This is a genomic window from Xenorhabdus miraniensis (assembly GCF_002632615.1).
In genome coordinates this window covers 173,015-230,685 of the sequence record NZ_NITZ01000001.1, presented here as the reverse complement: position 1 = coordinate 230,685, position 57,671 = coordinate 173,015, and the positions used below count along the sequence as shown (strand labels likewise).

Below are 57,671 nucleotides of genomic sequence, written 5' to 3'. Positions count from 1 at the left end.
TCCGTCGTCGGGAGGAAACGGCGGCGACACGTTCACTGTTAAATACCGCAAAAGTGATGGAAAACAACCCGATCGCTTTGCGTTTAAAAGAGTTAGAAACACTGGAAAGTATCGCGGAACGAATTAATCAAATTTCAGTATATGGCGGTTTAGATCAGGTTCTAAACGGATTGGTACAAATTAAAGGAGAACAAAAATGACAATAATTAAAGTGGAAACCAGTGAAATGAAAACCAACGATTATAACTTATTGGCGCAAGAGAATGGCTCGCCAGTGAAGATGTGGACGAACGGCGTACCGGTTGATCCTAAAGCCATTATCCAGTTGCAGAATACGGCCAAGATGCCTTTCGTTTTCAGGCACCTTGCGGTAATGCCGGATGTCCATGTCGGTAAAGGCTCTACGATTGGTAGTGTGATCCCGACACGTGGTGCGATTATTCCGGCTGCGGTTGGGGTGGATATCGGTTGTGGAATGATTGCGGTACGTACTTCGTTAGTGGCCTCTGATTTACCGGATAGCCTGTTGAATATCCGTCATGCCATTGAAGCCGCTGTACCGCATGGGCGTACCGTAAATCGCGGAAGTCGCGATAAAGGTTCTTGGAATAAAACGCCGGAGATTGTGGATCAACATTGGGGGACGTTGGCGGATGGATTTAAGCGTATTACCGACAAATACCCCAAGTTGTTGAATACCAATAACCATCATCATTTAGGAACGTTGGGAACCGGGAACCATTTTATCGAATTATGTCTTGATGAAGCGGATCGCGTTTGGGTGATGCTACATAGCGGTTCCCGTGGTGTTGGTAACGCTATCGGTAACTTATTTATCACGCTGGCGCAGAAAGATATGCAGCAGCATATCGCTAACCTGCCTGATCGCGATTTGGCGTATTTCGAGGAAAGAAGCCGCTATTTTGACGACTATATGGAAGCGGTCGGTTGGGCGCAGGATTATGCTCGCCAGAACCGGGAAGTGATGATGCACCGCGTGCTTGAAGCGTTGTCTCGCGAAATCCCGAAACCTTTTACAACACAGCAGGAAGCGGTGAATTGTCACCATAACTACGTACAACGTGAACTGCATTACGGTGAAGAGGTTTTGGTAACGCGTAAAGGGGCGGTATCTGCCCGTAAAGGTCAAATGGGAATTATTCCGGGTTCAATGGGCGCGAAAAGCTATATTGTCCGCGGCCTTGGAAACGAAGAGAGTTTCTGCTCATGTAGTCACGGAGCAGGCCGGGTAATGAGTCGTACCGAGGCGAAAAAACGCTTTACCGTAAGCGATCAACGGCGTGCAACGGCCCATGTGGAATGCCGTAAAGATAGCGATGTGATCGATGAAATTCCAATGGCGTACAAGGATATTGACGCGGTAATGGAGGCTCAATCATCGCTGGTAGAAATCGTGCATACCTTGCGTCAGGTAGTATGCGTAAAAGGATAAGTATCAAGAAGTAGGAAAAATGGAAGAAATGGAAAGGGAAATAAAAACAAGAATGGTTAGTCCTGCCATGCGTTCGCGCATCAGACAGGAACTGGCCGGAATAGAAAAAAATTATGGCGTGCGGATATTATACGCTTGTGAATCAGGCAGTCGCGGGTGGGGTTTTGCCTCACCTGATAGTGATTATGATGTGCGATTTATTTACGTTCATCCGGTAGATTGGTATCTCAAAGTGGAAGCGGGCCGGGATGTCATAGAATTGCCGATCAGTGACGAATTGGATATCAGTGGTTGGGAACTGCGTAAGGCTTTGAAATTGCTGAAACAAGCCAACCCCACTTTGATGGAATGGCTGGATTCTCCTCTTATTTACCAAGCTGACCCAGCGGCTACTAATGGGTTGAAAACGATGGTGCCGCATTTCTTTTCGGATATTAAAGCCCGCTATCACTATCTTTCGATGGCGAAGAAAAACTTTCGGGGTTATCTGCAAGGTGAAGAAGTTCGGTTAAAGAAATACTTTTATGTATTGCGTTCCTTACTTGCTATCCGTTGGATTGAAATGGGCAAGGGCATGCCACCGGTAGATTTTACAACGCTGGTGGCGGGAACGGTGGATGATCTGCAATTAAAAATGGAAATTGATGATCTGCTGCGAATTAAACGGGCAGCAAATGAGGCCGAATATGGCCCGCGTAAACCGAGAATTCACACTTTTATTGAATCGGAATTGGATGAAACTTTGATGCGCTGTGAGCTTAAAGATAAGCGTGAACGCGGCTATGCACTGCTGGATGATTATTTAAGGCGTTGGGTGATGAAACGTTAGCTTTATCATCATCAAACATTCATCATCAAACATAGGGAATTCAGACTAACAGGTAAAAACATGGATCGAGTCGATACTAAGATCAGTAAGTTTTTAAGTTACGTGTTGCGCCATCAACCGGAATCCATTGGTTTAGTATTGGATAGTGAAGGATGGGTGGATATCGGCACACTGATAAAATGTGCCGCTAAGCACGGTAAGCGATTGAACTATGCACTTATTGAGCAAGTTGTTGCGACTAATGATAAAAAACGGTTTGCCATTTCAGAAGATCAAAAGCGCATCAGAGCAGTACAGGGGCATTCGACTAAGCTGGTGGATATTGGCTATCAAGAAAAAATCCCGCCAGTGATTTTGTATCACGGTACTGCCACCCATTTTTTGGATTCGATTTTTAAACAAGGTCTAGTGGCGGGAACACGCCATTACGTGCATTTATCGGCAGATCAATCCACAGCGACTAAAGTGGGGCAGCGTCATGGCAAAGTTGTTATCTTGAAAATTGAAGCCCAGTTGATGTATGAACACGGTTTCAAGTTTCATCAGGCGGATAATGGCGTTTGGTTGATAAAATCCGTGCCTGTTGAATATATGCGTATTATTTAGCATGTTAAGTAAGCTGATTTTTACCCTGTTTTTACTTCGGAGATAAACATGGCAGTTATGGATTCCCTGCTTGCATTTACTGTTGCGGCGACATTACTCACATTGACCCCGGGTCTGGATACAGCACTTGTTTTGAGAACCGCAACAGCGGAAGGCGGTAAAAAAGCCTTCCAAGCGGCACTTGGCATTAATGCGGGCTGCTTCATTTGGGGAGCAATGGTGGCATTTGGTCTTGGCACATTGATTGCTGTATCAGAGTTGGCATTTAACATATTGAAATGGTGTGGTGCACTGTATTTATGCTGGTTGGGAATTCAAATGATTTGGCATCCCAAAAAGGATCTTGGGGAAGAGGCTTCTTCTTCGGTTAAAGGCCATAATTGGTTTATCAGAGGGATGTTGGGTAATGTCCTCAACCCGAAAATGGGCGTATTTTATGTTTCATTCCTGCCCCAATTTATCCCCCAAGGGCACTCAGCTATTTTATGGACTTTCAGTTTGGTCACGATCCATGTATTGCTTGGCACATTGTGGTCGCTGTCATTGATTTACGCCACACGCCCTCTTTCCCATCTATTACGTCGTGAAAATGTGATTAAGTGGATGAATCGCGCAACCGGCGGGCTATTTTTGTTTTTTGCGTTTAAATTAGTGTTGAGTAGTCGGCGATATTGATTGTTACAAATTATGTGTTTTTTCATTATTCTCTTTGGGTAAGATAAATATCTGCCCAAGAGATTTTGGGTTGCAATCAACAAATATGCTATAATAGATATAGAAACCAATTGGGGTGTTTTTATTTTTTATTGTAGTGAAAATTTATTGTAGTGAAGACATCTGCATTAATAAATATATTTATGCTATGAATTTTCATGATAAAAATAAAACATAGTGTTTTAATGATATTAAATAAATATAGCACATTATGAGTTATCCCAAATGTTTAATATTTATTATGATATTGATTTTTTAAGAATATGATAGTGTCTGAGCGTGAATGAACATTTCATGTAGGGTTTAACCAAAAAGCGTAACAAACCCCGTCCGTTGAGGCATACACATGGCATAAAAAGGGAGGTGGTCAAATGACTGTTTCTTTATTTTCTTTTGAAGCCTATTTTGTTGATGGGAATACCAAAGCGACAGATAAGCTTTATGCCAATGGAAATCATCAAGTTAGGGTAGCCATTCGTATTATAAAACAAGTGGATGGAGTAAATACGCCTTTAACTGATGAAGAGAAAGAGAGTGTGACAATGACTGCCCGCAGTACGGATCCGAATGTGCCTCTCTATCCAGATTGGTCATGTGATAAAATCAAAAATGAGTACGATGAAGGGCTTTTGGATGATAAGAAAAATATAGATAGCACAGTAAATTCAATTATGTTAGAGGATGAAGATAAAAAAGAAACTATTTATCGTTATTTGCGGACGAATACGAAAAATTATAAGAGTATGGAATTTATGGTTGTGGTAACTATAGATGGAAATAAATACACAACCAATATGCAGAAGTATTTAAATATTCTGACAGTCACTCCACATAAACCGTATAGAATCTATAGATCTGATCTTCGATTAAAATCTAATCTCATTGCAAATCATGAATTTGAAGAAGGGTATTACGTAAGGGTTTATATACTTTGTTGGATATTACCCTACTCATTAACAATAAAGAAGCAGGAACTAATAGGACATCAAGATACATGGTTGGGAATAACCGTTTATAAAAGGACATCCAATAACCAAATACAATCCGGTACTGTGTTAGAGATGGATATAATTAAGGAGGATTGCAGAATTGAAGATACGATGGCAGCAGCAGGTTTACCCTATGGTGACTGGCCTATACCAATCATAAGTGGTAACCAGTTTATCAGGGCTACTGTTGGATGTTGTGATAAATTTCACTATAAACGTGACGAAGATAATCTAGGAGGCCGTATCAATATCATTGATAATTTCGGGTGTCTTGCTAAATTTTCTGTGATGAGAAATATTGACAGCATGTTTTTACATCTTGAAGATGCTGATTAATATCTGCCTTTATATCTGATTCACTTGAATCCTGCATTATCAAGTGAATTGGATACATTTATATTCAAAAATTATTATCAAAAGTGCGTGCAATGATGCTCTCAATCAGGGGACGAAATTCAGTGCAGTGATCTCAATTCTCAGAAAATTATCAACACATCCCGTTATTTCTTAATGAGAGTCCTAATTATGACAAATAAATCCCTTCAGGTTCATTACAAAACATCCATAGTCACTGTACAAGACAATAACTGATCTGAACTATGAGAGGGGAATTGCAAGCTACAAGGCCATCCGATATTCAGGCAAAGAGCGGGATGTGACAGGGCTATATTATTATGGCTACCGTTATTATCAGTCGTGACTCTCTCGCTGGTTAAGTGCCGATCCTGTGGGAACAGGAGACGGCCTGAATCTGTTCAGGATGGTAAGAAATAATCTGCATAAGCTCATCCTGTGTTGCAGGGGGAGCTTCATGAAAAAATTTTGTGAAGAACTGATTGGGAGCGTAAGCTGATTGATAAATTGGCACTGACAGAACCGATCAAGATATAGAGCTAAAGCTATATATATGCTAATTTATGACTATCACAGTCATTTCTGTGAGATATTTTTATCACAAGTTGTTAAATTTGTAGTGTTACTTATAACTCATTGAAAATATTATATGTATAAGTAAAATAAGGATGTTAAATAATAAAAGAGAAACTATTTTCTCTAAAATGAAGAGAGCGCGATATGAAAATACTATCATTAGCATCATGTTACAAAAATCTAAAAATTGAAAAGATAAACTTTGATAGTTTAACTTTGTTAGTCGGTGCATCTGGAGTTGGTAAGACGCAAATATTATCAGCGCTGAATAAATTAACCCGTATTGCAAATGGAGAAGGTATTAGTGGTTTTAGTTGGGCGGTTGAATTTGAAATTAATGAAAATAAGTATATTTGGTCTGGAGAATTTGATCGGATCTATGATGATATAGATAATCTCTTCTCTTACAAAGAAGAAAGAGAAAAAGCATCTATTGTTAAAGAAAGTCTGATTATAGATAATAAGGAGGTGATTAAAAGAAATAGAGAGGGGATAATTTATAATGGTACTTCAATAGTTAAGTTATCTCAGAATGAAAGTGTGGTTAGCTTATTACGTGAAGAAGATGACATTGGAATTATTAGAGAAAACTTCAGAAAAATAGTAGCAATAGAAACGATTGATGATAGAATTAAATCTATTCCTTTACTTAAGGATATGGAAAATGTTAATGATGTTAAGGCTACAATAGTAAATAATATTTATTATAAGCTCTATTTATGTCAGAAGAAAAATCAAAAACTTTTTTGTTCTATAAAAAATAGATATGAAGAAATATTTCCACTGGTTGAAGATATTTTAATTGAAAAAGAAGATATTGTACCATCACATAATATTACTCTAATTAAATTGAAAATTAAAGAAAAAGGCATTGAAGAATGGATTTCTCAACACGAAATGTCATCTGGAATGCTAAAGGCGTTAATACAAATAGCTTATATCTATTTAAGCCCAGAAGGTACCGTATTTCTTATTGATGAGTTTGAGAATGGTTTTGGTGTGAACTGTATCAATGATATTACTGATATTCTTATGGAAACAGGGAAGGGTTTACAATTTATCCTGACAAGTCATCATCCTTATATTATCAATAATATTCCTCTGGAAAATTGGAAAATTATATCAAGAAATGCCGCAATGATATCATCAAATAATGCGGAGGATTTTAATTTACATGAGTCTAATCATGAGGCATTTACTAAATTGATTAACCTTGATATATATTTAGAAGGAACAAGAAGATGAATATTTATATTTTAGTGGAGGGTAAGCAAACGGAGCGAAAGGTTTACCCCGCTTGGTTAGAACATTTAGCTCCTTCAATAAGGAGAATTGAAAGTCTATCCCAATTAAAGGATAACAACTATTATTTGATTAGTGGGCAAGGGTATCCCCATATGTTAGATAATATGTTGAAAAATAGCTTGTTAGATATAAATCAATATAAAAAATTCGATGCTTTCTGGGTTGTACTGGATTCTGATTTTTGTGACTTAGAGGAAAGGAAGAAATTTATCCTTGATAGAATAAAAGAAACAAGTATTGATATAGGAGCTTGTTCTGTTGAAATAATTTTTCAAAATCCATGTATAGAAACATGGGCCCTTGGGAATAAGAGTATGATTTCCCATAATCAATTACATGCGGAGTTCTCCGATTATTTTTACCATTTTAATGTAAAAGATAATGATCCTGAATTGATGAGAAAACCGGATGATTTCTCATTTAGTGATTCTGCTTATCATGGAGACTATCTTAAAGCTATGTTATCTGTTCGTGGCATCAGATATACAAAGAAAAATCCTCAAGGAGTAATAGAAAAATATTATTTGGATGAATTGATTGAGAGGGCTCAGGATGGCAATGGGCATTTGAAAAGTTTTTTCCACTTTTATCAGCTCGCGTCATCGTTATAATAAATTATTATAAGAAACGAGAAAGCGGTGCTCAATTACACCGCATAAGCCCCAATTACCCATTCAGCTTTTCCACCAACGTCGCCACCATCACCGCCTTAATGGTGTGCATCCGGTTTTCAGCCTGATCAAACACAATACTGTGTTTTGACTCAAAGACTTCGTTGGTCACTTCCAGGCCGCCATATAAACCAAATTCTTCCGCCAGTTGTTTACCAAGCGCCGTCTCTTCATCGTGAAAGGCCGGAAGGCAGTGCAGAAATTTTACTTCTGGGTTCCCCGTCATTTTCACAACGTCCATATTGACCTGATAAGGCTTTAATAATGCAATGCGCTCCCGCCAGACTGACTTTGGCTCACCCATTGAGACCCAAACATCGGTATACAGAAAATCAGCTTCTTTTACGCCTTGTGTAATATCTTCTGTTAGAGTGATCTGACCACCAGTTTTCTCTGCGTGTTTTTGGCATTCTGCAACCAAATTGGCATCAGGCCAGCAGGCTTTGGGCGCGACTAAGCGGAGATCCATCCCCGTCAATGCCGCAGCTTCCAGCATGGTGTTACCCATGTTATTGCGGGCATCACCCAAATAAGCAAATTTGATTGCAGATAGCGGTTTTTGGCTGTGCTCCTGCATGGTCATTAAATCCGCCAGCAGTTGGGTCGGGTGGAATTCATCCGTTAGGCCATTCCAAACCGGAACACCTGCGTATTGCGCTAACGTTTCGACAATGTGCTGACCGTAACCACGGTATTGGATGCCGTCATACAGGCGCCCAAGCACTCGTGCGGTGTCCCTGATGGATTCTTTGTGCCCGATCTGGCTGCCATTTGAGCCTAAATAGGTAACATTGGCACCTTGATCATAGGCTGCGACTTCAAATGCACAGCGTGTACGGGTGGAGTCTTTTTCAAAAATAAGAGCAATGTTTTTTCCCTTGAGTAAAGGCGATTCCACTCCTGATTTTTTATTCGTTTTTAATTCATGAGCCAATGTTAAAAGAGTATTAACTTCTGTAGGGGTAATATCAAGAATTCTTAGGAACGAGCGTTGAAAAAATGGGTTCATTCTGCATTGTCTCCATCAGTGCAATATTGAATTTATATTCACTATAGCTCGATAAAAAATCCGATTGCAAGTTTCGTTTTTTGTGCTTGCGAGAGCGACAGTATTAAGACTGGTTATGGATCAGTCGATAGCGGTTTGTACTTCTCCCGGAACAAAATTGGATAGATATATCCTTTGTAAAGAAAAGATGGGAGAATGCAAAACATGACAGCCAACTGACGGAGGGGATTGGCATGGCAGACCCACATGCTTTAGAAGAACAGCGTGAAGAGACTCGTTTGATCATCGAAGAATTATTGGAAGATGGCAGTGATCCTGAAGCGCTTTATATTATTGAACACCACTTTTCGGCAGAAAACTTCGATCAACTGGAGAAGGCCGCTCTGGAAGCATTTAAGCTAGGTTATGAAGTTACCGATGCAGAAGAGCTGGAAACAGAAGATCGTGTGATTTTGATGTGTTGCGATGTGATCAGCGAAAGTCGTCTGGAAGCCGAACTGATCGATGCACAGGTGGAGCAACTGATGGATCTGGCTGAAAAGATAGGTGTAAATTACGATGGTTGGGGAACGTACTTTGAAGATCCCAACGCGCCGGATGATGAAGATGACGAAGGTGATCTCTTTCCCCCAGAGGAAGATGAACCCAGACTGCATTAAGATCTTTTGAAGATAGCGTGACCGCCGAATGCCCCACTTGCTTAGTGGGGCTGATTTCTTGGGGGATAATCGTCATAGTGCCTTGAGCATCCTGACTTCACAGTCGCTGTGGCCTGTATTGCCAAGTGGCTCATCAAGATAGCTGAAACCCAGTTTTTCATATAAAGCAATGGCCGCTTTTAAATTCTCCGTCGTTTCCAGATAACAGCGTTTAAAACCTTGCTCTGTACCGAATTCGAGTGATTGCTTCACGATTTGCTTAGCAACTCCTTTTCCCCGTAGTACCGATGAAAGGTACATTTTTTGTAATTCGCAGGTATCACTGTCACCTCCGGCCAGCGGAGCAACACCGCCGCCGCCAACAACTTCGCCATCCATTTCAACAACCCAGTAAGCGCTGCGCGGCTGATTGTAAACTTCATACAGTGTATCCAGAATCGGATCAGCAACGGCAAAACCTTTGTCTGCGGTTAAGCCATGTTCGGCGGATACCTCACGGATAACAGCGGCAATGCCTGTGTTGTCTTGTTGGGTGATGGGGCGAATAACGTAGTTGTGTGCGTTTTTTGTTGTCATTTTTTTATCTTTCTATTTTTATTGATAGGGAGGTAAATAATACATTATGAAATATATTAGTCTAGTTAATAATTAACCAAGTAACTTGCTTAAATACCAAATTTTCTTTTCACACCAATTGGCTTGGTTTTATAAATTCGTTGTTAATATTGATCTATTTGCTGGGTAATGACGAATAATGACGAAGAGCCATAATGATAATTAAATTATAATAATGTGAAATTTTTATCTGATTTTAACTTTATTAAACTTTTCACTAGAATTGGCGCAAAACTCCTAAAAGAAGAGGATAAAAAGTTAATTAAACAAAATATAAACAAACGATAAACAATATAAATAATAAATAACGGAGAGTGAATGGAAATTGTTAGCATGGCTCAAATAACTGAGGTTATTTATTTGTTGTCTTCGTAAAATAATTTTTAAGGAATTAACATATGAACAAAAAAAAATTGTTAATCGTAACATCACTCTTCTCAACAATATTCGCGATATCTATTCCTTATGCACAAAGCTCTCCAACCTCATTGTCATTTCAGGATAACGTGATCCTTTTAACTAGTGGAGCCAATGGAGCCAATGGAGCCAATGGAGCCAATGGAGCCAATGGAGCCAATGGAGCTAATGGAACCAATGGGCGGTTTTTTGGTGGTAAAGGCGGTAAAGGTGGAGAAGGCGGTAAAGGCGGAGAAGGGGGTAAAGGCGGAGAAGGGGGTAAAGGCGGAGAAGGGGGTAAAGGCGGAGAAGGTGGCAAAGGTGGAGAAGGTGGCAAAGGTGGAGAAGGCGGCAAGATAATATAAATCAAAAGTATTAATCACATCGAAAATGGTGAATTTCAACCTAAGCCTGAGCATGTCCGCCGCCATGCTATACCTGATGTTAAATCTATTCGTGAGAGTTTTGACATGAAACGATCAGAGTTTGCGGTTCTTCCACAAGCCCTCATCCGATTTAACCTCAATTTGCTCTGAATAATGCAGTTGAAAATAACGTTCCAGAAATTCGATTGTCACTCTGACACGAGCAGACATGGCTAAACGTGTGACATAAACCGCCCAGATATTTGCTGATTGATAATATTCAGGCAGGATATGGACTAATGCCCCTGATTTGATGCTTTCTCTGACATCCCAATAAGAACGTAAAGTAATGCCATGACCATCAAGGCACCACTGATGAATAATTTCACCATGATTGGATGACATAGACCCGGTGACTTTCACTGATTGAGAACCCGTACTGTTTTGCAATTGCCAAATTCCGAAGGGGTGATCTCTCTCCTTGATCACCAGACAGGAGTGAGAAGGGAGGTCATTCAGTGATTTTGGCATCGGGTTACGCGCGAGATAAGCCGGTGATGCACAAAGAATTCGGTGGTTAGACGCAAGCTTGCGCGCGATAAAATTATTATCAATATCATCACCAACCCGGATATCCAAATCAATGCCTTCAGTGACTAAATCGATAATGCGATCTTCTACATCAAATCGCAGTTCTAGTTGTGGATAGGCATGAATAAGTGCTGATAAAGCAGGCGCAACAAATTGCCGCCCAAAACCGAAGCTACTGACGATCCTGATTGTCCCTTGCGGTTCTTGCCGAAGTTCAGAAAGTTCATCAAGCATCTGGTGAACATCATTGAGAATACGTTGCGCCCATTCGTATATGCGTTCGCCGTCTTCCGTAATTGAGACGCGACGTGTTGTTCTGTGCAATAGGGTGACATTCAATATGTTTTCTAATATTGCAATGCGTTTACTGATAAAGGCCGGAGATGCCCCAATTTCTTCGGCTGCGGCGACAAAACTGGCCCTTTTGGCGACTAAAAGGAAAACACGCAGATCCTGTAAAATAGGTAAATTGTTCATAAAGCGTAAATTATGTTTCTACATTTTTCAGATTGAATGCAAATCAGTCAATTATAAGATAGCCGGAAAGTCAATTTAGTATCCTGATAAATGAGAGATATCTAATGAAAAAACTGTTTAAAATTGCTGCAATTCCGGGAGATGGCATTGGTCATGAGGTTCTTCCGGAAGGCATTCGAGTATTGCAGGCTGTCGCTGAAAAGTGGGATATCTGTTTATCGTTTGAGCATTTTGCATGGGCAAGCTGTGATTATTATCTTCAGCACGGCACAATGATGCCCGACGATTGGTTTAAGCAGCTTATGGGGTTTGACGCTATCTATTTTGGTGCTGTTGGTTGGCCTGAAACGGTGCCTGATCACATCTCGCTTTGGGGTTCACTGCTTAAATTTCGACGTGAATTTCAGCAATATGTCAATTTGCGTCCTGTACGCCTCTTACCGGGAGTGCCTTGCCCTCTGGCGAATAAAAAACCGGAAGATATCGATTTTTATGTGGTCAGAGAGAATACGGAAGGGGAATATTCTACGATTGGTGGTCGCCTTCATGAAGGCACAGAACATGAAGTGGTGATCCAAGAGTCGGTTTTTACCCGTCGTGGGGTTGACCGTATCTTGAAATATGCGTTTGAATTAGCGCAAAGCCGTCCCCGTAAGTTATTAACATCTGCTACTAAATCAAACGGATTAGCGATTAGCATGCCTTATTGGGACGAGCGGGTCGAAGAGATGGCAAAACAGTATCCCGGCGTAAAATGGGATAAGCAGCATATTGATATTCTTTGTGCCCGGTTTGTGTTAAATCCAGAGCGATTTGATGTCGTTGTTGCTTCCAATTTGTTTGGCGATATTCTTTCTGATTTAGGGCCTGCCTGTACCGGAACAATCGGGCTTTCACCTTCTGCGAATCTGAATCCGGAAAGGAATTTTCCTTCTTTATTTGAACCTGTTCATGGGTCAGCCCCCGATATTTATGGCAAAAATATTGCCAATCCAATCGCAATGATTTGGGCTGGCGCAATGATGTTACAGTTTTTGGGGAAAGACGCCTTAGATGAAGGCGATACGCGTTATCAGGATGCCCATGACGATATTTTATCTGCTATTGAAGCGGTGATAACAGAAGGGATCGTTACACCAGATATGAAAGGTAAAGCATCGACGCAACAGGTCGGGGAAGCTATTGTTAATCATTTAACTCATTAAAAAATAGTTTAATTATTCTTTTTTCCTTATAAAAACCACACTCTTTTTTAGGGTGTGGTTTTTTTATGACGATTCACTTGTGTTTATGTTGGCAGTCATGACTATTATTCTTCTGATTTTCAACGTATCTCACAATATATTATTTACGATGTGTGTTTTATCTATTTACTGTCCGGCTTATTGTTTAAATTGTGTATCAACAATATATTTTAGTTTTTAACCAAAAGAGGCAATAAGTGTCGTTCCCGCTTATTGAACGTTTTCCTTTTGTCGTGTCTATACCCGATAATCATAACAACGATAATAGGCATTTTGTCGCAATACCAAGTGAATTTTATATTCAATGGAACTCTATCCCTATGAATGATGGAGGATGCGCACAAAGTGACGAAACGGAGGTTTCATGTTCAGCAACACAAAAAAAGACATTTCCTTAATTGCAATAAGTCTTGCTTGTATTATTGTAATAGCGGTATCGCTTAGTTTATTTCCTGAAAAAACGAGTGTTATTGCTAACGCAATTTTTAATGGGCTGACGCGTTTACTTGGATCAATTATCCAAATATTAGTACTTGCTGCTTTAGTGTTTGTTTTGTATTTAGCGATAAGTAAATATGGCAATGTTCGATTAGGAGAAGGAAAGCCTGAATATAACACGGTGTCCTGGTTATTTATGTTTATTTGCGCAGGGCTTGGTTCATCGACCTTATACTGGGGGGTAATGGAATGGGCATATTACTATCAAACTCCCGGTTTGAATATTATGCCTCAAACCCCTAAAGCATTGGAGTACAGCATCAGTTTCTCTTTTTTCCATTGGGGAATCAGTGCCTGGGCAACTTATGCACTGGCTTCACTGATAATGGCTTATCATTTCCATGTCAGAAAAAATAAAGGGTTGAGCTTATCGGGGATTATTTCCGCTATAATCAATATTAACCCCCATGGTTTTTGGGGCCGCCTTATTGACATGATATTTTTAATTGCTACTGTCGGGGCGTTAACGATTTCTTTAGTTGTGACTGCGGCTACATTAAGTGGCGGACTTTCTTCACTAACAGGGATGCCTAATAACTTTATTGTTCAAGCTGTAATTACATTATTGGCTGCACTGATTTTTTGTTTAAGTTCTTATATTGGCATTGATAATGGTATGCGGCGTTTAAGCCAAATGGTGGGATGGGGGGCATTTGGTTTTGCTGTACTTGTCCTGATTGTGGGGCCAACGGAATTTATTATTAATAATATTATTAATACAATTGGCTTAACAACGCAGAATTTTTTGCAAATGAGTTTATTTACCGATCCAATGGGAGATGGTCAATTTACACGTAGTTGGACTGTATTTTATTGGTTATGGTGGATCTCTTATACTCCCGGTGTTGCCATGTTTGTGACCCGGGTTTCTCATGGGCGCAAAATTAAAGAAGTGATTTGGGCGTTGTTATTAGGCAGTACGTTTGGTTGCTGGTTCTTCTTTGGTGTGTTGGAAAGCTATGCAGTACATCAATTTATTACCGACGTTATTAATGTACCTGAAATATTGAATACGTTGGGGGGTGAAACGGCGGTTCACCAACTATTGAATGCCTTGCCATTAGGCCAATTTTTCCTTGCTGCTTATCTGTTTATCATGATTATTTTCTTGGCCTCGCATATGGATGCGGTTGCTTACACTATGGCGGCAACCAGCACGCGCAATTTAAGTGAAGGTCAGGATCCCAGCCGGAATTTACGCCTTTTCTGGTGCGTAGTGATTACGCTAATCCCACTTTCAATCCTCTTTACGCAAGCTTCTTTAGAGACAATGAAAACCACCGTAGTGCTTACTGCACTGCCTTTTTTAGTGATTCTTCTGATTAAGACATATGGTTTTATTCGCTGGATAAAACAAGATTATGCACACATTCCTGCGCATCTTATTGATAGCCCGAACCAGCAAGAACCCGTTATTGCATCAACCTCCATGATACCTATAGAGAAAAAAGCATCCTCGCCAGTCATGGCTTCATCAACAACGTCTATTTCATTAAATGATTAAACGCAATATGTGATCAATATATGTAAACAATATAAGTAAACAATACATGTAATTTAACGACACACCCTGACAGATTTCGAGAAGCAATTTGAAAAATGAAGGGGACAAAGAAAATTAAGGAATTGATATGAGCATTCAACACCAGGATTTCACTCTGCCCAAAAATTTTTGTGCAATCCCAACAGAAGCGTACACCATGCCAGCGCGTTTCTATACTTCTCAGAACGTGTTTGATTATGAGAAAGAGGCGATTTTTGCCAAGAGTTGGATCTGTGTTGCACACAGCAGTGAGCTTGCCAATCCTAATGATTATGTTACGCGTGAAATTATTGGCGAGAGCATTGTGATTGTTCGTGGGCGCGACAACGTATTGCGTGCATTCTTTAACGTTTGTCCTCACCGTGGGCACCAGTTATTAACAGGTGAAGGTAAGGCAAAAAATGTCATCACTTGTCCTTATCATGCCTGGACATTCAAGCTCGACGGAACCTTGGCACATGCCCGTAACTGCGAGAATGTGGCTAATTTCGATAAAGATTTAGTGCAATTAACCCCGGTAAAATTGGAAGAGTACGCCGGTTTTGTTTTTATTAATATGGACATGAATGCTGGCACAGTTGAGGAGCAATTACCGGGGTTAAGCGCTAAGGTATTGGAAGCTTGCCCGGAGGTTTATGAGCTAAAGCTGGCAGATCGTTTTATCACAGTCACTCCCGCGAACTGGAAAAGCATTGTTGATAACTATCTGGAATGTTATCACTGTGGCCCGGCTCATCCCGGTTTTTCAACCTCCGTTCAGGTTGATCGCTATTGGCATACCATGTATGAGAAATGGTCATTGCAATTTGGCTATGCGATTCCCTCTGATCAATCTTTCAAATTTGAAGGCGAATCTTCATTTCATGGCTTTTGGTTATGGCCTTGTACCATGTACAACGTGACGCCAATTAAAGGCATGATGACGGTGATATATGAATTCCCCATAGATGCAGAAACAACACTGCAACATTACGATATTTACTTTACTAATGAAGAATTGACTCAAGAACAGAAATCGTTGATTGAATGGTATCGCGACGTTTTTCGCCCTGAAGATTTGCGTTTGGTTGAAAGCGTGCAAAAAGGGCTTAAATCCCGTGGTTATCCTGGTCAGGGGCGCATCATGGCGGATAGCACCGGAAGTGGAGTTAGTGAGCACGGTATTGCTTATTTCCACAACCTTATTGCCCAAACTTACCATGAATAAAGTGGCGTTGGGTAAAGGCAGTCATGGCATGGGTTTAATCAGTGAGGTCATTAAGTGAATATCTTAGATAATCCTTTTTTTCGCCAGCAGGCTTATATCAGCGGGCAATGGTGTGATGCGGACAATAAAGAGACATTGGATGTCACCGATCCTGCAACAGGAAAAACCATAGGGAAAATACCTAATATGGCAGCGAGTGAAGCAAGAAAAGCCATTCAGGCTGCGCATGATGCCTTGCCGGAATGGCGGACATTAACGGGTCACCAGCGTGCCCGGTTATTACAAAATTGGTTTCGTTTAGTCAGTGAGAATAAAAAGCAGCTTGCAGAAATCATGACGTTAGAACAGGGAAAACCGCTGGCAGAAGCTGAAGGTGAAATCGTCTATGCCGCTTCTTTTATCGAGTGGTTCGCAGAACAGGGAAAGCGTACAAACGGGGAAATTATTCCTTCGCCAACGGTGGATAAGCGCCTGATGGTGATTAAACAAGGGATTGGCGTTTGCGCAGCTATTACGCCTTGGAATTTCCCTGCGGCAATGGTGACCCGCAAAGCTGCACCTGCCCTTGCGGCAGGTTGTACCATGGTCATAAAGCCCGCGAATGAGACGCCATTTACGGCATTGGCACTGGTGGCGTTAGCGATTCAGGCGGGTATTCCTGCGGGAGTGATCAATATTCTCACGGGGCATTCACGCATTATTGGTGAAACATTTACCACAGATGATCGTGTGCGCAAGCTGAGTTTTACGGGTTCAACGGAAGTAGGACGTTTATTAATGCGCCAATGCTCAGACAGTATCAAAAAAGTATCTTTGGAATTAGGCGGAAATGCGCCCTTTATTGTCTTTGATGATGCTGATGTTGAAAAAGCGGTAGAAGGTGCGATTGCCGCGAAATTTCGTAATGCAGGACAAACTTGTGTTTGTGTGAATCGTTTTTATATTCACCAGGCTATTTATCCGACATTCAGCCAGCGTTTTGTTGAAGAAGTGCAAAAACTTAAAGTCGGTAATGGTTTTGAGCAAGGAACACAAATAGGGCCACTGATTAACGCGAAATCGGCGGATAAAGTTCAATCTCTTTTAGATGATGCGTTAAATAAAGGGGCGGATTTATTATTTGGTGGTCAACGTCATGCTGTAGGTGACAATTTCTTTATGCCAACAGTACTCGGTAACGTTGCCGGAAATAGCCTGCTATTAGAAGAAGAAATATTTGGCCCTATTGCACCCTTGGTTATTTTTGATGATGAAGATAGCGTTATAGAATCTGCTAATAATACTATTTATGGGCTTGCTGCCTATTTTTATACTGAAAGTCCACAACGCATTTGGCGGGTTTCAGAGAAATTAGAATCTGGCATGGTAGGTATTAATACCGGCCTTATTTCTAATGAAGTTGCTCCCTTTGGCGGCGTAAAACAATCTGGTTTAGGGCGTGAGGGTTCGAGCCACGGTATTGAAGATTATTTGGAACTGAAATATCTCTGTCAGGGTTTTTAATGAATAATTGAGAATCACTTATGTCTACTTATCAGAAAATTGCTGTTATTGTCAGTGATATTGAAACTATTACGCCCACGATTAAACGATTTACGTTAATACCGGATGAAAACACACGGTTACCTTCTTTTACCAGCGGAAGTCATATCTTTGTGCAGATGCAGGATGGTGATAACCATTATAATAATGCTTATTCTCTGTTAAATTCCCCTTTTGATGAACAACGTTATCAAATTGCGGTTAAGCGAGAAGCGTATTCTCGTGGTGGCTCAGCATTTATACATGAAAAAGTCGCCATTGGAAATAAACTCATTGTTTCTGAGCCGAATAATTTATTTGCATTAGCGCCCGGGGCCAAAAAACACATATTGATAGCGGGTGGGATTGGGATAACGCCTTTTATGTCCCATTTGCATGAACTGGAACAACAAAATGCTGAGTATGAACTGCATTATTGCTACCGGAATGCCAGCGAACCTGCTTTTACACAAGAGTTAATGGCATCAAGGTCTAAGGATAAAGTCATTTGTCATATTTCATCCATGGGTTCTCGTCTTGAACTCGATACACTTATTTCTCAATTAGCAGAAGGAAGCCATGTTTATACATGCGGTTCACACTCATTACATGAGGGGGTAAGACAAGCGGCACAAAAGGTTGGTTTCCCTGATCAGCAATTGCATTTTGAACAATTTGCGATTGAAGATAAAACGGGTAATGCGTTTACAGTTGTTCTGGCTAAATCTGGCGTTGAATTGGAAGTGGATAGCGAATCAACTATCTTACAAATCATTGAAAGAAATAAGGCCGCATCGGTTGAAAGTTTATGCCGTGAAGGGGCATGCGGTACTTGTGAAACAATGATCTTAGAGGGTGAAGCAGACCACCGTGACCAATATCTTAGCGATGAGGAAAAAAAGAGTCAGACATCAATGCTGATTTGTTGTTCCCGAGCGAAAGGGAAACGGTTAGTGCTGGATTTGTAGTAAATATGGGACTACGGTCCCATATGCAGATTCTTTTGTTGTGTTATTTAGCCAGAATTCGGGTTATTGATAATTTATTTTTTTATTTCAATAAGGTACTGGTTACTGCCTGTTAGGGAAAAATTCAAGTTGTATGTATTTGTGGTAGAGAATCCAGCTTGTTTTACCATAGATTCAAACTCTGATTGATACCGTTCTTTACCTGATAAAAGGGTATCCATATATAAATCAAATGACTCTGCATTTTCATCATCCTGCTCTTTAATCATATCGATGACATATAGAACGGAATCTTCATTCATTGCTTTATGGCAAGTTTTGAGAATATCAATGGCCTGATTATCTGGCCAATTATGCAAAACATTTTTTATGCAGTAAGCATCATATCCTGATGGAATAGTGGAAAAGAAATCGCCATTGATGAAAGTGATCCCTTCTGATTCTTGTCTGGTAAAATCATACTGATCCATGACGTGACATTGGATATGTGGATAGTGCATTTTTATATTTTGTGCTAAAGAACCTTGTCCTCCCCCTATATCAATGATTGAAGAAATACCATTTAGGGGTATATGCTCAATAATATGTTCATTCATTATATCAGTTACTCTTGACATTAATTTATCAAAAGTAGTTTTTAGCGTTTTATTATGCTCATGACTGAAATAATCAAAAAGTTTCTCGTGATGGTTAAGTTCAAAAGCAGATTTGCTATTCATTTCACTTAAGGATGCACCGTATTTCGACCAAGCGCCCCAGCAGGTTGGACTTAATTCGAATTTGATATGTAATGTTTCAAGGCTGTTTGGATCACTTAGTGATGAACATTGCTCAGTAAGGTAAAATTTATCATCTTTTTTTGTTAACACCTTAAGCGATTGCATATAATTCAATAGCCGATGGAATCTATCTTGAGAAACTTGACATAGTTGAGCAAGTTGTTCCACCGTTTTGCCATCTTGGGTGCTTAAATAGAGTGGTGCTTTACTTTCCACAAAAGCAAACAGTGCATTAGATTTACGATAAGCAATGGTCATGTCAAATAGCATTATTTATTTTCCTTATCTTTTTTTCAGGGTAAATTATTTACTGATTAGGTGTTATTTTTTGATTATCCTTTTCTCCACGCATTAATGGGTTATCTATGAATTTCCTTTGTTAGTGTTTTTGGTTTTAGTGAGAATAAGCTGGATAATAAATTTTTATAGCGATTGGTTAAATGTTTTTAGTGTGTTTAAATATATTACTTGTTGTTAATAAAGAATTATACACTGACTAATACATCCATAACCATTATACTTATCGTATTTCAAATGATTGATAAATAATATCAGGTTGTTATTGTCGTGCATTCAATGCACGACATAATACAGACGTTCAGAAGGCTGAATGTTTAATTTATGACATTATATACGAACTCAGATAGATACATAAAACCGTAAAGCAATACTGGAGAGGAAATTTCAACTAAAATAAAAATAATAGAAACCAATAATGATGATAATAAGGTTTTTTTAAACTTTCTGCCTAAAATGAAAAAGTAATTAACTACCGAAAATATTACAAAAAAGGTAGAAAATTTAATGATCATTAATAAAATGAATATCATCCCTATTTCCTTTGTTGAAAAAGTTTCATTAATAATACAGGTAACTTAAATGAAATTCATGTTTTTTATTAAGGAAATGATCTTGGTTCCCGGAGTTTATTTTTCCAACAAACCTAATTAAATAGGATTAGGTTTTTGTCATAGAGGGAATGAATATCCAGAGGAGTAGAAGATTGAAATGTGAATAAGGCGGCCTTATAAAAATACCGCCATCTTATTAACCAAAGAAAAATTACTCAGAAATATCCACGCCAAAATATCTCTTGGAGATACGGGCATATGTGCCGTCGTCTTTCATCTTTTGCAGAGCTTTATTAACAGCCTCTGCCAATTCAGCATCTCCTTTACGCAGTAAAACGGCGGATTTGCTTGCGTCGGCTTGTTGGGCGACAATTTTTACCGGTGCATTAGGACGCTGTTTTTTAAAATCGAGGAATGACAGACGATCATTCAATGTGGCATCAGCACGTCCGGTGACGACCAAATCAATGGCTTGGTTAAAACCATCTGTACTGACTAAATTTGCGCCGTAAGAGGTTGCCAGTTGCCCGTAGTTACTGGTCAGTGATTGGGCGGAGCGTTTTCCTTTAATATCTGCGAAGGTTTTTATATCACCATTGTTATTACGGGTGATCAACACGACCTGAGAGGTTGTGTAAGGAATGGAGAAACTGTATTTCGCTGCTCGTTCTGGTGTAATACCGACTTGGTTGATAACGGCATCAAAACGTTTGGCATCCAACCCTGCGATCAAACCATCCCATTTAACTTCCATAAATTCAGGTTTCACATTCAAACGCAGGGCAATTTCCCGTGCGATGTCCACGTCAAAGCCAGTTAATTTGTTGCTGGCATCGTGATAGGTAAAAGGAGGGTAAGTGCCTTCCGTACCAATCTTAAAGACGCCAGAGGCTTTTATGGCATCAAAATCTTTGCCTGCATAGCCGGGGGCAGAAATAGCAAGGGCAGTCGCGCCCGCCAATAACAGACTCAAAATTTTTTTCATTGCGTTTCTCCGAATACATAATGTTGCTGATGTTAAACGTGACTGCTCGCTATATTTCCCAATCCGGTAAGGTTTCTGTCAGGGTTGAAATAAACTCGACAGTGCGCACCTTACTGGGGCGGGTGAAAATGGTTTTTGCCGGGCCAGATTCAATAATCTCGCCGGATTCCAGAAAGACCACATCATGGGCAAGATTGGCGGCCAGACGCAAATCGTGCGTTGCCATTAACATGGTGGTGCCTTCTCCCGCCAATTGTTTCAGAACCGAGACCACTTCTTTGGATAATTCAGGGTCAAGCGCTGAAGTTGGCTCATCACACAGTAGCACTTTGGGGGAAGGCGCCATTGCTCTGGCGATTGCCACGCGCTGTTGCTGGCCCCCCGATAGGGTGTTCGGCCAGACATCGGCCTTGTGGGACAGACCGACTTTTTTCAACAGCTCCATAGCCCGTTCTCTGGCGCGTTCGCGGGGCCATTTTTGTACCCAAATCAGCCCTTCCATAATATTTTCAATCACCGTCAGATGAGGGAAAAGCTGGAAGTTCTGGAATACCATGCCAGTTTGCAGGCTAAAACGCTGGATTTCACGGTGTGGCAGTTTTTCCTTACCGTTAAAGGCAATCTGCTCCTTGCCAATTTCCAGCTTACCGGCCTGTGGGATCTCCAACAGATTAATACAACGCAGCAAGGTACTTTTCCCACTACCGGAAGGGCCGATAAGCGCTGTCAGGCTGCCTTCTTTAATGGTCAGGCTAATATTTTTCAGCACCTTTTGCCCGTCGAAATTTTTCTCAATGTTGGTGAGCTGAATCATCTTTGGCTTCCTTATTATGGCTGCTGCTTTGTTGGGCGAATTTCTTTTCCAACCGGACTTGCAGTGCTGACAGCACTGAGCTTAAGAGTAGATAGAGAATGGCGGCTTCGGTGTACAAAATGAGCGGCTGATAGGTAACGGCAGCAATGCGCTGTGCCGCCAGAAACATTTCAGGCACGGTAATAACCGAAGCCAGAGAAGTATCTTTTACCAGTGAAATAAAGGTATTGGACAGGGGAGGAATGGAAACCCGTGCTGCTTGTGGCAAAACAATCCGACGCAGTGATTGCCACCAACTCATGCCAATAGAGTGAGAGGCTTCCCATTGCCCTTTAGGAACCGAAACCAATGCTGCGCGGATCACTTCTGAGGTATAGGCGCCAACATTCAGGGTAAAGCCGATAACGGCAGAAGTGAAGGCTTCCAGGGTAATACCCACGCTGGGCAGAGCGTAGAAGATCAAAAACAGTTGTACCAATAAAGGGGTGCCACGGATTAACCAGACATAAAACCGGGCTATAGCAACCAGTGGCTTAGGGCCGTATAGCCTGATTAAAGCAACGATGAATCCCAACGAGATCCCAAGTGCGAAAGTAATCAGCGTGAGGGGAATGGTGAATGTCAGGCCGGCGTACAGCATCGGCCACAGGGAATCCAGCGCTAAACTGAGCCAATCTGGGGTCATAGAATCTTCCTAATAGATTGATATTAAAAATATGTTTATTTTTTATAAGGTTGTTTTAATGATGATATGGCAAGAAAAGGATATCGTTATATACAATAAAGTTATAGCTTAGAACTTAAGGGTGAGTTGGCGATATACGTAAATGAGGTAAGAGATAAACTGATAATAAATAGTGATGTTATTGTGTTTTGAAATTCTTATTTAAAATAAATAACTTTATTAATTGGTTTGTAGATTGTTTTTTAATAAACACGCTTGTCATAAATTATGAGGAAAATAAATTCAAGATATAATGGTGAGTCTAATTGTTAACTTCAAGTGTGTTATCGGATTAATCTTAGAAGTATTATTAATGGCTGGTAAAATCAGGGAGTTAGTGATGGCAGATAATGTATAATGATAGGCCTATTCTGGTATATTTATTTCCTATGGCTGAAAAATATTGCATTTCATTTTCATTTAATATTTACTCTCTCATCTTCTTTTCAAGAAATTGATAAATTTAATTATCTTAACTTCTTGCTTAAATATCAGTTTCTATATAGGTACTGATTGCCAATCCACGAAAATAGTCGCTGTGTTTATTTTTTATAAATGTAAAAGATATTTTTTGCAAGACTATAATTAACATTCACTTGAATTTACGTGTGTTTTTTATTTACTGGGTAATTGATCGTTTTGATAAAAAATTTATCTGTTTTTATTATGGTGAAACAATGAGAAAGATTTTATTGACTTTAATTAGTGTTGTATCTGTGCAGTCTTCTTACGCTTCTTATGAGGATAGTAGCTCAAAAGTTAATCGTACCCAAATGAGCATTGCTATGGAATCGGGATCTATTGATAGTGGCTCTCATCACTCTGTTGCTATGAACAAGAGTAGTATTGGGCATATGAGCATGACTTCTTTCGCAACGGGTAAGAGTCAGATTGGGAGAGAGAGTGGTGTTTCTTTCGCAGCGGGCGAGAGTACAATTGAGCGCACAAGTCCTGGTTCTTTCGCAGCGGGCAATAGTAATATTGAGAAGTCAAATTATTATTCTTTCGCAACGGGTAACAGTAAAATTGGATCCTCAAGTAGTGGTTCTTTGGCTATAGGGCAAGCAAAGATTGGTTCTGATTCAACATATTCTGTCGCTTTGGCAGGAGGTGAAATTGGTAGAGGTGGCGAATCGTCTATAGCTATAGGTAAGAAATCAAAAATTGCTGGTGTAAGTCATGCTTTTGCTATAGGGGAAAGTGCAATTGTTGAAAAACAATATGGTATTGCCTTAGGCTCGTCAGCAATGTCTCAGCATACTAATGCAATTGCAATCGGGAAAGATGCTAAAACTGATAGGAAAAATTCAGTTTCATTTGGAAATAGCGAAGATGCTAGCAAGAATAAACAGTTAACGAATATTGCTGATGGTACAAACGATCAAGATGCGGCTACTTTTGGACAGATTAAACGACATGTTGATAAAAACACTTTCTTTTTCTCTAATGTAAATTCACCACTTACAAATTCATATTATGTGGGAAATACCACTTTTAGCTCAAATGACAGTAGCGTCGTGTCATTTGGTGATAACCAAACTCAATTACGATTAGTTAATATCGCTGATGGTCAGAATCCGAACGATGCCATTAATAAAAAGCAGCTTGATCAGCGATTTATTGATGTTAAAAACAGTGTCATCAATGAGTTAAAACAAGATATGGGAAGCCTGAGTCAGGCAGGGGATGCAGTAAAAGAAATCAATGATGCACTGGGAAAAATCGCGAATATCACTAATGCAGTACCAGATGCTCAAAAGATTATTGATGCCGAAGTCAAGGTGAATGCCGTCAATGGTGCTAAAGCCAATGCGGATAAGGTGATTGCTGCCGAAGGCAAGGTGAATGCCGTCAACGGGGCGAAAGCGAATGCGGATAAGGTGATTGCTGCCGAAAGCAAGGTGAATGCCGTCAACGGGGCGAAAGCGAATGCGGATAAGGTGATTGCTGCCGAAGGCAAGGTGAATGCCGTCAACGGAGCGAAAGCCAATGCGGATAAGGTGATTGCTGCCGAAGGCAAGGTGAATGCCGTCAACGGGGCGGGAGCCAATGCGGATAAGGTGATTGCTGCCGAAGGCAAGGTGAATGCCGTCAACGGGGCGGAAGCGAATGCGGATAAGGTGATTGCTGCCGAAGGCAAGGTGAATGCCGTCAACGGGGCGGAAGCGAATGCGGATAAGGTGATTGCTGCCGAAGGCAAGGTGAATGCCGTCAACGGGGCGGAAGCGAATGCGGATAAGGTGATTGCTGCCGAAGGCAAGGTGAATGCCGTCAACGGGGCGGAAGCGAATGCGGATAAGGTGATTGCTGCCGAAGGCAAGGTGAATGCCGTCAACGGGGCGGAAGCGAATGCGGATAAGGTGATTGCTGCCGAAGGCAAGGTGAATGCCGTCAACGGGGTGGAAGCGAGTGCGGATAAGGTGATTGCTGCCGAAAGCAAGGTGAATGCCGTCAACGGGGCGGGAGCCAATGCGGATAAGGTGATTGCAGCCGAAGGCAAGGTGAATGCCGTCAACGGGGCGGAAGTGAATGCAGATAAGGTGATTGCTGCCGAAAGTAAGGTGAATGCTGTCAACGGGGCGGGAGCCAATGCGGATAAGGTGATTGCAGCCGAAGGCAAGGTGAATGCCGTCAACGGGGCGGAAGTGAATGCAGATAAGGTGATTGCCGCCGAAAACAAGGTAAGTACTGTCAACGGTGCGAAAGCGAATGCTGAAAAGATCATTAGTGCAGCAGGAAAAGTAAGCGCTGTAAACGATATTGTTGAGGAGGAGAATAAACTTAATCAAAAAGTGATAAAAGGACTAAATGCAAAAATTAATGCTGTTGAGAAAGGTAGTAAAAAAGAGATACAGGAAGTAGAAGATAAAACTAGAGAACTATATAAATATACTCAGGACTTAAGCAACAGGACGGACAATTACCATGCCCATTCTGAAAAACGCTTTACCGCATTAGAATCAGAAATGCGTCAGAGTGTTCGTCAATTAGATAACAAAATTAATCGCGTAGAGAAAAGGGCAAATGCTGGGATTGCTAGTGTTGCGGCAATGAGCAATATTCCTTTCAGCAATACGAATCGCTTTAGTGTTGGTGTGGGCTTAGGGCAATATCACGATGGTAGTGCGGTTGCGGTTGGTGCTCAGGCCAAGCTCACAGAAAATGTGAATATTAAAGCTTCTACAAGCTGGAATAATGCAGAAGGTGCGGTCTTGGGCGCTGGTATTGCAGTTGGTTGGTAAATTTGGGACTGTGTTTAGTATTATATGTATATCTAATCAAAATGATCTATTTTATTTGTTTTTATGATGTGTAATTACACACTTCACCTACATTTAGCCACATAGTATTAGCTATGTGGCTGAGTGTTTTTAATGTTTTTTAGCGCCTTTCCCGTTGAAACTTTTTTCAATGCTGGTGGTCTGAATCATCTTTGTCCTCCTTATTATCGCTGCTAATCTGGAGATTTTTCTTGTCTGCTTATATTATTTGACGCAAACGATAATTCCCATCAATCAAATGCCACTTAGAACCCTGTCTGGCAGGATCTAACACCATCCAGTCATCCGTATCTTCAGTAAATCCTAATCTAAGATAAGCAGGTTTTGCATTTGCGACTGGTTCAAGTTGGACAACGCCATAGTGGTCTAATTTTTGTGATTTGTTCACCGCATATTCGATCAATAACCTCCCACAATTACGGGTACCCATATGAGTAGCTATAGCCCTAATTATAGGGATACCATTAGCTCGATTTAAGGTTGCATCCGATAGTACTAATATACCCACAGGAACACCACGAAAAAAAGAAGCAAAAAAGTAAAGTTTCTCTTGATTAATACTTTCTGATACAGCAGCATGTGCAAGATTAGATATTAGTTGAAGTGTATTGTATGTGTCATTACATTTACTATTCCTATTTTTTTGATAATCTTTCAATTCTTGTCCAAATATGCCATCAAAAACTTCAAAAATATTGTCTTGTAAGTGAGCTATTTTCAAATTTTTATCTAATTCTTTGTTTTTATTAGTATATATCCAATCATTAAATATTATACTTCTTATCATAATATTAGATAATATTAATGCTTCTTTAGGAGTTACATCCTTTATACGAATTCTATGGCGTGATAAGTTAATGTCTAATTTAGAATTTGTACTCTCGGACGTAATGTTATTAGGTATTGTATCAAATAAATTACCTTTTGATCTAGAACGAACTAAAGGCCTAGATACTATCGAATAATTTATATTAGAATTATTTCTATATATCATATTTAGTAACCCATAAAAAATTTAATATCTTATATTGTTATTAGAAAATATTATTCGAGTAGAGTTATAAATAATCTGCACTTTTAGCGCGAGTGATCAAATATGTTGTTTCTCCTTGAACCCGAAATACTGAATAACTCATTATATCCATCATTATGAAATTAATATTATATTAAGTGCTTATTACTTGTACAAGTAATAAGTGCGAAAATATGAGAGCAATGTCATAATGTTGTTGTCTGCTAAATATAGATGGTACGATTTATTACGAAGTGAATTTATTAATAAATGTATAAAATACATATACTAGTCATTCAGCCACATCATAGTGATTAGCTATGTGGCTGAATGTTTACTCCTTTGTCGCTTCGCTGTAACTCGGAATTGAGCGGATATATTTTAATTATTCACTCTTTTTCTCAGCGAAATATTTATCCCATATGCGTTGATAAGTACCATCCGCTTTTATCTCAGTAATGGCTTTATCTACTGCGGCCTTTAATTCGGTGTCATTTTTGCGAAGCAGCACGGCGGATTGTGCTGCCTGAGTATCAGCCGCAACAATTTTTACCGGTGCATCCGGACGATGTTTTTTGTAGTCGAGGTAAGAAAGTTTATCATTAATGGTTGCATCTGCACGGCCTGTGCTCACGAGATCCACTTCTTGATTAAAACCGTTAACGCCGATAATGTCTGCACCATAATTTCTGGCGATCTGGGCAAAATTATTGGTCAGGGTGTGGGCTGATTTTTTACCTTTTAAGTCGCTGAATGTCTTAATCTTGTTATTATCTTTTCGGGTAATCAGTACGGCTTCTGAAATCACATAAGGCAGGGAGAAGCTATATTTTTTCTCGCGCTCTGGTGTAATGGCGATTTGGTTCATCACCGCATCGGAACGCCCTGCATCAAGGCCACCAATCAAGCCATCCCATTTGCCTTCAATAAATTCAGGCTTCACTTTCATACGCAGCGCAATTTCACGGCCGATTTCCACATCAAATCCAGTCAATTTTCCTGATGTATCATGGTAACTGAATGGAGCATAAGCGCCTTCTGTTCCAATCCGGAATACGCCTGTGGAGTGAATGTTATCGAGAGTGGATTGCGCATAGGTGAGTTGTGTAAACCCAAACTGGACAATACCCGCCAATAATATGTTCAGTAATACCTTCATTTTATTTCTCCGAGAGGAAGCTATTGTTTTTAAAATGATGATCACTATAACGGGAATATCAAAAGCCTTATATATAAAATAAAGTTATATCATATTGAGAGCATATGATTTTTCGAAAAGAGTTATAATAAATAAGCGTTACTACTTATTGGGCAGTTTTCATTAAATGGGTTGATGTCACAAATTTTATTAAAGTAGTTGTCATGATATATAGCCTGCTATATCTTTAATCTTCCACTCATAATATAGCTCAATGATAGATATGGCTATTCTTTCATCATGAAATATTTCGATGATCTCACTACGTTAAATATAACTTCCAATATAGGTGCTAAGTGTTGAATCCGTTTATTAGGAAAGGCATGGTTGATTCTTTGCCTGTCTGTATCTCTTTTTTCCTTATTTTTACTTCGATTGGTGCACTTTATCAAAGTCATGGTGTTCCATTAATGGAAACGCTGGTCGGCTCATTATTGATATATGCTGCGCCGTTGCAGGTGGCTGCGGTAGGTTATCTGGCCGATGGTGCGATACTTTCCGTTATCATTCTGGCATTGCTGATCAACTTCCGGTTTTTCTTGATGGCGATGGTTATGACGCAATATTTTCAGGGTATTCCAAAGCGAAATATTTTGCTATCAATGTTGGGATTTAGTGCCAGCACTTATACGGTAACGCATTCTTATCTTTCTGCGGAAAATATCTCAGATGGAAAATCTCAATTTCATTTTTATTTGGGTGTTGCCATACCTTGTTTCGTGGTGACTTTTTGTGCCACTTTATTGGGCTATATTTCGGCAGAACACTTGAATTATGAGTCCCTTTCTCTGTTCCTGGTGATGCTGGTTCCCATTCATTTTGCTTCCCTGACTGCCAAACGTTCGGGCAAAGATCTGTCTGTATTGGCGACGGTAATGGGAGGTTTGTGCGCACCGCTATTGAATGAAGTGGATATGAAATTAATGGATCTGGCGGTACCGGTTTTGTGTGGGATTGTGATTGCACTCATTGAACGTAAAATCAGGAAGGATAGAACATTATGATGTTGCTAATCGTATTAATGGGTATGGTCAGTTTCGTATTAAGAACGACTCCTTTTCTGATGAGAAATAATAAACTCTTCAACGGGAAAAATTTGCTGATTACTTCATTGGATTATGCCATCTGTTTTATTCTTGGAACAATTATTGTGAATATTTCACTGGGTAATTTATCCTTAAGTGAATTAATTGAACAGTTTGATGTCAAATATGTGCTTGCACTGGTAACGGTCGTGTTGGCTTATTTTATCAGTAAATATACGAATTCAATATTAAATAGCCTGATGCTTTCATTGATATTTTTTATGTCGATACAGTGGTTGCTAAGCTAAATAAAATATGACTTAAAAAAGCCATTGTATGTTACTGTATATTACCGTGGTTTCAGATCGCTGACAAACCTCGTTATTGTTGACGAGGTTTGTTGATTCCATCATAAATGATTATATTTCCTATCTTCCTTTATTAATTCCTTTCAACTGCCTTCCGGATGGTGATTTTGCTTCTTATCACATTAAATACGCCTGTCATCCACTTTACGAACCAGATGATTTTGAGGCACGAGTTTGTTAAGCGAGAGAGCTTAACCTCATCTATTCCCAACACCGCATGACAAAACAGGAAAGAGTCCCATTCCATCAAGGAATTTTACTAACGGTTTATATTACGTTAAGGTTAAGTATATTACATTAATAGTCGTTAAAATAAATTAGTAACACCTCCATTATATTGATAAATAATAATTTAATATTGCATCTTAAATCGCAGTGACTAAATAAAACACAAATGTTAATTACACATGGTTGCTATGAATAATCTATTTAGGAAAGAAGCTATAGAAAATAAAAAATCCAAATGGACTGGAGACGCACTATTAATAGCAAGAATTCCAGCTTGGGTTATTTGTATTGTCTCATCGGTTTTTTTAGTTGTTTTATTTTTATTTATTACTTTTGGTAGTTACACAAGACGCATTAACGTCTATGGTGAAGTGATAACTAACCCTCATCCAATAAATATTTTCTCTTCTCAACAGGGATTTATTTCCCAGGAATTCGTCAATGTGGGAGATTTTGTAAAGCAAGGACAAAAAATTTATCAGGTGGATTTCAGTCAAATTACAGATTCAGGAAAAATCAGCACTAATACAAAAAACTCGTTAAAAAACCAATTAATGCAGATTAATAATATTATCCAAAGCTTACAAGATGATAAGTACACCACCTTAGAAAGCTTGAAAGAGCAAAAAAAACAGTATGAAGCATCACAGGAAGAGTCTAAAGTTATTGTTGATAATGCCCGTCAGGGGGTGGAGTTTGCAAAGGAAAACATGGAAAACTACAAGCTCTATCAGAAACGCGGGCTTATTACAAAAGATCAATTTAATAGCTATGGCTATTCCTATTATCAGCAACAAAACATTTATCAGAATCTATACAGCCAATATATCAATGATGCCTTGAAAATTACTAACCTGAATAGTGAAATTATTCTTAGACAGACTGATTTTGATAAACAAATTTCTCAATACAAAATTCAACGTGACGATTTACAACGAAAATTAACTGAAATGGCAGCCAATGGCGCGTTATTAATCACGTCCCCGATTAATGGACGCATTGAATCACTCGGTTTCACCGTTGGTCAGACGATAACCTTAAATGATATTCTGGCTCAGGTTATGCCATATAATATCAAATCTAATTATTATTTAATCCTATGGGTTCCTAATAGCAGCCTGCCATATGTTTCGAAAGGAGATGCGATTAATATACGCTATGACGCCTTCCCATTTGAAAAATTCGGGCAGTTTTCAGGGCAAGTTGATAATATTTCATATATCCCTGCCTCTGCCCAAGAAATGTCTCATTATAGAAGCTCTCCTGTAAACAAAGCCGGAGAAAAAAGCGAATCCTATTATAAAGTTTTAGTTACCTTAGATAAAAATCAGTTTAATTACAATGGAAGAAAATTAAATTTATCTAATGGCATGAAAGCTCAATCTACTTTTTTCCTTGAGAAACGCCCCCTTTATCAATGGATGTTCTCACCATTCTATGACATGAAAAAAACATTGATGGGGCCACAAAATGGATAAAAAATATTTTGAAATTATTACCAATAAGCTGAATCTGGGATTCAAAAGGAAAATCCCCCAAATTTTACAAACTGAGGCAGCAGAGTGTGGGTTAGCAAGTTTAGCAATGGTTTTTCATTATCATGGGTTACAAATTGATTTATCCCATTTACGTAGCCAATTCGGAATTTCTACACGTGGAGTCGCACTAACTACATTGGTGAGTATTGCCAGCGCCCTTAAATTCAAAACCAGAGCGGTATCACTGGATCTTGATGAACTTCACGCATTAAAATTACCCTGTATTCTGCACTGGGATATGAATCATTTTGTTGTTTTAGTTAGAGTTAAGAACAATAAAATCACCATTCACGATCCAGCATTTGGACAACGGGTCTTGAGTACACAAGAGTTCTCCAAACATTTTACTGGCATTGCATTAGAATTGTGGCCAGGTAATGATTTTGTTCCTGCCAAAAAACAAAACAGATTGCGTATAATATCACTGCTAAATAATATTCAGGGACTTAAGGCGACGCTGGGGAAAATTTTCTTCTTATCCCTTGTTATAGAAGCCATTAATATACTGACCCCTGTAGGTACGCAGCTAATTATGGATCACGTTATTATTGCTAAGGATAATAGCCTATTAACTATTATTTGTTGTGGTTTGCTTGTCTTTACTCTATTTAAAGTGAGTGTCTCTACTTTGCGTAGCTGGACTTCCATTACGATGGAAACATTTGTTGATGCTCAGTGGAAATCAGGGGTGTTCGATCATCTCATGAAATTACCTTTAGCTTACTTTGAAAAACGTAAGTTAGGTGATATCCAGTCACGATTTGGTTCATTAAATATCATACGTACTACTTTTACCAAAAATATTGTGAATAGCATTATTGACACGATTATGTTGATCAGTGTTTTCATTATGATGTTACTCTACGGTGACTGGCTTGTTTGGGTAGTATCAGGGTTCACTATTACTTATGTCATCTTAAGGTTACTCACTTATCAATATTATAGGCAACTTTCCGAAGAGCAAATAGTTAAGGATGCCAGAGCAAGTTCCCATTTTATGGAAACTTTATATAGCATTAATACATTAAAATCCTTGGGGTTATGTGAAAATCGGGCAAAATCCTGGCTAAATTTGAGTATCGATACGATTAACTCAAATACCAAACTTGCCAAAATAGGTACAATCTTTGAGATCGTTAATACTTTTGTCATTACTTGTGAACAAGTTATTATTCTGTGGTTAGGTGCATCATTAGTTATAGATAATCAAATGACCCTGGGAATGTTTGTTGCTTTTAACGCCTACCGCGGGCAATTTGCTGATCGGGCAAGTAATTTGATCGATATGGCGCTCAGATTGCGCATGTTAAATTTACATAATGAACGAATCTCCGATATAGTCCTTTCTGAACCAGAAAGAGAAGCACCAAACCGGGATATTGGTATTTCAGGGTTACCCGCAGAATTAACGATTTGCAACTTGCATTATCAATACGACAACTTATCAAAACCCATCATTTCTAATTTTAATCTTAGTATCAAAGCGGGAGAAAGTGTAGCTATTGTTGGCCCATCTGGTGTAGGAAAAACAACATTAATGAAATTAATGTGCGGGCTATTAGAGCCCAGTAAAGGCACTATTTTAATTAATGGATTGGATGTTAATGTTATTGGGCTGAATAATTACCGTAGATGTATTTCTTGTGTATTACAAGATGATAAATTACTTTCTGGCTCTATCGCTGAAAATATATCTGGGTTTGATCTCTCTCCTAATCTTGAATACATACAAGAATGTGCTAAACGTTGCAATATTCATAATGATATTTTATTGATGCCAATGGGATATGAAACACTCATTGGTGAATTAGGTAGCGGAATGTCCGGTGGGCAAATACAGAGGCTATTGATAGCCAGAGCCCTTTATCGCCGACCAAGCATTTTATTTATGGATGAGGCAACCAGTCATCTTGATTTGACTAATGAAAATTATATCAATGAATCGATATCAACGTTAAATATCACCAGAATTATTATTGCGCATCGGCCATCAACAATTGCATCTGCTAAACGCGTCATTTCAGTGTCATGAATCGTTCCTGAAAAAATAGATGAAACAATTAATTAGTGTAGGCTGTGAGCTATAATCAATTGAATGTAATTAATTTTTCATTCTAATAAAAATTAGTTAGAAATTTTTAATTTGATATAACTAATTTGATATAACTAATAGTCAATAACGTCAGAAACATCCTCTTACAAAGAAACACATCATAAAATAAGGTTAACATTAAGAAGAGGTTAGGTTAATGGGGTGTTAAATGGTTGTTGTTTAATTAATGTTAAGATTAAGTGATTTATGATAATACATGAACAAAAAAAGAAGTTGGTTACAGAAAGATATAAACCTTAACCATACATTAAATGCAAATATAAATTTTTTTAAACAGCCGGAAAATTCATTACAAATATATTACGGTGATTTTTGGGTTATTCCTTTGTTAACTTATTTCTGGTGAAGGTTTTCATTTTTCTGGAACCACATTCAAGTAATTATCTGATTAATACTATTATCTGATTAATGCTGTGGTTCTTTATTATATTCTGGAACATTATGTCAATGATATAAATAAACGAGGTTATATATGAAAGAGTTAAACCAAGTTGAGTTAGAACAAGTCGCTGGCGCTGGTTTCTGGGGTGATCTACTTAAGGGCGTTGTTCATGCCGCTGAGGTCATAATTGATAGTGCAGCCGAGAGCCTTCATAAGTCAGGTATCATATCTGATGAAGTTTGCACCGGTATTGAAAAACTTGCCCACTCTGGCGCTGTAGCGGCAGGTAACGAAATTGATAAATTGGGTATATAATATTTTAGTTGAAACTGAAACTTATATCTTAATGTTGGGTATTCGAAAAGTCGTCTAACATGAATTTAATAAGATTTCGTTTTGGTTATTTAATTACAGCATAGATTATCAGCCACTCTGACTAGAGTGGCTAACTTTTTAACCTTTAACCTTTAGCCTTTAACCTTTAACCATGTATTGTAAAATCAGATAGATGTATTTGCTCACTTCAACTCCCTCTTGTTGTTTCCGTCCATCAATGCGCATTCACAACTAACCATTATTCACAACTAACCATTATTCACAAATTCACAACTAATAATGAGGATATGCCTGAAGCCACCGTATATTACAGTGGCTTCATAGGAATAAATTTCAATCAGGAGATATTACAGGGCAGCGATCGTCTCTTTCTGCGCCAATAATTTCTCTTTTGCGGCATTGTTGATTGCCAGACGCTCGCGCTCTTTGGCAACGACGGCTTCTGGCGCACGGCTGACAAAGCCTTCGTTAGCGAGTTTCGCGTCAATGCTGCTGATCTCTTTATCCAGCTTCTCGATTTCTTTATCCAGACGCGCCAGCTCTGCGTCTTTGTCAATCAAGCCCGCCATTGGGATCAACACTTCTGCCCCATTGATCAGTTTGGTGACAGAAACAGGGGTTTCTTCTCCTGCTGCTAATACGGTCACAGAAGAAAGACGGCCCATTGCCTGAAGGAAGTTGAGGTTTTCAGCTACGCGGCGTTGTGCATCTTCATTGGCATCACGCAGCAGGACTTCCAGTGGCTTGCTTGGTGCGATGTTCATTTCTGCACGGATGTTACGTACCGCAATGATCGCTTCTTTGATCCATTCCAGATCGTTCAGTGCCAGCTCATCCACTTTCGCCTGATCGAACTCAGGGAAAGATTGCAGCATGATGGTATCTGCATCGATACCTTTGACAACTTTCACACGTTGCCAGATGGTTTCGGTGATGAATGGAATGATTGGGTGTGCCAGACGCAGCAAACCTTCCAATACGTCAATCAGAGTATGGCGGGCCGCGCGGACTTCCGCTTCTGAACCTTTGTTGATCGCAGGTTTAGACAGCTCCAGATACCAGTCACAGAATTGGTTCCACGTGAATTCGTAAAGAATGTTAGCGGCCATGTCGAAACGGTAGGTATCCAGCGCTTCACGATAGGCTTTAACCGTTTGGTTAAATTCCGCCAGAATCCAGCGATCTGCCAGTGACAGCGACATTTCACCACCGTTCTGACCGCAATCTTGCCCTTCTGTGTTCATCAGCACGAAACGGCTGGCGTTCCACAGTTTGTTACAGAAGTTGCGGTAACCTTGCAGGCGTTTCATATCCCAGTTTATGTCACGACCGGTAGAAGCCAGTGCGGCCAGTGTGAAACGCAGGGCATCAGTACCGTGGGCTTCGATACCTTCCGGGAACTGTTTTTCAGTGCGTTTGCGGATTTTATCAGCCAGTTGTGGCTGCATCATATTGCCGGTACGTTTTTCCAGCAGATCTTCCAGTGAAATACCGTCGATCATATCCAGTGGGTCGATAACATTCCCTTTGGATTTCGACATTTTCTGGCCTTCGTCATCGCGGATCAGGCCGGTCATGTAGACAGTCTTGAATGGGACTTGTGGCTTGCCGTTTTCATCTTTGATGAAGTGCATGGTCATCATGATCATGCGGGCAATCCAGAAGAAAATGATGTCGAAACCACTGACCAGCACATCAGTCGGATGGAAGGTTTTCAGCGCTTCGGTTTGCTCAGGCCAGCCAAGTGTGGAGAATGTCCACAGGCCAGAAGAGAACCAGGTATCCAGTACGTCTTCGTCTTGAGTCAGGGCGATATCTGTTCCCAGATTGTTTTCGCGACGGACTTCTTCTTCATCACGACCAACGTAAACATTGCCTTGTGCGTCATACCACGCCGGGATGCGGTGTCCCCACCATAACTGACGGGAAATACACCAATCCTGAATATCACGCATCCAAGAGTAGTACATGTTTTCGTACTGTTTTGGTACGAACTGGATATCACCGTTCTCAACTGCTTCAATCGCCACTTTTGCCAGTGGTGCGGTGCGGACATACCATTGGTCAGTCAGCATTGGCTCGATAACCACGCCGCCACGGTCGCCGTAAGGAACGGTCAGATCATGAGGTTTGATTTCAACCAGCAGGCCTTGTTTCTCGAACTCTGCCACAATCGCTTTACGCGCAGCGAAGCGCTCCATGCCACGGTATTCAGCAGGAATGTCGGTTGAGTAACTATCAGAAACTTCGCCATTGGTATCGAATACTTCTGCGGTTTCGCGGATATCGCCGTCGAAGGTCAGAATATTGATCATTGGCAGACTGTGGCGCTTACCGACTTCATAGTCATTGAAATCATGGGCAGGGGTGATTTTCACACAACCGGTGCCTTTTTCCATGTCCGCGTGCTCATCGCCGACGATAGGAATACGACGGTTGACCAGTGGCAAAAGGATCTCTTTGCCAATCAGGTCCTTATAACGGGGATCTTCTGGGTTAACCGCAACGCCGGTATCCCCTAACATGGTTTCCGGGCGGGTCGTGGCAACAATCAGGTAATCCTTGCCTTCTGCGGTTTTTGCACCGTCAGCCAGCGGATAGCACAGGTGCCACATGGAACCTTTCACTTCACGGTTTTCAACTTCCAGATCAGAAATCGCAGTACGCAGTTTCGGATCCCAGTTAACCAGACGCTTGCCACGGTAAATCAAATCTTCCTGATACAGGCGAACGAAAGCTTCTTTAACTGCTTTGGACAGACCTTCGTCCATGGTGAAGCGCTCACGCTCCCAATCTACGGAGTTACCCAGGCGGCGCATTTGGTTGGAGATATTGCCACCCGATTCCGCTTTCCACTGCCAAATTTTGTCGATAAAGGCTTCACGACCATAATCATGGCGGGTTTTACCTTCTTCTGCCGCGATCTTGCGCTCAACAACCATCTGTGTCGCAATACCCGCGTGGTCGGTTCCCGATTGCCACAGGGTATTTTTACCCTGCATACGTTGATAACGCACCATGGTATCCATGATAGTCTGCTGGAATGCGTGACCCATATGCAGGCTGCCGGTGACGTTTGGTGGTGGAATAACGATACAGAAACTTTCACGGCTGGTATCGCCATTCGGCTCGAAGTAACCACTCTGTTCCCAGTGGCGATAAAGAGGTTGCTCTATCTCTGTCGGGTTGTACGTTTTATCGAGAGATGGCTCAGATTGCGTTTGATTAGCGGGAGTCTTTTCCATAGTGTCTTGAATATTTAATAGGTTGGCGGGGTTGCCATGGTCAAATTAAAGCCGACGCTACGATAGGATTTATATCGTTCGCGCGCTAACTGTTTTAGATTTTCATCAATAGGAACGAAGTCTATCACTTCATGGAAAGCTGTGGCAAAGTCTGCAAAATGAGGAAGCAGTGTCACCAATACATCGCGGGGAGCATTGCTTCTTTTTTGCGGCCAGCACAATTCCACAGGCGCGCCATAGCGAGGGCCTTCTCCGGCAAGATTGTGCGGTACAAATTGACTTGGTTCTCGTTGCCATAATGCTTCGTCCAGTTTTTCAGCCTGTTGTTGGCTTTCACAAGCAATCAGAACTCGCTTCCCTGCACGCCACTGATCGGCAGCAAGCTGACATGCCAGCCATTCATGCGGCTGTAAATGATCCGGAGATGATGATTGTTCCGGAGCCAGGCTTTCCAAGGGTAGCTTTTCCAATAACAAGGGTAGCTTTTCCAATAAATAGAAGGTGGCGTTTTTCATAGTTTCTTGGTTACAAGATTACGGAAGCAGTGACGGAAAAGGGTATTGCAGATGCAATACCCTTAATTCTATCTATTCCTTTAATATCGTTAGCCGCACTTTTATCGAGTAAAACTGTTATCGAGTAAAACTGTTATCGAGCAAAATGTGCGGCAGAGACATTAATCATCAGAATTCAATCCTGAACGATTTAACAGGAATTGTGACAGGAGTGCAACCGGACGGCCTGTTGCTCCTTTCGCTTTACCTGAACGCCATGCTGTACCTGCAATGTCCAGATGCGCCCAGTTGTATTTGGTTGCAAAGCGGGACAGGAAAGCACCTGCGGTAATAGCGCCGCCTGAACGACCGCACGAGTTTACCATATCCGCAAAATTGGATTCTAACTGTTCGGTATATTCGTCACCCAATGGCAGACGCCATGCACGATCGCCCGCTTGCTCTGAGGCATTCAGCAGTTCATGCGACAGTGGATTATGGTTGGACATCAGGCCGGTGTAGTGGCTACCCAGAGCAACGACACAAGCGCCGGTTAAGGTTGCAACATCAATGACCAGTTCTGGTTCAAAACGCTCAACATAAGTCAGCGTATCACACAGTACCAGACGACCTTCTGCATCCGTGTTTGTCACTTCAACGGTCTGGCCGGACATGGTGGTCAAAATATCTCCCGGGCGATAAGCGCGTCCGCCCGGCATGTTTTCACAGCCAGCCAGAACACCGATGACATTGATTGGCAATTGCAGTTCGGCGACAACACGCATGACGCCATAAACCGATGCTGCACCGCACATGTCATATTTCATCTCATCCATACCTTCGGATGGCTTGATGGAGATACCACCGGAGTCGAAAGTCAGCCCTTTACCCACCAATACGATAGGTTTCGCATTGGCGTCTTTGCTGCCTTTATACTCCATGACTGCCATCAAGGATTCATTCTGTGAACCCTGACCGACAGCCAGATAGGAATTCATGCCCAGTTCTTTCATCTGCTCTTCGCCAATGACTTTGGTTGTCAGATTGGCGGCATTATCAGCGAGCTGACGAGCCTGTGATGCCAAATAGGCAGCATTACAGATATTCGGTGGCATGTTTGCCAGATCTTTCGTCGCCTTGATACCCGATGCAATGGCAAGGCCGTGCTGAATGGCGCGTTCACCGCTGGTTAATTCGCGGCGGGTCGGTACATTAAACACCATCTTGCGCAGTGGGCGACGCAGTTCGTTCTTGCTGCTTTTGAGTTGATCAAAAACATACAGTGACTCTTTTGCTGTTTCGACCGCCTGACGTACTTTCCAGTAGTTGTTGCGTCCCTTCACATGCAGTTCAGTCAAGAAACAGACTGCTTCCATTGAACCGGTTTCATTGAGGGTACTGATCGTTTTCTGGATAATCTGCTTATATTGGCGTTCATCCAGTTCACGTTCTTTTCCACAACCCACCAGTAAAATACGCTCAGACAGTACATTAGGAACATGATGCAGCAACAAGGTCTGGCCGACCTTGCCTTCAAGTTCACCACGGCGCAATAAGGCACTGATGTAGCCATTACTTATTTTGTCAAGCTGCTCTGCGATAGAGGAAAGGCGACGAGGTTCAAACACGCCGACAATAATACAGGCACTGCGCTGTTTTTCCGGGCTACCGCTCTTTACACTAAACTCCATGCGTTCTCCTGAATCTTAAAGACAAAGACGGATACAATCGCTAAAATATCACGTTCCGCATTAATTCATCCCAAAGAAAATTAACTGTTATGTTAAGCTAAGCATATTATTTTTTGGTACTTAGCTAACGATAAGTATGTTCTAATTGGGAACCAATATATGGGATGCTTTGGTATCATTTTAGCGATGGGGAAGCCAAACTGATTCATATAAATGGTAGATATACGACGAAGTTAGCGACTTTCCTGCAAAAAGACAAGTTTTCACAGGCGTAATAAGCGTGATCATCATTAGATATCTAGTACGGGAAACCCTGAAAAGCCAAATCGCAATACTTTTCATCTTATTACTGATCTTCTTCTGTCAGAAATTAGTGGATGTGTTGGGGGCGGCGGTAGAAGGAAATATTCCCGCAAATTTGGTTATATCTTTGTTAGGATTGGGTGTGCCAGAGATGGCGCAACTTATTTTACCCCTGAGTTTATTCCTCGGGATATTAATGACTTTCAGTAAGCTCTATACCGAAAGTGAAATCACCGTCATGTATGCCTGCGGATTGGGTAAAAGCATGTTGGTGAAATCCGCTCTTATTCTGGCATTGCTGACATCAATGCTGGCGGCGGCCAATGTTATTTGGATCACGCCGTGGTCTTCCAAATATCAGGCACAAGTATTGGCAGATGCAAAAGCCAATCCAAGCCTTGCTGCGATCATGGAAGGGCAATTTAAGCCTTCCCGCGATGGCAACATGGTGCTTTATATCGGTAACGTGAAGGGCAATACCTTTGAGAACGTATTCCTTGCCCAGCTCCGTCCGACGAATGACCAGCGTCCTTCGGTAGTCATTGCGGATGGCGGCCATATGGAAGAGCGTCCGAATGGTAATCAGGTTGCTGTACTTCATCAAGGTACGCGTTATGAAGGTACAGCGATGTTGCGTGATTTCCGCATTACCGAATTCACTGATTATCAGGCGGTAATCGGGCATCAGAGAGCAGATATTGATAACAGCAAAGTCGAACAAAAATCGATTGAGCAGCTTTGGCATGATACTGACGATGATTCTCGCTCAGAATTCCACTGGCGTTTGACGTTGATTGTCTCGGTGTTGATCATGGCGTTGATGGTTGTCCCGTTGAGTGCCGTGAATCCGCGTCAGGGGCGGATAATCAGTATGCTGCCCGCCATGTTGCTTTACCTGATTTTCTTCCTGTTGCAAAGCTCCCTGCGTTCCAATGGCAGCAAGGGTAAATTTGACCCTATGTTCTGGATGTGGCTGGTCAACGGTGCGTATTTTGCTCTGGCTCTGGCGCTTAATCTGTGGGATACCGTACCAATGCGCAAACTACGTTCACGCTTTAAGAATCAAGGAGCGTCATGATGTTTGGGGTATTGGATAGATATATCGGTCGGACAATCCTGCAAACCATCCTGATGACATTGTTCATGCTGGTATCGCTTTCCGGCATTATCAAATTTGTCGATCAGCTGCGCAAAGTCGGGCAGGGGGACTATACTGCAATTTCCGCAGGTATTTATACACTGCTGAGCGTTCCTAAAGATATCCAGATCTTCTTCCCAATGGCGGCGTTGCTTGGGGCGTTATTGGGGCTGGGAACGCTGGCGACGCGCAGTGAGCTGGTGGTGATGCAGGCTTCCGGCTTTACCCGCTTACAAGTGGCGGGTTCTGTCATGAAAACGGCAATCCCGCTGGTCTTGCTGACAATGGTCATTGGTGAATGGGTTGCTCCACAAGGGGAGCAGCTTGCCCGTAATTATCGTGCCCAGAAAATGTTTGGTGGTTCGCTGATGTCCACGACCAAAGGCTTATGGGCGAAAGATGGTGATGATTTTGTCTATATCCAGAGCGTGTCTAAAGACAACTCCTTGAACGGCGTTAACATTTATCACGTTGACGACAAACAAAAACTGTTATCCATCAAATACGCGGCTTCGGCGGTATATGACAAGGATAATAAGCAATGGAAATTATCTCAGGTTGAAGAATCTGATTTAACGCAAAATGGGCGAATCACGGGTTCACAACGTATTTCTGCGGACTGGAAAAGCCGATTGACACCAGAAAAGTTGGGGGTAGTTTCTCTTGACCCTGAGGCGCTCTCTATCCGTGGCCTATATCAATACATCACGTATTTAGAGCAAGGGCAGCAGGATGCCGGACGTTACCAGCTTAATATGTGGAAGAAAATCTTTGCACCTTTATCGGTTGCGGTGATGATGCTTATGGCACTCTCCTTTATCTTCGGGCCACTGCGCAGCGTACCGATGGGATTCAGAGTGGTTGTGGGTATCAGCATGGGCTTCCTTTTCTATGTCTTGAATGAGATATTCGGCCCGCTCAGTCTGGTTTATAGCATGCCACCGATATTGGGGGCATTGCTGCCAAGTCTGTTATTCTTTGTAGTGAGTATTTACTTACTTCTTCACCGAAAATAACAGTCGCTGATATTTCATCGGACTTACTTACTTATCGCCTCCGCCTTTATGAAAACACTTCATAATTGTGGGGGCGATTTGCTTTGCGCCTTGCCTGGCTGTGATTTTTTCTGTCAATCCTGACAATATTGAATTTAGCTATGGTTGCGGGCTAATGCAGCGACTAATTCATTCACCCCACTTGTCACCCGACTGAATTTACTTTGTTCTTTCCGCGTCATCACCACAAACACGCCGATATTTTGTTCCGGGATCATCGCCATATACGTATTAAATCCACCCCCTCCGCCAGTTTTTTGGTAAATACCGGGGACATTGCCTTTGGCATCCATATATACCCAGCCAAGACCGATACCGTCCGCCAGACCTGCAACATCCATTCCTTTGATTGACGTCAGGTCAGCGCGTTTAAAGTAGATACCCTGCTCACGACTGGCAGTTTGCTTCCTTAACTGATTTCGGGAAGATAAAAACTGTTGCATCCAGCGCTGCATATCGGCAGGAGTAGAATAAATCCCGCCACTACCTGCGGCGGCAATGGTATTCACACAAGGGCTGGATTTCACTCCTGCCATCAAGCGGGCACATTGGGATTGCGTGGGAGTCAGAGTGGTATCTTTCATGCGATAAGGGCGGGTAATCTCTTCTTGCAGCAAACGGACATAGGGTTCTCCTGTGGCCTTGGAAAGCGCATCCGCCAATAAATCATAGGCCAGATTGGAATATGAGGCCGTCGTACCGGGTACGGCATTTATCCCTGCGGTTTTCAGCCAAGCCCAGCGGTTCGACTGAGTCGGCCAAATAAACACCGGACGTCCCCATTTCCCACCGGGCTGCTCCCGCGGCAGCCCGCTGGTATGACTTGCCAGATGATACAGCCGGATTGGCTGATTTGCGCCATAATCCGGTACATGGACACCATAATAAGTATATTTCTGCAACGGATCGGTAATCTTAATACGTTCCTTCTGGGCCAACTTGATCATGACCTCGCTGGTCATCAATTTGGTAATAGAAGCAATACGAATCACAGAATCCTGCCGCGGCCGGACGCCACTTCCCGGATAAGTCTCTCCAAAACTGCGATGCACAACCTGATTATTATCGATTACCACCATCGCCATCCCCAAAGGATTACCTTCATCAAAGATGGACTGCGCATATTGCTCGACCAGCGCGGTAGTCATTTTCTTGGTATTGCCATTACCTTCAAAAACTTCCCACTTTGCAGGCTGTGCATGAGACTGCTGGAATTTGTTTTGGTGCAAATTGCCAGAATCAGCACAAGCTGAGATCGCCCATGTCAGGGCAGAAACTGTACACAGTTTATATAGCTGTTTTTTCATTTTTGGATTAACCCATCAGGGAACGCTCAAGTGGGGGAATAAAGCTGTTATTTTTTTTTCTTAAAAATCGCCATAATGGCACCGATAACGATACCCAACAGGATACCTGTAAAAATCCAACTGATAATAGTCATGATAATTTACCTCATAGCAGTGTATTGTTTTGAATTATATAAGGAGTTCATAGGTTGTCTATTGAAGGAAGAGAATTGTGAGGGAAGAATTTATGTTGTGCGATTGCCGGAGTGGTTGTGTTTTGATCTTTGTCGGCGAAAAAGTGGATTGAATGATTCTTTTTTCGACACTTGAACAAGATTGAAAGGATAAGTGTTGCGAATGGTCTTCTGACAGGTATAATGGCCCCCGTTCTCCGAATACTTCAGTGCCGAAGTGGCGAAATCGGTAGACGCAGTTGATTCAAAATCAACCGCCTTCGGGTGTGCCGGTTCGAGTCCGGCCTTCGGCACCATTCGTTAGTTTACTAACGTCTATCCAAGTCTACAAATTCCCAAAAAAACCCAATAAATCAATATACTTAGTTATTTTGCCGTCTACTGTGGTCTGTTGCAATCAACATGCAGCAAGGGGCATAATTTGGGGCACCTACACTTCGATTTTAAATGTGCCCCAAAAATGAAACTAAACGCCCGACAAATCGAGACTGCAAAACCGAAAGAGAAATCCTATAAATTAGCGGATGGCGCTGGCCTATATCTCGAAATCACGCCACGCGGTTCTAAATACTGGCGTATGAAGTATCATCGCCCCACCGACAAAAAAGAAGATCGGCTGGCCTTTGGTGTTTATCCTGCCGTTTCATTAGCTGATGCTCGCGCTAAACGGGATGAAGCTAAAAAATTGCTCGCTCAAGGGATTGATCCCAAAGCAGAGAAAAAAGACGTACAAGCCGAATCAAAGGGTGCATATACCTTTGAACGGATCGCCCGTGAATGGCACGCCAGCAATAAACGGTGGAGTGAAGACCACCGAGACCGAATTATGCGAGGTTTCGAGCAATACATTTTCCCCTGCATTGGTACTCTCGATATTCGCACTTTGCGAACCAGCCAACTGTTAGCACCGATCCAAGCCGTTGATACTGATGGCAAACACGATATAGCCCAGAGATTACAACAGCGTGTAGCTGCCATCATGCGTTATGCGGTTCAAAATGACATCCTTGAATATAGCCCTGCCAATGATATGGCTGGCACTCTCACCATAGTAAAACCCAAACATCACCCTGCATTGCCTCATGAACGCCTACCTGAATTTTTAACTCGTCTTTCCTGTTATCGCGGGCGCTTACTGACCAAAATTGCAGTAGAACTGACTTTATTAACATTTGTTCGTTCCAGTGAAATAAGATTCGCCCGTTGGGAAGAAATCGATCTTAAAAGGGCTGTCTGGCATATACCAGCGACACGAAAACCCATTGATGGTGTTAAGCATTCTCAACGTGGTATGAAGTTGTGGCTAACGTGCTGGCGCTGCCTTTGCCAGAATCCAAACCAACCATTCAAACAACACAGCCAATTGCCGAAAAAGTAGCGGCACTAATGACGCTAACTGTTGCCGGAGAATCTCCCTATTTAACTGCAAAAGGATCGCATTGTTCTAACCAGCGATTACTGAAAGATGGTTCGTTATTATTGCCATTGGTAACACTGGATAAAAAAGTTACAGGTGCGCAGATCATCAAACTGGATGGAACAAAGAAATTACTGTCTGGTAGCCAAAAGAAAAGTGCTTTTATTGCATTATCAAAGTTGGGAGAACATCCAGGCACAGTGATCATTACCGAAGGTTACGCCACGGCATTGACCGTTAGCCAATTACATCAAGGCACCGTTCTGGCTGCAATAGATGCAGGTAATTTGCTCTCTGTCGCTCAATCAGTCCGGGAACACTGGCCTGATACGAAAATCATTATTGCCGCAGATAATGATTGGTATCTTCCCGATGAGTTAGATAAGAACGGTAAGCCGAAAAAGAATATTGGAAAAATTGCGGCAGAAAAAACCGCCAAAACGATCAATGGATGGGTCACATTACCACCAACTGAGTACAAAGCCGATTGGGACGATTACCGCCAGCAACACGGAGTGGGAATAGCACGGCACGCCTTTACTCAGGAGCTTTATCAACCAACACTAATCAAGAAAAAAGCAGCCGTTCAGCTTAATAATGATACCGAACCTTCAAAGCTGACATTATATCAGATGGGAGCCAGCCAACGCGGAGAAGTATTACTGACGCGCTATGATGGAGATTTAGCATTGGATGGCGCTTCGGAAACCGTACATCACTATGACGGCATTGTCTGGCGTCCAGTCAGTGACCGCGATTTAAAACGGGAAATGGTCGCTGCTTTTATGGAAGAGAAACTACCGTACTCACCACATGGTATCAGCTCTGCCGTGGATGCCCTGAAATTACAGCTTCCCATGATGCAACCACCAAAACGCCACTTAATCGGATTCAGTAACGGCGTATTTGACCTGAAAACTAGCCAGTTTCGGCCTCACCGCAAAAATGACTGGTTATTGCTTGCCAATGATGTTGAATTTAATTCCCCTATTTCGGGGGAAATTCTGCAAGATCACGCGCCACAGTTCTGGCGCTGGCTTAATCAGGCAACAGCCAACTGTGAAAATAAAACAAATAGAGTGCTGGCAGCACTGTTTATGGTGCTGGCTAACCGTTATGACTGGCAGCTTTTTCTGGAAGTGACCGGTGCCGGAGGTAGTGGTAAAAGTATCTTTGCTGAAATTTGTTCAATGCTGGCAGGCAAAGGAAATACTGTTTCTGCGAGTATGGCAGCACTGGAAAACCCGCGGGAACGAGCGTTGATTGTCGGCTATTCACTGATTATCCTGCCAGATCAGACTCGCTATGTGGGCGATGGTTCCGGCATCAAGGCAATTACTGGAGGCGATGAAGTTGCTATCGATCCGAAGCACAAACAACCCTACTCAACTCGTATTCCAGCGGTAGTGCTGGCAGTGAACAATAACGCCATGAGTTTCAGTGATCGCAGTGGTGGAGTATCGCGCCGCCGGGTGATTTTCAACTTTTCCGAAGTCGTGCCAGAAAACGAGCGTGATCCACTCCTGCGGGATAAAATTGCGGCAGAATTGCCCGTGATTATCCGGCATTTGCTGCATCAGTTCGCTGATCCACAATTAGCTAGGCGTTTACTCGCAGAACAACAGAAATCAGCGGAAGCATTGGATATTAAGCGTGGTACCGATCCACTGGTTGATTTCTGCGGTTATCTTATAGCTTCCCATGAAACTGACGGTTTGTTAATCGGCAATGCAGAAATTATGCCGTTTAATCCCCGTAAATACCTTTATCACTCTTACCTTGCTTATATGAAAGGCAATAACCTGAATAAACCTGTTTCTGTAACTCGTTTTGGCATGGATATGCCGGGCGCACTGGCGGAGTACGGTCAGCATTACCTGCGAAAGAAAAGCAAACAAGGTATTCGTAGCAACCTGAGCCTAGATATTGATACTGCTATCGAATGGATGCCGAAACTGACAAGGGATAGCCTGCCAGAAGAATAATTTCTTCTGAGTACAATCATTTTTCAAAGGAATATAAAAAAGTGTTCACCACTATTCACCTTATAATTTAAACCAGATATATCAAAGTATTATAGGGTGAATAGTTACTTTTAAACTGTTCACAACTTTTCATCACCGTTCACCTTTTTCTGGTTGGAGGTGAACAGTTTTATTACTAATTCTTTAATAGGGGGTAGATAAAAAATTTTCTCTGGCAGGTGTTTTTTTCGGTTCTCTGAGTTACCGGGTTAATGTATTAGCCCGGTAACTCAGAGAAGACAAGCGTAGCGCGTCAGTGTAGTTTTAATTTTTTGTATTTTCTTTTATGGCGAGCATAGTGATTTTTAATAAAAATATATCGATGAAATTATTATAACAAACCTAATTTCACTCATTGATGGAATACTGATCATAGTTATTGCTTTTATTTCTACTGAATATATGGATAACCAAAGAGTTATCCATATATCTTTTATTAAGCATGTAGAATGACTTGCTGCTGTACCTGTATAGGCTGTAATGTCTGATATTTTTGTCGTATATTATTATATAAATCTGGCATTTCCCCAGCAGATAAAGTAACAATTAAAACATAAGGTAAGTCGTCAAGTTCAGAAACATCGATTGGCATCCCACAGTCGCGACCATGATAGATAATATCAAAGCATGGTGTAGTAAGTTCATCTTGTTTGAATGTGTGCTCACTTCTTAATGTTGTTTCCCACTTATGACCATCATTTCTTTGTTCATTTTCGTCTGCATAAATATTTTTTAAGTTAAAAAGCGGGAATGTTAAGCCTTTTTTCGTATCAGATATCCCCTTCCTCATAGTAATTTCTAAACCACTTCGAGTGTAATTTAATGGGTGTTCTGCGTCCACTGGGCTAGAAAAGCAAAATGTTGCTCGAAGATTGACACAACCTGTAGTTGGTTTATCTGGATAAGGAATGAATGCTCGCATATGTTGAGAAGGTTTGAGCACACCTTGATAAATGACTTTTACTTCATTATCGTCACAATAAATAACATCTGAAATATTATGCGGAAATCTACCCCAGCCAACTTCTGAACGTTCATGATTGCTGTTTTCAGCATGATGAATTAAAAGAGCTTTAGCAGTTAGAGGTGTAATATTATATTGTAAAGATGAACTTAAAGCGATTGCTTGTCTTAATGCTAGTGGAGCAGCAAAGCTAGTGCCTGCGGTACTTGCCAATCCATTATTCATGGGGCTGAATACCTTGAAAGGTTCTTCTGAATCTCCGCCAAAAGCAACACCATCTGGTTTCACGAATCCAGGACTTCTACCGGGGCCAATACAGCTATAGTGGCACCTTTCCCAGTTTTCTGAAAGAGATGTTGCTGCACCTACAGATAAACCATTGACCAAATCGGCAGGTGGTTGAATCCTATTAAGACCTGCTGGCAAATGGCCATCATTTCCAACAGCAACTGTGCATAAAGTATTCCCTGCTGAGAGGGCTTCCTCAAGTGTTGAAGTCCAGACATGAACATCATCATCATCAACAGGTAGTCTCGGCCCCAAGCTTAAATTAATATAATCGTAGTGTTGTGTGTCAAGCACACTCTTTATTCTGATTAGCACATCAAAAAGGTCAATGTCGGCATTATTTATGTTCGAATCTAAGACTCTGTAATGATCAATATTACAGTAAGGCACATTTAGTTTTACAGCACCTGAATCCATAACGCCAAAGAGAAGCGTAGAGGTCACATCTTGTCCATGTGAGAGAAGTTGGGCACTTGTTTTTCCATCTTTGTTAAAGGTGTACTCAGTTACCCACTGACTAAAATCATCAATACTTATTCCTCCGTCAAATATTGCTACCTTTAAATTTGGATTGATTGCTCCTTCTGATGGTAATTTAAAACTAGAAGGGGAATTCACAGAACGTCTAATTACTGGCTCACTAACTCTTAACTCTGGAAGATCTCTAAGCGTCCTTAAAAAAGAAAATTTTGCTATTTTATAAGCCGTTTTTTTATTGGCTTTAATAGGCATAAAGGTCAATCCTTTGACTTTTATGCATCTTTCTTTATCAACGGAGGCACCTTGTTGTAAAGCAAATATAATAAAAGAGTCAACTATAGCTGAATTTTCATCTGGGGTATGTAAGGCTACTTCAATACTTCTTTCATCATCACCTTTTAAAGACTTAATTTTATCGGAGGGGTTAAACATTGAAACACTTTCAAGTGTGATGAAATCATCTTTTTGGCTTTTATTTAAAGTATCATCGTTTAATGCACGCAAAAACGATTGAAAATTTTCAATTTTCCCTGAAACGTAGATACAAGCCGTTGTATACTCATCTTTTCTACCTTTTTTCTTTATGTCTTTACGAGGCTTAATTCTGACAGATTTACTACCTACACTTGTAAGAGAGAATTTGTTAAATAATCCTACCGGAAAATAACTTTTAGCTAGAAAAGCTGGATGAAGCACGAATTTTGCTACTGCTTTATCATCTGGTAGTGCGGAGGCTGGTACGTTTTCAATTTCACTGATTAGTGATGCTAAGTCACTCATTATTACTAGCTTATTTTCATTATAGGTATAGGGTTTATTTTTCCCTCCACCACCTTTTTTTATTTTTACATTACCCGTCAGTGTTTCTCCGTAACCCAAAAGCATATTCTTATCATTCATTACCTTCATCCTCTATTTTAATGATTTTTCTAATTTGCGATCTTGGTATTCCTAAGTCTGACGATATTTTTCTTTGGGAAACACCCTCATCAAGCATCGTTTTTATGACATTTTCCAATGCTGTATTGTTCAGTAATTCATCAATTAGAGCTGAGCTTAAAGGTATCTGCTCTATAATGGAATTCCGCTTCGCTTGATTGATGGATTTTTCAATCACAGCATAAGATATTTCACCTAATCTTGATGAAATATAGTGCGCTAAACTTTCTGCAATTTCTTTCGATATAAGATAACGTTGAATTAAATCATTAGTAGGATATTCAAAGTTTATAACTCTATCAAATCTTCTCCATGCAGCAGTATCCAAAAGTTCAGAATGATTAGTTGCTGCTATGAGAATAGATGTGTTGGGCCATTCATCGATAGATTGTAAAAGAACGGTAACAAGTCTTTTAAGTTCACCGACATCTGTAGCGTCATCTCTTTTTTTGGCAATGGCATCGAACTCGTCAAGTAGTAATATACATGGAAAAGATGAGGCGTAGTTAAGTACGGATCTTATGTTATTTCCTGTCTTACCAAGATAGCTGCTCATCACACTAGCAAGATCAAGAGTCAATAAGGGCATATTTAGTTTGCTGGCTAACCATTTTGCAGCCAAAGTTTTACCTACTCCAGGAGGCCCTCCCATTAAAAGGGAGCGGGACGGATGTAGGCCCTCTTTGTGCAAGAGTTCTTTCATTTCCCATTCGATTACAAAACGATTTAGAGCTAACGATGTGCTTGTTGGCCAAACAGGTTCAACATCTAGAATTACAGGATATGTTTCAACTAACAATTTTTGCCTTGTATCTGCATCTACGGGGGTTGCTCTAGGGGTAATCGGTTGAGCTCTTTCTACAGCATATGCTCCACTAGTTTGCATAAGTAGGCTTTCTAATTTTGTTGCTAATTCTGGTGACTCTTTTTTGAGCTTTTTTGTCACCATGCGTAGTCGCATGACAAGACTGTCTCGCTTGCCAGACAGAGCATCACTGACGACGTCAATGAATATATCATTAGTTAAGTTAATCACTTTACCACCTCATGATAAAATTAAACCAATTTTTTGGTAATGATACACCAATAACGATGTAATTAGTTAGAAAAAACATAAATCCATGCATTATTGGCCCGGATTTGAATGTTTTTGTACCACCTTTAAGTGTGCTAGTATTTTTGATTTTAGTTTGAACAGCTAGCATCTAAATGTTGTATGCTTCATCACCCTTACCGATCTTTGCCTACTAAATGCGGTGTTTTTTGCGAATCAGTTAAGAAAGTACTAATAGTTCCCAATATTAGGGGGATGACTCTTTATTTATCGCATGGTTTGGTGTGAAGAATAGATATAGTTTTTATTGTTCAAACTACCCGTTTCTTGTTGCCATAACGGAAAAAAACGTCTAGTCTGAATTAGTTTACTCGCCATCATAGATGGCCATATAGCTGTAATGGCAACAAAAACTCCCGTAGCCTGAAAGGGAGAGCAAGAATTGTGGTACATCTGCACACCTTTGGAAGCAGATATTGTCAAGACACCTAAACCCTCGTCTGGCAATGAAGGTCTCTAAAACTAAAAAATACACTCAAAAGGTGTTTTTATATTGCCAATCAAGTGTAGTGAACATTAGGTCATGCACTTATCTTTTATATCAACTCCCTTTATCTTCAATGAATAACAGGATGGCTTTAGTACATCCGGTTCATACTTATCACGATCACTGTCTGAAATATTCAGCGGACAATTTTTCTACATCTAAATATTTAACTCATTACTACCGTTTGATTCTTCATCTTGCGGCAACTACTGGTATTTCAACGTTCGCACTACTTTTGCTAACCGTTCGCGGAACTCAAGGCGTCACTTTTTGCGGATTTACCGCTGAAAGTGACGCCGCAGCAAAAGAGCAATACAACCCTGACAGGCTTTGGCCTGCTTAACCACACAGTGAATCTGACACTGCATTTTATAGATAAAAAAGCATCAAAAGGAGAACTTGACGATATCGAGGCTGGCTTTTTTGCCAGTGGGGATGACCTGTTAATACAGGCGGCAGTACAGCGTACTCAACCGATACCCCGCAATACCTCAACTTGCGTTCACTCTGGCGCACAGATATCCGTCAAGGGCAAGGCAGATTCTTCTTGTTTTGCCGCATTGTCGCGCGCCAGAGATTGCATGTTGTCAGGTATAATAAGTAAGGAAATCGATGAGCTGGTTGATTAAAGAATTGACCGTATTTGGAACGCTGAACATTATGTTGAGCAAGTTTATAACCGTTAAACTTAGTCGTTCGGTTATTGAGTCCAATAATACAATCAGTTAAAGTATTCCCGCCATTGGCACAATCCAATGGTCAAGGTTTAGCAGCCTTGTCACTCATAGACACTGGCAGAAATTTTGCTAGTGTGCCTGTTATCGCCTTTTCAATGGTGGTTCAGGCGGGGGAGACGTAAGTCTCGCTGGTATGAGTGCCAGTCTGCTAACCCTGCCTTGAATCACCACCATCAATGATTAATTAATGGAAGGGGTAGCAGGAATGAATAATAATGCTAGAAATGACTGGCATCAGGCCGATATTATTGCTGCATTACGTAAACGAGGTACAACCTTAGCGGCTGTTTCTCGTGAGGCAGGACTCAGTTCATCAACATTAGCAAATGCACTCAGCAGGCAATGGCCTAAAGGCGAGTGGATAATTGCTAACTATCTCGGTATTCATCCCTCAGAAATCTGGCCTAGCCGTTATTTTGATGAGCATGGTCGATTAATTGAGCGTAAGGTTCGAGATAAGTCACAGGAATAACCCGCTTTAACTTGTGATCAACTTTGTGAAAATGATAAATTTTTATACAAAGCCCTGAGAGTGAGATGACAGATCAATTTAAACCTCATGGCTTTTTTAACTTCACTCTTATACCAATGTATTCATAAAAATATATTAAAATCAAATGCATGAACAAGTAAAAGGAGTAAAATAAATATGGGGCACAAAATGGGGCATTTCGAAAATTTATTTTTAATAATTTATTTAATTTCAATTAATTATATTGGTTTGCGAGTCCGGCCTTCGCACCATTCGTTAGGTTTCTAACGTTTACCCAAGTCTACAAATTCCCTAAAAACCCCACTAAATCAAGATAGTTAATTATTTTGACGTCTACTCCAGTCCGTTGCAATCAACATGCAGCAAAATGTAACACAGGTAACCATACTTATTTGTTTAATATGCTATATTAATTACGATCTTATAGCTTTCCCGTTAATCACACTAGAATACATAAATAATTCTGGTATATCCTGTCCTGCGGTGTATCACAAATGTGCAATTATCATGGGCAAGATAAAGAATTTTCTAGCTGGGGTTGGTTTTCGAACTGACAAAAATGATAAGGGAGTTAAATGTGGATTAAGCCATTATTTAATATGCTGATAATAATAATTTTATTTATTTTTAGCAACATAGGATTTATTTCTATTGATTTAACTATAAAAGAAGTAATAACTCTGTGGACAAGCAAGGAGTATAGCCCATCTGAATTGTCTTTTTTTATTCAGATCACCGATTATGTAATGCTGATTAATAATTTTATGTTTGTTTTATGTGCTACCATATTCTTTTTCAGAAATAAATTAAAATATAGTTTGAGAATTATTTTTTCTGTGTTTTTAATTACCTTACTAAATAACATATCTACTTTTATTTACGTTTTGAATTTTTCGACTTTTTTTAAATTTATCAAAAATCATGATTTACATTTTACATTTTACATTTTACATTTTACATTGATTTTATTTCCTGTCTCAATGGTTATTATTTATATTCTTGCAAGGATAAAAACAAATGAACAATAGGGATATCATCAGGTAATCAAGGATATTAGATAAACTCGACTCTCATACATTAAATATGTATGACACGACTTGTCGATGGCTACCTAAGGGTGTTTTTATCTTGATTGAACCAAGTGGTTATGTGAACATCTAAGTTGGAAATTGTAAATATTAAAATCAAACTTTAATGAGGATAAGTATTTTGAGTAAATTTGAACACATTAATGTTTCAGGTAATAATAACCAATTTTGAGATAACAATGTCCAGAACAACGCAATCAACAATAATAATTATAACGGTAACAATAATAACAAAGATGAAGAAAATGCTCCTACACTACTTTTTGGTGTAGCCGTAGGATCAGCTGCAATTGTTTGGTGGTTCAGTACCCCGTTTGGTTCATTGATGTAGCAAAACAGAACATTAATGATATGGAATTAAAGTTGAATATGATACCAAAAGAAGCTTTGCATGGGCTAATACCCATGGAAACCAATATCAGTCTCATATTACACTTATTAGTCGAATACAACAACTTCAAAATAATGAAATGAAGCTCTCTATATATCTGAAATAATGAGAGCTATTTTTAGTTTTAATTAATTAGATTATATTCTTCAATTCATGTATGCTTTTTATTTTCCAGTCAGAAATATCCCAATATGAGTAATTATATTCGATATTATTTGGTATAACTATACATTTCATTGAGGCTGCTTTAACTGAAATCATGCCGATTTTTGAATCTTCTATTCCTATGCACTCTGTAGGTAAAATATTCAGTTTTTCTGCGGCGTTTAGATAAACCATTGGGTGGGGTTTGTTATATGGCATACCCTCTGCTGAGGATATATAATCAAAATAATTATCAATACCACATTGTTCGACTATTTTTAACAGGAAGGATAATGGAGAAGCAGAAGCAATGCCAATTTTAATATTTTTCTTCACTAATAGTTCTAAGCACTCTACTACTCCATTCATAAGCGGTTTTTCCGTAAGAATTAATTCAACCCCTTTGTGAAAAAGTTCTTTTTCAATTTTAGATTTATTTAAATCATTTTTATTATAAAGTCGACAAGCTCTATCTATCATACCGGATACTGGTATACCTGCCATACTAAGCATTTCATCATAAGTGATAGGAATACCATAATGATTTAAAATTAGCATGCCTGATTTTTTCCATAGTGGTTCAGAGTCTATCAATACACCATCCATATCGAAAATAACTGCTTTCATAATCATCTCCTTTGCTTAGTTATACAAGGCCATGCTTATTTTTATAGCCATTAAATCATTTTTTTTATCAGACTGTAGTAATTTTACCTCATATCATTTTACACCTAATTAATTATTTTAGTATCGTGAGGTTAATCACAATTTAACTAATAAAGTTAATTATATTGAGCTATTTCAATATAATCATGGTGTCAATTCTCAGTTAAACTGATATTTACTCTTACAAAAAACGATATTTCCTTCACCATATACAATACAGCACGATATGTATTCTGGCTCGTCCACGAGATCCCAATCCTGCACGAAAACTCACATTAAGATTAATGTCCTCAATGAAGAAAAATTTTCCTTTTCAAAGTGGCTCTCACAAATATTGATCCAGATCTCTGTACTAAGCAAAGCCATCACTTCTTTTGGAAAAAAAGCATGTTAGTGCTTGAATTTTATTCCTTACAGAGTATATTAAGATTAATAACCATATAAAATGTAGTGTTTATTGAGATTTTTAATTAATCGTATAAGGATGCTTTATGGACATCAGTAGCCTACTTATGGACTTTAGAATAACCTCACATTGTAATCTCGATTGTGATCTATGCTTCCGAAACCCGGGCATAGAAGATTCTCCTCTCACCACCGCATTTACTGTCATTGACCGGATGTATCAAATGGGCTTCCGGCGTATAGGTTTTACAGGAGGGGAACCTACTTCAAGAGCAGACTTTATTGAACTAATTGAATACGCAAAAAACATTGGATTTATGACCTACTTGTCAACAGTTGGACATCGCTTCATGATGGATCATAAGCGATTAAACCCTGTTTTAGACTGGGTGGGAATGCCAATTGACGGGATTGACCAGCAGGTTAATACGGATATTCGCAGTGGCAAAATGAGCAATCAGCACAGAGTGATCAAAAATATATTGATGTGGCTCCCTGATGCACATAACAGTATTAATATCAAACTAACCACAGTTGTTTCCCAGTCAAATGTAAATACCTTAAACGATATTGTTAGCTGGGTTGAGAATCTCCCTTATAAAATTCAGGCATGGCGTTTTTATCAGTTCTGCCCATTAGGGGTTGGGAAAGAAAAAAGGGATAAACTGGAGATAGAAACCGATTTGTTTATCCGCAAAATGGGGGCACTGAAAAAACAGTATCCGACCATGCCAATAAGCTGGGCTACCTTTGAAGAGCGTGATAAAGCCAATGTCGTCATGGAACCCAATTTTGATATTATTATCCCTGATGGTGAAAACTATACTCTGCTCGGTAATATGCTGGCAGACCCGCCAGAAAAAATTTTGGCAGCAATTTTCGGGAATAGTGAAATCATACATAAATGTGAAAATAATCGATTCTGGTTGGATAACAGGAAATTTACAGCATGAAATATGATTATCTTTATATGGACCCCTGGTCCGCAGACAAAAGAGAAGGAAATTTAGAAAGAAAACCGCTCTATATATGTCTGTCCGGAAACTCCGGGGTGGGAAAAAGTACCCTGCTTAAACGACTGTCTTCATCCCTATTTCAACATGACCCGTATACCATCGCCATTGACGAAAAAAGTGTTCACCACTCTTTCTTGCAGTATCTTTTTGACGATACCAATAACTACGGTTATCTAATACAACTTAACTTTATGATCCAACGGGCTCTGCTAATCAAATCTTGGGTGGCTAAAGGATTTAACCTGGTGATGGAACGTTCTCACCTTGAAGATTACATATTTATTAATTTCATGCTGAAGACGGGGTATATCAATGAATCACATCACAGAGCATATATGCAATTATGGGAAGAAATAAATCACATTATTCCTGTACCAGACCTTATCGTTTTCCTTGATTATTCCGCAGAATATTCTCTTCAACATTTGTATGATGATGAAATTCACGGGATCCGCCCCAGGGAGTTTCCTAATGAAGTGACAAAAATTAAATGGATAAAAGGCTGGCATGACGAATATCAATATTTCTTGAATAATCTCCCCGAAAATCTCCGGAGCAGAGTGATGATTTGTCAAAGTCCGGATAATATTGACGCATTTTCTGATATAGTCATCAACAAAATCAATATGCTGCGGAGGTGATATGCGTCAGAGAACAATTGTTTGTCCTATCATTCAAAATAATGGGGAATACCTGCTTTGTAAAATGGCATCTGATCGTGGTGTATTTCCGGGTCAATGGGCGCTGTCCGGAGGAGGAATGGAGTCCAGCGAAACAATGGAAGTGGCGCTGAGACGAGAAATCAGGGAAGAACTGGGTGAAGCTCTGGAAATAACGGAAGTGAAACCTTGGGCTTTTCGTGATGATATCCGGGTTAAAACGTATCCGGATGGCACCACCGAAGAAATTTACATGATTTACCTCATCTTTGACTGTATCAGTGCCAACCGGAACATTACATTCAACGAAGAATTTCAGGAAATTGCGTGGGTGTCACCAGAAGCCATGAAAGCCATGGATCTGAATGAAGCAACACGGATTACCTTTACCCAGAAGGGAATAATCTGATAAATTCCGCCGGTTCATCCCTGCCATCCATGGTGAAGGCAGGGTCGATAGGCCAAACAGATCTAACACTACAACCACTCCACAATTTTGTGGTCAATAAAAATTGGTCACTCACTGAGTGTTTTCCCAAAATAATCTTTCTGATCCTTTGGATATCCACCCATCACGACAATTTGGATTTTTAGTACATCGTTCAACGGGTTCTTTAGGGCACTGTTGCAAAGTTCGGATTTCGTGGGTTCATTATCACTCGGAGTACCCGGTATGAATGTATTCAAAGGGCGCCATTTCACGGGCATTATCATTTTATGAGCAGTGCG

The 57,671-nt window shown here is 40.5% G+C and carries 46 protein-coding genes, 1 tRNA gene and 3 pseudogenes (2 of these 50 running past the window's edge); 33 read left to right on the top strand and 17 right to left on the bottom strand.

Annotation, left to right across the window (positions count from 1 at the left end):
• The 9 genes and pseudogenes from Xmir_RS00980 to Xmir_RS00940 form a co-directional block, all read left to right on the top strand.
• Positions 1-200, top strand: the 3' portion of a protein-coding gene (locus Xmir_RS00980; protein WP_099112775.1) for a slipin family protein. It extends 889 nt beyond the left edge of the window; 200 of the gene's 1,089 nt are visible here — the last part of the coding sequence; its start codon lies off the left edge, out of view; its stop codon occupies positions 198-200.
• A gap of 26 nt (positions 201-226) precedes the next feature.
• Positions 227-1,453, top strand: coding sequence for an RtcB family protein (locus Xmir_RS00975; protein ID WP_099112774.1), 1,227 nt, complete (start codon positions 227-229; stop codon positions 1,451-1,453).
• Positions 1,454-1,472: 19 nt separating this feature from the next.
• Complete coding sequence (locus Xmir_RS00970; protein WP_099112629.1) at positions 1,473-2,282, top strand: nucleotidyltransferase domain-containing protein; 810 nt, start codon at positions 1,473-1,475, stop codon at positions 2,280-2,282.
• A 60-nt stretch (positions 2,283-2,342) separates the two neighbouring features.
• Positions 2,343-2,888 carry an RNA 2'-phosphotransferase gene (locus tag Xmir_RS00965; protein WP_099112628.1) on the top strand — a complete coding sequence of 182 codons (546 nt, stop codon included), beginning with the start codon at positions 2,343-2,345 and terminating at the stop codon, positions 2,886-2,888.
• Between the two features lie 48 nt (positions 2,889-2,936).
• Entirely contained in the window at positions 2,937-3,563 is a 627-nt protein-coding gene (locus tag Xmir_RS00960; protein WP_099112627.1) for a LysE family translocator, read from the top strand.
• A 410-nt stretch (positions 3,564-3,973) separates the two neighbouring features.
• A complete protein-coding gene (locus tag Xmir_RS00955) occupies positions 3,974-4,927 on the top strand; it encodes a hypothetical protein (RefSeq protein WP_099112626.1) in 954 nt (317 codons plus the stop codon).
• 277 nt (positions 4,928-5,204) lie between these two features.
• Positions 5,205-5,366, top strand: a pseudogene (locus tag Xmir_RS27790) (RHS repeat-associated core domain-containing protein); the annotation flags it as partial.
• A 299-nt stretch (positions 5,367-5,665) separates the two neighbouring features.
• Positions 5,666-6,766: an AAA family ATPase gene (locus Xmir_RS00945; RefSeq protein WP_099112625.1), complete on the top strand. Its 1,101-nt coding sequence runs from the start codon at positions 5,666-5,668 to the stop codon at positions 6,764-6,766.
• On the top strand, positions 6,763-7,437 hold the full coding sequence (locus Xmir_RS00940) for an RloB domain-containing protein (RefSeq protein WP_099112624.1): 675 nt from the start codon (positions 6,763-6,765) through the stop codon (positions 7,435-7,437). Before Xmir_RS00945 ends, Xmir_RS00940 begins: the two co-directional genes overlap by 4 nt.
• A gap of 55 nt (positions 7,438-7,492) precedes the next feature.
• Here the strand turns inward: Xmir_RS00940 and argF are convergent, their stop codons facing one another.
• The gene (gene argF, locus Xmir_RS00935; RefSeq protein WP_099112623.1) at positions 7,493-8,506 is read right to left on the bottom strand and encodes an ornithine carbamoyltransferase; all 1,014 of its coding nucleotides are present in this window, start codon (positions 8,504-8,506) and stop codon (positions 7,493-7,495) included.
• Between the two features lie 233 nt (positions 8,507-8,739).
• Here argF and rraB point away from each other — a divergent pair, with 233 nt between their 5' ends.
• On the top strand, positions 8,740-9,165 hold the full coding sequence (gene rraB, locus Xmir_RS00930) for a ribonuclease E inhibitor RraB (protein WP_099112622.1): 426 nt from the start codon (positions 8,740-8,742) through the stop codon (positions 9,163-9,165).
• Positions 9,166-9,237: 72 nt separating this feature from the next.
• Here rraB and Xmir_RS00925 read toward each other — a convergent pair whose 3' ends face one another.
• Positions 9,238-9,741 (bottom strand): GNAT family N-acetyltransferase, encoded by a 504-nt coding sequence (locus Xmir_RS00925; protein ID WP_099112621.1) that lies wholly within the window; start codon positions 9,739-9,741, stop codon positions 9,238-9,240.
• Between the two features lie 437 nt (positions 9,742-10,178).
• Between Xmir_RS00925 and Xmir_RS26090 the strand changes: the two genes are divergently transcribed.
• Positions 10,179-10,541 carry a hypothetical protein gene (locus Xmir_RS26090; RefSeq protein WP_208620370.1) on the top strand — a complete coding sequence of 121 codons (363 nt, stop codon included), beginning with the start codon at positions 10,179-10,181 and terminating at the stop codon, positions 10,539-10,541.
• Positions 10,542-10,655: 114 nt separating this feature from the next.
• Here Xmir_RS26090 and Xmir_RS00915 read toward each other — a convergent pair whose 3' ends face one another.
• A complete protein-coding gene (locus Xmir_RS00915) occupies positions 10,656-11,609 on the bottom strand; it encodes a LysR substrate-binding domain-containing protein (RefSeq protein ID WP_099112620.1) in 954 nt (317 codons plus the stop codon).
• Positions 11,610-11,713: 104 nt separating this feature from the next.
• On the opposite strand from Xmir_RS00915, the gene Xmir_RS00910 reads away from it, so the two are divergent.
• The 5 genes from Xmir_RS00910 to Xmir_RS00890 all read left to right on the top strand — a co-directional run bounded on the left by Xmir_RS00910 (position 11,714) and on the right by Xmir_RS00890 (position 18,590).
• Positions 11,714-12,814, top strand: coding sequence for a tartrate dehydrogenase (locus tag Xmir_RS00910; protein WP_099112619.1), 1,101 nt, complete (start codon positions 11,714-11,716; stop codon positions 12,812-12,814).
• A 403-nt stretch (positions 12,815-13,217) separates the two neighbouring features.
• Complete coding sequence (locus tag Xmir_RS00905; protein WP_099112618.1) at positions 13,218-14,855, top strand: BCCT family transporter; 1,638 nt, start codon at positions 13,218-13,220, stop codon at positions 14,853-14,855.
• A 127-nt stretch (positions 14,856-14,982) separates the two neighbouring features.
• A complete protein-coding gene (locus Xmir_RS00900; protein WP_099112617.1) occupies positions 14,983-16,101 on the top strand; it encodes an aromatic ring-hydroxylating oxygenase subunit alpha in 1,119 nt (372 codons plus the stop codon).
• Between the two features lie 54 nt (positions 16,102-16,155).
• The gene (locus Xmir_RS00895) at positions 16,156-17,604 is read left to right on the top strand and encodes an NAD-dependent succinate-semialdehyde dehydrogenase (protein WP_099112616.1); all 1,449 of its coding nucleotides are present in this window, start codon (positions 16,156-16,158) and stop codon (positions 17,602-17,604) included.
• Between the two features lie 20 nt (positions 17,605-17,624).
• The gene (locus Xmir_RS00890; RefSeq protein WP_099112615.1) at positions 17,625-18,590 is read left to right on the top strand and encodes a PDR/VanB family oxidoreductase; all 966 of its coding nucleotides are present in this window, start codon (positions 17,625-17,627) and stop codon (positions 18,588-18,590) included.
• Positions 18,591-18,664: 74 nt separating this feature from the next.
• Here Xmir_RS00890 and Xmir_RS00885 read toward each other — a convergent pair whose 3' ends face one another.
• The 5 genes from Xmir_RS00885 to Xmir_RS33040 all read right to left on the bottom strand — a co-directional run bounded on the left by Xmir_RS00885 (position 18,665) and on the right by Xmir_RS33040 (position 25,468).
• A complete protein-coding gene (locus Xmir_RS00885; RefSeq protein ID WP_099112614.1) occupies positions 18,665-19,639 on the bottom strand; it encodes a methyltransferase in 975 nt (324 codons plus the stop codon).
• A gap of 792 nt (positions 19,640-20,431) precedes the next feature.
• On the bottom strand, positions 20,432-21,205 hold the full coding sequence (locus tag Xmir_RS00875; RefSeq protein ID WP_208620369.1) for an amino acid ABC transporter substrate-binding protein: 774 nt from the start codon (positions 21,203-21,205) through the stop codon (positions 20,432-20,434).
• Positions 21,206-21,254: 49 nt separating this feature from the next.
• Positions 21,255-22,019 carry an amino acid ABC transporter ATP-binding protein gene (locus tag Xmir_RS00870; protein ID WP_099112611.1) on the bottom strand — a complete coding sequence of 255 codons (765 nt, stop codon included), beginning with the start codon at positions 22,017-22,019 and terminating at the stop codon, positions 21,255-21,257.
• On the bottom strand, positions 21,997-22,704 hold the full coding sequence (locus Xmir_RS00865) for an amino acid ABC transporter permease (RefSeq protein WP_099112610.1): 708 nt from the start codon (positions 22,702-22,704) through the stop codon (positions 21,997-21,999). The genes Xmir_RS00870 and Xmir_RS00865 overlap by 23 nt, the downstream gene beginning before the upstream one ends.
• Before the next feature lie 1,792 nt (positions 22,705-24,496).
• On the bottom strand, positions 24,497-25,468 hold the full coding sequence (locus Xmir_RS33040; protein ID WP_099112773.1) for a leucine-rich repeat protein: 972 nt from the start codon (positions 25,466-25,468) through the stop codon (positions 24,497-24,499).
• Between the two features lie 241 nt (positions 25,469-25,709).
• Here Xmir_RS33040 and Xmir_RS33035 point away from each other — a divergent pair, with 241 nt between their 5' ends.
• Positions 25,710-25,985, top strand: coding sequence for a YadA C-terminal domain-containing protein (locus tag Xmir_RS33035; protein ID WP_099112772.1), 276 nt, complete (start codon positions 25,710-25,712; stop codon positions 25,983-25,985).
• A gap of 238 nt (positions 25,986-26,223) precedes the next feature.
• On the opposite strand, the gene Xmir_RS00850 is transcribed toward Xmir_RS33035, so the two are convergent.
• Both Xmir_RS00850 and Xmir_RS00845 read right to left on the bottom strand, forming a co-directional pair.
• The gene (locus Xmir_RS00850; RefSeq protein ID WP_099112609.1) at positions 26,224-27,018 is read right to left on the bottom strand and encodes a hypothetical protein; all 795 of its coding nucleotides are present in this window, start codon (positions 27,016-27,018) and stop codon (positions 26,224-26,226) included.
• 403 nt (positions 27,019-27,421) lie between these two features.
• Positions 27,422-28,195 carry an amino acid ABC transporter substrate-binding protein gene (locus Xmir_RS00845; protein ID WP_099112608.1) on the bottom strand — a complete coding sequence of 258 codons (774 nt, stop codon included), beginning with the start codon at positions 28,193-28,195 and terminating at the stop codon, positions 27,422-27,424.
• A gap of 362 nt (positions 28,196-28,557) precedes the next feature.
• Here Xmir_RS00845 and Xmir_RS00840 point away from each other — a divergent pair, with 362 nt between their 5' ends.
• The 5 genes from Xmir_RS00840 (at position 28,558) to Xmir_RS00820 (ending at position 34,203) form a co-directional block, all read left to right on the top strand.
• The gene (locus tag Xmir_RS00840; RefSeq protein WP_099112607.1) at positions 28,558-29,238 is read left to right on the top strand and encodes an AzlC family ABC transporter permease; all 681 of its coding nucleotides are present in this window, start codon (positions 28,558-28,560) and stop codon (positions 29,236-29,238) included.
• Complete coding sequence (locus Xmir_RS00835; RefSeq protein WP_099112606.1) at positions 29,235-29,567, top strand: AzlD domain-containing protein; 333 nt, start codon at positions 29,235-29,237, stop codon at positions 29,565-29,567. Before Xmir_RS00840 ends, Xmir_RS00835 begins: the two co-directional genes overlap by 4 nt.
• Before the next feature lie 467 nt (positions 29,568-30,034).
• Positions 30,035-31,333, top strand: coding sequence for an HlyD family secretion protein (locus Xmir_RS00830; RefSeq protein WP_244170826.1), 1,299 nt, complete (start codon positions 30,035-30,037; stop codon positions 31,331-31,333).
• On the top strand, positions 31,326-33,425 hold the full coding sequence (locus Xmir_RS00825) for a peptidase domain-containing ABC transporter (protein ID WP_099112604.1): 2,100 nt from the start codon (positions 31,326-31,328) through the stop codon (positions 33,423-33,425). Before Xmir_RS00830 ends, Xmir_RS00825 begins: the two co-directional genes overlap by 8 nt.
• Positions 33,426-33,978: 553 nt before the next feature.
• On the top strand, positions 33,979-34,203 hold the full coding sequence (locus tag Xmir_RS00820) for a hypothetical protein (protein ID WP_099112603.1): 225 nt from the start codon (positions 33,979-33,981) through the stop codon (positions 34,201-34,203).
• Positions 34,204-34,571: 368 nt separating this feature from the next.
• Here the strand turns inward: Xmir_RS00820 and Xmir_RS00815 are convergent, their stop codons facing one another.
• The 3 genes from Xmir_RS00815 to pepA form a co-directional block, all read right to left on the bottom strand.
• On the bottom strand, positions 34,572-37,469 hold the full coding sequence (locus Xmir_RS00815; protein WP_099112602.1) for a valine--tRNA ligase: 2,898 nt from the start codon (positions 37,467-37,469) through the stop codon (positions 34,572-34,574).
• Positions 37,470-37,483: 14 nt separating this feature from the next.
• A complete protein-coding gene (locus Xmir_RS00810; RefSeq protein ID WP_099112601.1) occupies positions 37,484-37,984 on the bottom strand; it encodes a DNA polymerase III subunit chi in 501 nt (166 codons plus the stop codon).
• Between the two features lie 161 nt (positions 37,985-38,145).
• Positions 38,146-39,654, bottom strand: coding sequence for a leucyl aminopeptidase (gene pepA, locus Xmir_RS00805; RefSeq protein ID WP_099112600.1), 1,509 nt, complete (start codon positions 39,652-39,654; stop codon positions 38,146-38,148).
• Positions 39,655-39,934: 280 nt separating this feature from the next.
• Here pepA and lptF point away from each other — a divergent pair, with 280 nt between their 5' ends.
• Together lptF and lptG are read left to right on the top strand one after the other, a co-directional pair.
• Entirely contained in the window at positions 39,935-41,035 is a 1,101-nt protein-coding gene (lptF, locus tag Xmir_RS00800; protein ID WP_099112599.1) for an LPS export ABC transporter permease LptF, read from the top strand.
• A complete protein-coding gene (gene lptG, locus Xmir_RS00795; protein WP_099112598.1) occupies positions 41,035-42,111 on the top strand; it encodes an LPS export ABC transporter permease LptG in 1,077 nt (358 codons plus the stop codon). Before lptF ends, lptG begins: the two co-directional genes overlap by 1 nt.
• A gap of 134 nt (positions 42,112-42,245) precedes the next feature.
• Here lptG and ampH read toward each other — a convergent pair whose 3' ends face one another.
• Positions 42,246-43,457: a D-alanyl-D-alanine-carboxypeptidase/endopeptidase AmpH gene (gene ampH / locus Xmir_RS00790; RefSeq protein ID WP_099112597.1), complete on the bottom strand. Its 1,212-nt coding sequence runs from the start codon at positions 43,455-43,457 to the stop codon at positions 42,246-42,248.
• 384 nt (positions 43,458-43,841) lie between these two features.
• On the opposite strand from ampH, the gene Xmir_RS00785 reads away from it, so the two are divergent.
• The 3 genes and pseudogenes from Xmir_RS00785 (at position 43,842) to Xmir_RS00775 (ending at position 47,032) form a co-directional block, all read left to right on the top strand.
• Positions 43,842-43,926, top strand: a tRNA-Leu gene (locus tag Xmir_RS00785).
• A gap of 164 nt (positions 43,927-44,090) precedes the next feature.
• Positions 44,091-44,930 (top strand): annotated as a pseudogene (locus Xmir_RS00780) (tyrosine-type recombinase/integrase); the annotation flags it as partial.
• A complete protein-coding gene (locus tag Xmir_RS00775; RefSeq protein ID WP_244170825.1) occupies positions 44,930-47,032 on the top strand; it encodes a toprim domain-containing protein in 2,103 nt (700 codons plus the stop codon). The pseudogene Xmir_RS00780 and the gene Xmir_RS00775, both read left to right, overlap by 1 nt.
• Positions 47,033-47,507: 475 nt before the next feature.
• Here Xmir_RS00775 and Xmir_RS00770 read toward each other — a convergent pair whose 3' ends face one another.
• Both Xmir_RS00770 and Xmir_RS00765 read right to left on the bottom strand, forming a co-directional pair.
• Positions 47,508-49,703 (bottom strand): S8 family peptidase, encoded by a 2,196-nt coding sequence (locus Xmir_RS00770; protein ID WP_099112596.1) that lies wholly within the window; start codon positions 49,701-49,703, stop codon positions 47,508-47,510.
• Positions 49,696-50,778: an AAA family ATPase gene (locus Xmir_RS00765; RefSeq protein WP_092516991.1), complete on the bottom strand. Its 1,083-nt coding sequence runs from the start codon at positions 50,776-50,778 to the stop codon at positions 49,696-49,698. Before Xmir_RS00765 ends, Xmir_RS00770 begins: the two co-directional genes overlap by 8 nt.
• Positions 50,779-51,633: 855 nt before the next feature.
• Between Xmir_RS00765 and Xmir_RS00760 the strand changes: the two genes are divergently transcribed.
• On the top strand, positions 51,634-51,972 hold the full coding sequence (locus Xmir_RS00760) for a hypothetical protein (protein WP_099112595.1): 339 nt from the start codon (positions 51,634-51,636) through the stop codon (positions 51,970-51,972).
• Between the two features lie 313 nt (positions 51,973-52,285).
• Entirely contained in the window at positions 52,286-52,552 is a 267-nt protein-coding gene (locus Xmir_RS00755) for a helix-turn-helix domain-containing protein (protein ID WP_099112594.1), read from the top strand.
• A gap of 1,632 nt (positions 52,553-54,184) precedes the next feature.
• On the opposite strand, the gene hxpB is transcribed toward Xmir_RS00755, so the two are convergent.
• A complete protein-coding gene (gene hxpB, locus Xmir_RS00745; RefSeq protein ID WP_208620368.1) occupies positions 54,185-54,823 on the bottom strand; it encodes a hexitol phosphatase HxpB in 639 nt (212 codons plus the stop codon).
• 530 nt (positions 54,824-55,353) lie between these two features.
• On the opposite strand from hxpB, the gene Xmir_RS00740 reads away from it, so the two are divergent.
• The 4 genes and pseudogenes from Xmir_RS00740 to Xmir_RS00725 form a co-directional block, all read left to right on the top strand.
• Positions 55,354-56,220 carry a radical SAM protein gene (locus Xmir_RS00740; protein WP_099112592.1) on the top strand — a complete coding sequence of 289 codons (867 nt, stop codon included), beginning with the start codon at positions 55,354-55,356 and terminating at the stop codon, positions 56,218-56,220.
• Positions 56,217-56,924: a deoxynucleoside kinase gene (locus Xmir_RS00735; protein WP_099112591.1), complete on the top strand. Its 708-nt coding sequence runs from the start codon at positions 56,217-56,219 to the stop codon at positions 56,922-56,924. Before Xmir_RS00740 ends, Xmir_RS00735 begins: the two co-directional genes overlap by 4 nt.
• A 1-nt stretch (position 56,925) precedes the next feature.
• Positions 56,926-57,351, top strand: coding sequence for a nucleoside triphosphatase NudI (nudI, locus tag Xmir_RS00730; protein WP_099112590.1), 426 nt, complete (start codon positions 56,926-56,928; stop codon positions 57,349-57,351).
• Positions 57,352-57,666: 315 nt separating this feature from the next.
• Positions 57,667-57,671 (top strand): annotated as a pseudogene (locus tag Xmir_RS00725) (IS6 family transposase) (its annotated part continues 127 nt past the right edge of the window); the annotation flags it as partial.

Coding starts and splice junctions, on each gene's coding strand:
- ampH (WP_099112597.1), bottom strand. CDS start 43,457: ATGAAAAAACAGCTATATAAACTGTGTACAGTTTCTGCCCTGACATGG.
- Xmir_RS00810 (WP_099112601.1), bottom strand. CDS start 37,984: ATGAAAAACGCCACCTTCTATTTATTGGAAAAGCTACCCTTGTTATTG.
- Xmir_RS00840 (WP_099112607.1), top strand. CDS start 28,558: ATGGTTGATTCTTTGCCTGTCTGTATCTCTTTTTTCCTTATTTTTACT.
- Xmir_RS00845 (WP_099112608.1), bottom strand. CDS start 28,195: ATGAAGGTATTACTGAACATATTATTGGCGGGTATTGTCCAGTTTGGG.
- Xmir_RS00975 (WP_099112774.1), top strand. CDS start 227: ATGAAAACCAACGATTATAACTTATTGGCGCAAGAGAATGGCTCGCCA.
- Xmir_RS33040 (WP_099112773.1), bottom strand. CDS start 25,468: ATGATCTTTTCAGCATTCGCTTTCGCACCGTTGACAGTACTTACCTTG.
- Xmir_RS00755 (WP_099112594.1), top strand. CDS start 52,286: ATGAATAATAATGCTAGAAATGACTGGCATCAGGCCGATATTATTGCT.
- Xmir_RS00850 (WP_099112609.1), bottom strand. CDS start 27,018: ATGATATATAGAAATAATTCTAATATAAATTATTCGATAGTATCTAGG.
- Xmir_RS00900 (WP_099112617.1), top strand. CDS start 14,983: ATGAGCATTCAACACCAGGATTTCACTCTGCCCAAAAATTTTTGTGCA.
- hxpB (WP_208620368.1), bottom strand. CDS start 54,823: ATGAAAGCAGTTATTTTCGATATGGATGGTGTATTGATAGACTCTGAA.
- nudI (WP_099112590.1), top strand. CDS start 56,926: ATGCGTCAGAGAACAATTGTTTGTCCTATCATTCAAAATAATGGGGAA.
- Xmir_RS00820 (WP_099112603.1), top strand. CDS start 33,979: ATGAAAGAGTTAAACCAAGTTGAGTTAGAACAAGTCGCTGGCGCTGGT.
- Xmir_RS00965 (WP_099112628.1), top strand. CDS start 2,343: ATGGATCGAGTCGATACTAAGATCAGTAAGTTTTTAAGTTACGTGTTG.
- Xmir_RS00940 (WP_099112624.1), top strand. CDS start 6,763: ATGAATATTTATATTTTAGTGGAGGGTAAGCAAACGGAGCGAAAGGTT.
- Xmir_RS26090 (WP_208620370.1), top strand. CDS start 10,179: ATGAACAAAAAAAAATTGTTAATCGTAACATCACTCTTCTCAACAATA.
- Xmir_RS00955 (WP_099112626.1), top strand. CDS start 3,974: ATGACTGTTTCTTTATTTTCTTTTGAAGCCTATTTTGTTGATGGGAAT.
- Xmir_RS00945 (WP_099112625.1), top strand. CDS start 5,666: ATGAAAATACTATCATTAGCATCATGTTACAAAAATCTAAAAATTGAA.
- Xmir_RS33035 (WP_099112772.1), top strand. CDS start 25,710: ATGCGTCAGAGTGTTCGTCAATTAGATAACAAAATTAATCGCGTAGAG.
- lptG (WP_099112598.1), top strand. CDS start 41,035: ATGTTTGGGGTATTGGATAGATATATCGGTCGGACAATCCTGCAAACC.
- Xmir_RS00825 (WP_099112604.1), top strand. CDS start 31,326: ATGGATAAAAAATATTTTGAAATTATTACCAATAAGCTGAATCTGGGA.
- Xmir_RS00835 (WP_099112606.1), top strand. CDS start 29,235: ATGATGTTGCTAATCGTATTAATGGGTATGGTCAGTTTCGTATTAAGA.
- Xmir_RS00905 (WP_099112618.1), top strand. CDS start 13,218: ATGTTCAGCAACACAAAAAAAGACATTTCCTTAATTGCAATAAGTCTT.
- Xmir_RS00740 (WP_099112592.1), top strand. CDS start 55,354: ATGGACATCAGTAGCCTACTTATGGACTTTAGAATAACCTCACATTGT.
- Xmir_RS00815 (WP_099112602.1), bottom strand. CDS start 37,469: ATGGAAAAGACTCCCGCTAATCAAACGCAATCTGAGCCATCTCTCGAT.
- Xmir_RS00870 (WP_099112611.1), bottom strand. CDS start 22,019: ATGATTCAGCTCACCAACATTGAGAAAAATTTCGACGGGCAAAAGGTG.
- Xmir_RS00890 (WP_099112615.1), top strand. CDS start 17,625: ATGTCTACTTATCAGAAAATTGCTGTTATTGTCAGTGATATTGAAACT.
- Xmir_RS00910 (WP_099112619.1), top strand. CDS start 11,714: ATGAAAAAACTGTTTAAAATTGCTGCAATTCCGGGAGATGGCATTGGT.
- Xmir_RS00735 (WP_099112591.1), top strand. CDS start 56,217: ATGAAATATGATTATCTTTATATGGACCCCTGGTCCGCAGACAAAAGA.
- rraB (WP_099112622.1), top strand. CDS start 8,740: ATGGCAGACCCACATGCTTTAGAAGAACAGCGTGAAGAGACTCGTTTG.
- Xmir_RS00885 (WP_099112614.1), bottom strand. CDS start 19,639: ATGCTATTTGACATGACCATTGCTTATCGTAAATCTAATGCACTGTTT.
- Xmir_RS00770 (WP_099112596.1), bottom strand. CDS start 49,703: ATGAATGATAAGAATATGCTTTTGGGTTACGGAGAAACACTGACGGGT.
- Xmir_RS00925 (WP_099112621.1), bottom strand. CDS start 9,741: ATGACAACAAAAAACGCACACAACTACGTTATTCGCCCCATCACCCAA.
- Xmir_RS00960 (WP_099112627.1), top strand. CDS start 2,937: ATGGCAGTTATGGATTCCCTGCTTGCATTTACTGTTGCGGCGACATTA.
- argF (WP_099112623.1), bottom strand. CDS start 8,506: ATGAACCCATTTTTTCAACGCTCGTTCCTAAGAATTCTTGATATTACC.
- Xmir_RS00970 (WP_099112629.1), top strand. CDS start 1,473: ATGGAAGAAATGGAAAGGGAAATAAAAACAAGAATGGTTAGTCCTGCC.
- pepA (WP_099112600.1), bottom strand. CDS start 39,654: ATGGAGTTTAGTGTAAAGAGCGGTAGCCCGGAAAAACAGCGCAGTGCC.
- Xmir_RS00830 (WP_244170826.1), top strand. CDS start 30,035: ATGGTTGCTATGAATAATCTATTTAGGAAAGAAGCTATAGAAAATAAA.
- Xmir_RS00865 (WP_099112610.1), bottom strand. CDS start 22,704: ATGACCCCAGATTGGCTCAGTTTAGCGCTGGATTCCCTGTGGCCGATG.
- Xmir_RS00915 (WP_099112620.1), bottom strand. CDS start 11,609: ATGAACAATTTACCTATTTTACAGGATCTGCGTGTTTTCCTTTTAGTC.
- Xmir_RS00875 (WP_208620369.1), bottom strand. CDS start 21,205: ATGAAAAAAATTTTGAGTCTGTTATTGGCGGGCGCGACTGCCCTTGCT.